This window comes from Paenibacillus psychroresistens, from assembly GCF_009728935.1.
GTDB classification, from domain to species: Bacteria; Bacillota; Bacilli; order Paenibacillales; family NBRC-103111; genus Paenibacillus_AC; species Paenibacillus_AC psychroresistens.
This window is the reverse complement of record NZ_CP034235.1, coordinates 12501-70171: the sequence shown is the minus strand read 5'-3', so window position 1 is coordinate 70171 and position 57671 is coordinate 12501. Positions and strand designations below refer to the sequence as shown.

Genomic DNA, 57671 nt, shown 5'->3' with positions numbered 1-57671 from the left:
AGGAGCATCGATGATATACCAATCCGTATCGGTTTTATCACTTAATGCAGCTTCGCTTTTTTTGCCAAATGGCAGTCGTTTAGCTGTTGCTGCTTGATTATTAGATTCATAAATATCATCCAGTGGTTTATCTACAAGTGCAAGATCTGTACGAAGCAATCCATAACCCGTATGCTCGTCCCATCCTTTAGGCCCGATATCCTGCGCCGTTTGCCGGATCATATTGCGTATTTCAGCTGGCGACATCGTTGGATATTTGGTCCACAGCAGTGCACAGGCTGCAGCTACCTGCGGCGCGGCCATTGAGGTGCCTTCTTGTCGTTCATAGCCGCCTCCCTTGGCGGTTGTATATACATTCCATGGTGCTACTACATCCAGCTCAATCCCATAATTGGACCTTTCCTCAGCGACGAGATTTGGCTTCACTCCACCTACAGCAAGCACAGATGCATAAGCAGCCGGATATTTCACCGATTCTCCTTCGTTTCCAGATGCTGCGATCAACAACACCCCTTGCTTCTCTGCTTTTTCGACAACTCCACTAAGATAGGCGGAAAATTTATTTAAGCCCAAGGAAAGCAGGACAATACGTGCACCATGATCAACTGCATAGCTTATGCCTGCACCTAAACGCTCCTCATCCCCGGTTCCTTCGTTATCTAAAGCTTTAACAGGCATTATCCGTGGTGTCCAGGCAATACCCCTTGCTATTGAGTTTTTCAATACTGCTTCGACAATGACTCCAGCAACATTAGTCCCATGCCCATTATCGTCCATCGGCGTCGTCTTCGGCTTAACCAGATTAGTTCCGCTTACTAAATACTTTTTCAGATCTGCATGCTCCAGATCTACTCCCGTATCGACAATAGCTATCGTCAGCTTATCCGTCAGCTGAGGTGCCGCTGAAACCTCATTAGCCTGAAATATTGACAGCGAGGTAGAGACTAAAGCCAGACAAAGCAGCCCTTTTATAATAATGCGTTTCACTTTATTCTCTACCTCCTCTTCCCAAGAAAAACAATAAGCCCCAGCACTTTAGCTGCGGCTTAACATATTTAACCATAAAACTTAACCTGTAACCATAAACAAATCCTTAGTCATGCTAAAAATAGTTTCGATTTGATTCAATATAACCTGTGGGAAGAAACCAAGCAATAGGGTAATAATGGTGCATATCCAAATGACAATCGCCAAAGGTATAGTTGGCTTAAGGTCTCGCGCTTCAATGTCGCTGCGCATAAACATTTGGCGAATCAGACCAAAGTAGTAGTAATAGGCTATCACACTAGCACCAATCATAATGGCAACCAGCCAATATTTTTGAGTCTCTAAAGCCCCGATAATGATGAACAGCTTACCGAAAAATCCGCCTGTAACTGGAAATCCTGCTAAGGAAAGCAACAGCACTACCATTGCAAAAGCTGTCCATGGTGCGCGATAATACAAACCAGCAAATCCGCGTGTTTGTTCGGTATCAGAAGCATTCTCAATCATTGCGAATACAGCAAGCGCACCGATATTCATAAACGTATAAGCGATCAAATAGAAGGTGAATTCAGAAAAATTCGCTTGATGCACGAATCCAAATTCTGCAGCAATTGGGACCAACAGATACCCAGCATTTGCAATACCAGAAAAAGCTAATAAGCGTTTAAAATTCCTTTGACGCAGAGCTAGAATGTTACCAACGACCATTGAAATTGCCGCTAAAACGGCAATGGTGAATAGAATGTCATTGTAAATCGGTTGCTCTACTGTTCCTGTTACACCATAGAAGGTCCTATATACGAAACGAAATAGTAATGCGATAGCAGCCCCTTTGGATACAACAGCTAAAAATGCGGTTATAGGAGTCGGCGCTCCTTGATAGACATCTGGTGCCCAACTGTGAAAAGGTGCAGCGGCAATTTTAAAGCCCAGTCCAGCTAGCATTAAGAAAAATGCTACATAGATTAATGCCGTGAATGAACCACTTGTTTGAGCTAGTGCGTTATTAATTTCTAATAAGTTTGTTGAACCGCTAATCCCATATAGAAATGACATTCCGTACAGTATCATTGCTGATGCAATTCCACCCTGCACGATGTATTTAAACGCGGCTTCATTCGAACGTCCGTTTAATTTACGCATGCCAACCAGAATATATGAGGTAATGCTCAACAGCTCCAAACCAACGAATAACGCGATTAAATCAGCTGATGAAACCATAATCATCCCGCCTATTAGCGCAGGTAGCAGAAAATAATAATATTCTCCGACATCGGGAATTTCTGTCTTTTTGATCGAACCGATGCTCATTAAAGTAATTAATCCTGTTGCGATAAGGAAGAGCAGCTTAAGAATGCCCCCGAATGCATCTACACGATAGCTGTAATGCAGCAGTTCCGCTCTTACTGGTTCACCCTGAGTGAATGAAAAGGCGGAAAGATCAAATTTAACACCAAGTTGGTGGATCACAAAGCCAGCAGAAATGACAATACTAACAATAGATAACCAACCAAGCAAAGTTCTACTTACTCGTTTAGGCAACACTAAATCAATAATCGATAAAAGAATCGCAGAGATGACTAGCGTCAACTCTGGAGCCAGATAACTCAGATCACTCCACTTAAGTCCATGCAGCTCCATCGGTTAGCCTCCCATCTTCATTGCGATTGTGTGGATAAAATCATTAAAACCAACAACAGTAGCCTGTAAAGGCTCACTTAATACAGCTGGAAATAGACCGATTAAGAGAATAAATGCCACTAAGGTGATCATCGGTATAGCTTCCATCAAACGTACATCACGAATGCTGGCATAAGCTTCCGACATCGGACCATACGTAATTTTCAGAACACCGCGCAATACATAAACTGCAGTAAGTATAATCCCTGCTGTACTGATAATGGTAATAATCGGCATACTGTCGAACAAGCCCAAGAACGCTAAAAACTCGCTTATAAAGCCGGATAAACCTGGCAAGCCTAAGGAAGCCATGCCCCCTATCAACAGAATGCCGCTCATAAACGGCATGGATTTGGCAAGCCCGCCGAGCTCATCAATTTGTGTTGTTTGTGTTCGTTCATAGATACTTCCGACAATCAAGAACATCAACGCCGAAATCAAACCGTGTGAGACCATTTGGAAAACCGCGCCTTGCAAACCAATTACGTTAAATGCTGCAATCCCTAACAACACTATGCCCATATGGCTTATGCTCGAATACGCTAATACCAATTTAAAGTCTTTTTGTACAAAGGCTAGGATCGCGCCATAAATAATATTGATTAATCCGAGCAACCCAATCACATACGCCCATTCCTTGGCCTCACCTGGAAAGAGCAGGACGCCAAAACGAATGAGACCGTAAGCTCCCATTTTCAATAAGATCCCTGAGTGAATCATTACAATGGAAGGTGGTGCCTCGGAATGCACTTTAAGCATCCAAGTATGGAAAGGAAAGATTGGAAGCTTGATTGCAAAAGCCACGAATAATAAACTAAAAATCGTCCACTTAATCCCTTTGCCTAAATAGAATGGATTTGGATTCTGGGGACCCGAAACTGTGTGAATTAGCGCATCAGGATTATAAAACAAGTTATGTGTAATATCCTGAAGACTACCGCTGAAATGAACCGAATTTACAGCTCCGCCCTGAATGACCACAAACCCAGCGGTTGTAACCAGAATTAAGAAGGCAATTAGCATTAAAGCTGAGCCTATCCCGTTGTATATCAAGAATTTATTCGCAGCTTTTTCGCGGTTATGGTAGCCCCAAATTCCAATTAAGAAGAACACAGGAACCAACGCGATCTCGAAGAACAAGAAGAACAGGAATACATCCTGTGCCATAAATACTCCGAACATGCCTACTTCCAAAATTAAAAATAAAATGAAATAGGTTTTCCAACGCTTTTTTATATAAATCGAGGCCAACGCTGCCATGGTGGAGACCAAAGCAGTTAGAAATACCATAGGAAGCGATAAGCCGTCAACAGCAATATTAAAATTAAAGTTAAGTGTAAATTGCTGGAACTGGCTTAACTGCTCCAATTCTTTACTTAAGTCAATCGAAATCCAGCGATAGTTCTCTTCGAATTGCATGGTGCCCAGCTGATGGTTGAATTCTGCATACAGCCAGCCTGCTAAGATAAGCGGTATGATTGTAGCTGCAATACCGATGATTTTGATCCATTTTCCATTATCCTTTGGCATGAATAACAATAACAGCACTCCAAGCAAAGGCGAGAATGCAATTAAACTAAGAATAGGAAGGTCAGCCAACATGGATAAACCTCCTTCCAATTAAAGCAAGTAACAGGATGAGAAAGCCTAATAAAGTCATTAAGCCAAAGCTTTGCAGTTGACCGTTTTGAAGCTTAGATCCCCAAGAGGATAAGGCTAGCGTAAAATTAGCGGTTAAACGAACAATACCGTCGATGACATAATCATCAAACCAATTGATTAACAGCCCTAAACCTCGTAAGGGAGCTATGATAATCACTTGATATAGTTCATCTATATAATATTTGCGATTAAGCAGATTGTAGAGCCAGGGAGCCCGCGAAGTGATTAGATCCCGAGGAATCCAGCCCTTGTAGAACACAGCCCATCCGACAAAAATACCACCTAAACCGGCAATTGTAGATAGAATCATTACGATATAATTAACTTTTTCTTCTTCAAAATTCTCCACGAGCCAAGTGCCTAGCCATGGATTAGCCTCTGGAATGAAGACAAAGCCTGCTGCAAAAGCCAATACAGCTAGAATCATAAGCGGTAATGTCATAGATAACGGTGATTCATGTGGTTCCGTGTGGGAACGAGATTTGCCGGTAAAAACCAAGAAGAACAGACGGGACATATAGAAAGCTGTGAAGAATGCAGCAGCTAATCCAACCCAGAACAAGACTGGATGATGCAAGTAAGCCTCCGTTAGAATAGCATCCTTGGACCAAAAACCTGAGAAAGGCACAATTCCACAAAGCGCTAGAGAGCCTATCGCAAAAGTAATTGTCGTGATCTTCATTTTCTTCGCTAATCCGCCCATTTCATGAATATCCTGGGTATGTACCGAATGAATAACACTACCTGAACCAAGAAAGAGTAATGCTTTGAAAAAGGCATGCGTGAAAAGGTGGAATATAGCAGCAGCGTAAGCTACCCAAGTTCCCATTCCTAAAGCCATCATCATATAGCCCAATTGGCTGACTGTGGAGTAAGCCAAGATTCGTTTAATATCATTCTGAGCTGTACCTATGGTTGCTGCGAATATCGCTGTAAAGCCACCAACATAAGCGACTACTGTTAATGCATCCGGTGAAGCCAAGAAGATATCGTAGGTGCGAGCGACCAAATACACGCCTGCTGCAACCATAGTTGCTGCATGGATCAAGGCACTAATCGGTGTGGGTCCTTCCATTGCATCCGGCAACCAGGTATGCAGCGGAAACTGCCCTGATTTACCCGCAGCGCCTACAAAGATTAAGATGGCTATCAATGTTATAGTGCCATCACCAATCGCACTGTGTGTACCACTGAATACGTTATGGATGGAGGTGAAATCCATTTGATGATCCGGCATGTACCAGAACAACAGCATGATCGCGATGAATAAGCCAACATCACCAATTCGCGTGACGATAAAAGCTTTTTTGGCTGCAGCTTTCGCTTCAGGCTTGAAGTACCAGAACCCGACTAACAGGAAGGAACAAACCCCTACTAGCTCCCAGAAAATATAAAGCTCAATGATGTTCTCGGAGATGACCAGACCCAGCATGGAGAAAGTAAACAAAGCCACATAACCAAAAAATACGGAAATGCGTTCATCGCCTTTCATATAGCCCTTGGAATAGATATTCACAAGTAAGCTAACTAAGGTAACGACTAGCAGCATAAGTGCATTTAAGTTCGTCACTTCAAAGCCCATATTTAATGAGTAATCACCAATTTTAATCCATTGTAAATCATGCCAGGTGTAATTTTCGATTTGTGAGCCCACTCGCTCGAAGAAAATGAGCGCAGCTAACACAAATGAGGCAAGCGAAGCGATAATGCTGACATAGACGCTTAATTCTTTTGCTTGCCGACCCACCGCTGTTACTATTAAAAATGCCAGTAGCGGAAATAGCGGTATTAACCACGCATATTGCGAATAGACCGATTCCATGAAATTTGTGACCTCCCGAGGGTAAACGGCTACGTCGTCTTACACGGCTAACTTGCAGCTTTTAAATACTGTTAAGGATAACTTTTTAATTGTTACCCATTACCCGTTTACTAGTTGCAAGCTAGCCGTACAAGACGAGTGCTTTTGCCAAGAAATATATTGTTCTTGAATCTTAACGTTTCATATAATCCATGTCTTGAACTTCAGTTTTACCGCTATTGCGGAAGAGGGCAATCAATATCGCGATCCCCACTGAAACCTCAGCTGCAGCTACTGCTATGTTAAACAAAGAAAAAACTTGTCCGGTTATAGAAGGATTCACCCCTAGCTTAGCAAAAGCAACCAGGTTTAAATTCACCGCATTCAGCATTAATTCAATAGATAATAAAACAATTACCGCATTTTTTTTAGAAAGCGCGCCATATATTCCAATACAGAACAGAATAGCGCCTAACATTAGGTAAGGAGCTACTACACCACCCATATTACTCTTCCTCCCTTTTTGCAATAACAATTGCACCAATTAATGCAACTGTCAGCAAAACAGATATCAATTCAAAAGGAATAACGTGTACATTAAACAGTAATTTACCAATTTCTGCTGTGTTATCATCACCAGGATTAAACTTGCCGGCATCCGGAAAATCAGCTGTCTGAATGGCATAGAATAGCACACCAAGCAACGCAACGGAACCGATAATTAATAGAATATTATGCAATGGACGCTGGGCTTCCACCTCTTCGCCTCTATGCTTGGTTAGCATGATCCCAAAGATCATTAGAATAGAGATAGCACCTGCATAAATTAACACTTGAACTACGGCAACAAACTCTGCTTCCAACAGAATATAGAGTCCAGCCAGACTTATAAACGTCAATGCCAGCGAAACCACCATATGCACAACCTTGGTATAACTGATCATGAAAATAGCCCCGCTGATAGCCATTAAAGCAAATACGAAAAACACCCAGTTGCTGCCCTCAGAGGCAAAGCTCGAAAGATTATCAAAAAAGTTAGACAGCAGCATCTTTTTTCGGACCTCCTTTAGGCATCGCGGAGTTATTCTCTTGGCGGATGAAGTTGGTATTACTGCTTAGCCAAGCTTTATCTTTGAATAGGTCGTCTCTACTAAAGGAGGCCAGCTCAAAGTTATTAGTCATAACAATGGCTTCTGTAGGACAAACCTCTGTGCACAAATCACAAAGAATACAGATTTCAAAATTGATATCATAGGTATCGATTACTTTACCTTTTTTATCTGGATCTGGGTTAGCTTTTCCGGTTAATGTTATGCAATCCGTTGGACATACCTTCGCACATAAATTACATACAATACATTTTTCCGGGTCAAAATATTGGATCCCTCGAAAGCGATCCGGCATAACTAAAGGGACCTCAGGATATCCGTAGGTAATGTTCTTGCGCCCCATATTTTTCAGCGTAACGCCCATGCCTTTGATTAAACCCTTCATTCGTTTTCACCCCTTCATCCCATAAAAAATTTAATATACAAGACGGTTACGAAAATGTTGATTAAAGATAACGGCAATAATACTTTCCAGCCTAAGCCCATCAGCTGATCGATTCTTAAACGCGGCATTGTCGCTCTTAACCAGAACAAGAAGAATACCACGAAAGAGAACTTCAATAGGAACCAAATGATGCCTGGTATAAACTCTAAGAAATTAAACGGCGGATGCCAGCCACCTAAGAACAACACCGTAGTCAAAGTAGCAATTGCGAATACATATACATACTCAGCTAGCATGAAGAAGGCAAAACGGAAACCGCTATACTCCACATGATAACCAGCAACTAATTCCGACTCTGCTTCTGGCAAGTCAAAAGGCGTTCGATTTAATTCAGAGATAGCTGCTATTACAAAAACGACAAAACCAATGATTTGAGGGAGGAAGTTCCAATGCCAGAAGCCGCCATCCTGCAGGGCGACAATGCGACGCAGGTTCATGCTTTCCGTCATCATGACAGTTCCCAATATAGAGATAACCAACGGTACCTCATAACTGATCATTTGTGCGGCTGAACGCATTCCGCCTAGCAGAGCATATTTGTTATTAGATGCCCAGCCACCTAGAACAATACCAATCGTCGAAATCCCTGATAGCGCAACATAATAAAGCACACCGATATTCAAATCAGCGAAATACAGCTTATCTGTGAAAGGCATAACGGCCAGTACTACAAACGAAGGTACAAAAGTAATAATCGGTGCCATAATGAATAAGTCACGTTCGGCAGCCGCTGGAATGGTATCTTCCTTAAGTAACAGTTTGGTAACATCCGCAACACTTTGCAATAAGCCCATAGGACCTACGCGGTTTGGACCTACCCGCATCTGCATGGATGCAATAACTTTCCGTTCAAAATAAATGGCGTAGGTTACGAAACCCAGAACCAAAAGCAGCATAATGATGCCCCAGACCGAGAAGATCGTAAAGTTAAGCCATGATAACTCCTGTTGAAGCAATGTACCCATCTATCCGTCAACCTCCCCTACGACAATATCAATTCCACCTAGGATGGTAATCATATTAGTCATGGTTTCGCCTTCTAGCAGCTTCGGTAAAATTTGCAAATTAACAAAGGAGGGGCGTCTGAATTTTAAACGAAACGGCTTATCTTTACCTTTGGAAACAAGGTATACGCCAATTTCACCACGAGGAGATTCAATACGACCGTAAACTTCACCCTCCGGAGCACGTAATACCCTTGGAACTTTACCCATAATATCGCCATCAGCTGGAAACTGCTCAACTGCTTGTTCTAGTATGCGTAAAGATTGGCGAATTTCTTCAAGCCGGATTAAATAACGATCATGACAATCGCCGCCATCACGTACTGGCACATCAAAATCGAATCGATTATAGATACTGTAGGGCTGGTCTTTACGTAAATCCCAATTCACACCTGTACAGCGTAAATTTGCACCGCTTAGTCCATAATCAATAGCCGTTTGTGCATCATATTTACCAATACCCTTAATTCGGGCAAGAAAAATTTCATTACCGCTAACAAGCGCGTTATATTCATCCAGCTTATCCTTCATATAAGGAATAAACTTTCTAACTTTGTCGATCCAGCCTTCTGGAGCATCCCATTTAACGCCGCCAACTCGCATATAATTGTACGTTAACCGTGCTCCACATAATTCATTGAATAGATCAATAATAATTTCACGATCACGGAATGCGAATAAGAATGGGCTCATCGCGCCAATATCCAAGAGATACGTGCCCCACCATACCATGTGGCTTGCTACACGTTGAAGCTCCATCACAATCAGTCGAAGAAATTCTGCACGCTCTGGGATTTCAAGCTGCATCAGCTTCTCGACGGTATGTACTAATACATAGTTATTCGTCATAGCTGATACATAGTCTAATCGATCTGTGTAAGGAATAATTTGAGTATACGTTAAATCTTCGGCAAGCTTTTCGGTACCACGATGCAAATAACCCATAACCGGGATAGCCTCTTTAATCACTTCCCCGTCAATCTTCACAATAATTCGGAATACTCCATGAGTACTGGGATGCTGAGGTCCAACGTTAAGCAGCAATTCTTCTGTCCGTATCACTTCGACTTACACCTCCGGATCAAGTGGTTCATAATCTTTACGCAGTGGATATCCGACCCAATCGTCCGGCAGCATAATACGAGTCATATTCGGATGTCCCGTAAAATCTATGCCCAATAAATCAAAAATTTCTCGCTCATTCCAATTCGCTGTTGACCATACTCCCGTTACAGAAGGAATGGATGGCTGCTCGCGATCGGTTTTTATCTTTACACAATAGTCGCGTTTCGTTGAAAGCGATATCAAGTGATACACTGACTCTAAATGCGTCTCTTGATCTGTTCCAGATAAATTGCGCAAATAATCGAGCTTTAACTCAGCATGGTTTTTCAAGGTAATTGCACAAGCCAACCAGTGTTCTGCTTGCAAGACTACTGTTGGAAGGTCACTGTCTTTTTCATTTATGTAAGCTTCTACTACTACATCTGGGCTTACATTTTCGTTCAATATTTGGACAACTCGGTCCAATAAAGGTTGATTCACAGAAGGTGGTTTGACCACCGGTGCTTCGCCTTCAACGCCTGCTGGTGCTTCCGCTTTCGCTGCTTCTGCTGCTTTGGCAAGTGCTCTTAATTCCCTTGCTTCAGCTGCTGCCTTTACTTTTGCTGCTTTTTCCTCAGGTGTTTGTTTTTGAAGCACGGGTGCAGGAGAATCAGATGGCGCTTCTGCCGATACTGTTTCTGTTGCTACTGCTTCAGGAGCTGACGTGCTTGTTGGCTTCGTTTCCTCTGCAGCTGCGGGAACAGCTCCCTCGATAACGGCTTGATCGTCGACAGGTTTATTGTCTTCGCTCATCGATTCGTCACCTGCTTCCCTGTCTTCGCTTCATATTTAATCTTCTCTTGAAGTTTATTAATTCCATAGATCAACGCAGCTGGATTCGGCGGACAGCCTGGGATATAGACATCCACAGGAACTACTTGATCGACACCTTTTACAACCGCATAAGATTTCACATAAGGTCCACCTGCTGTTGCACATGACCCCATCGCAATAACCCATTTCGGCTCTGGCATTTGATCATACAATCTTCTAAGTAAAGGAGCCATTTTCTTAGTTACCGTTCCTGCAACAATCATTACGTCCGACTGTCTAGGTGATGTCCGAAAAATAACACCAAATCGATCTAAATCATAATGCGATGCTCCCGTACCCATCATTTCAATAGCACAGCAAGCTAAACCAAAGGTTAGCGGCCATAATGAATTGCTCCGTGCCCACGCTTTAAGCTGTTCCAACGTTGACATGAATACATTGCGATCCAGTTCCTCTTTTTCTGAGGGTGAAATACTAGCTAAATTGAAGTCCATTGCAGCACCTTCTTCTTCCAGGCATAGATAAGCCCAACAGCTAAGAGCGCGACAAACACGCACATCTCAACTAGCGCAAATGTGCCTAATCTCCGATAAGCCACAGCCCACGGGTATAAAAATACAGTCTCAACATCAAAAATAACAAACATTAGCGCAAATAAATAATAACGAATGTTGAAACGGACTTGTCCTTCACCTACGGGCTCATTTCCACTTTCATAAGTCGTATATTTCTCGACTTGAGGCTTGTTGGGTCGTAAGAACTTGCCGATGGTTAAAGCAGCTGCTGGCAATATAAGACCCAGCCCAATGAAAATCGCCACGATCACATAATTATTGGTAAACATTCGCTCAATCCCTTCGTAGCTATAAGGATAAACACCGTAACAATTATATCAAATGCTTATGAGGGTGTCTAATGATTTAATTATTAAAAACTATTTTTGTATACATTTGTGTATATTGTAGTATTGGTATCTGACTATGCCATAACACAACGATCACTGAGATATGAGTTTCAGTCAGACTTTTAATTTAATGGAGTAATTTACTTTATTGTATCCTATAATCAGTGATTATAATTCGATAATAAAAGGAGGGACTATCCCATATAGCAGTTAAGCTGCTATATGGGATAGTCCCTCAGTCTTTAAAAGGCTTAGCTTTAGAAACGCTTTTCGCTGACATTGATACGCATTAAAGCTTTTTGCATCGCCAATTCTGCACGATGGAAATCGATATGCGTCGCTTTATCGTTCAAACGACTCTCAGCACGTGTTTTTGCAACTTTAGCACGTTCAACATCGATATCGCCTGGAAGCTCAGCGCTCTCAGCCAAAATGATTACTTTGTCCTTACCAACTTCCATAAAACCACCGCTAACTGCGATGTACAAATCTGTGCTTCCTTGCTTAATGTGAACAGGTGCAATCTTTAAAGGGGTAACCATAGGGATATGATGAGGTAGAATACCTAAATCCCCCGCGACACCTTTAACTACGATCATATTCACCTGTTCCGCATAAACCTTCCGCTCAGGAGTTACTATTTCTAATAAAAAAGTGCTCACATTGACACCTCCCAAGAGTTTTCGTAAGAAAACTCACTTCGTAAGCAGATACTTAGAATTTTCATTAGAAAATTCCTCTTCGCAAGCATAATCTGAATTTTCGTTAGAAAATTCCACTTCGTAAGCCTATAGATTACAACGTTTTAGCTTTTTCAATCGCTTCTTCGATCGCTCCAACATACATAAATGCTGCTTCTGGAAGATCGTCATGCTTGCCTTCAAGAATTTCTTTGAAGCTACGAACAGTATCTTTTACAGGAACATACTTACCTTTGATCCCTGTAAATTGTTCAGCAACATTAAAAGGCTGGGACAAGAAACGTTGAATTTTACGTGCGCGTTGTACAGTTAATTTATCATCATCAGACAATTCATCCATACCTAGAATCGCAATGATATCTTGTAATTCTTTGTAACGTTGAAGAAGTTTCTTAACACCTTGAGCGACTTGATAATGCTCTTCGCCAACAACTTCAGGTGAAAGAATACGTGAGCTAGAAGCCAATGGATCAACCGCTGGGAAAATACCTTGCTCAGCAATCTTACGCTCCAAGTTAGTCGTTGCATCCAAATGGGCAAACGCTGTAGCTGGTGCTGGATCCGTGTAATCATCCGCAGGAACATAAACCGCTTGAATCGATGTTACTGAACCCTTCTTCGTGGATGTAATACGCTCTTGCAATTGGCCCATTTCTGTAGCCAATGTCGGTTGGTAACCTACCGCTGAAGGCATACGCCCTAGAAGTGCGGAAACCTCAGAACCCGCTTGAGTAAACCGGAAAATGTTATCGATAAACAACAACACATCCTTGTTTTCTTCATCACGGAAATACTCAGCCATTGTCAAACCGGACAATGCAACACGAAGACGTGCGCCTGGAGGCTCGTTCATTTGACCAAATACCATCGCTGTTTTGCTAATAACGCCTGAATCCTTCATTTCGTGGTAAAGGTCATTTCCTTCACGAGTTCTTTCACCAACACCGGCGAATACAGAAATCCCGCCATGCTCTTGAGCAATGTTGTTAATCAACTCTTGAATCGTAACCGTTTTACCAACACCTGCACCACCGAAAAGACCAATTTTACCGCCTTTTACGTATGGAGCAAGCAAGTCAATTACTTTAATTCCGGTTTCTAGCATTTCTGCTTGTACGGCCAATTCATCAAAGGCTGGTGCAGCACGGTGAATTGGTTTTACATTCGTGCGTTCAACTGGAGTTCCGCCATCAATTGGCTCACCCAATACGTTAAATACACGACCCAAAGTTATATTCCCTACAGGTACACTAATTGGTGATCCAAGGTCAACTGCATCTAATCCACGAACCAAACCGTCTGTGGAAGACATTGCAACACAACGAACCATGTTATCTCCCAAATGAACAGCTACTTCAACCGTTAAGTTGATATCACGTTCTCCAGCAGTGGAAGCTTTTTTCTCAATTTTGATTGCGTTCAGGATGTTAGGGAGATGACCACGTTCAAACTCGATGTCAACAACCGGTCCCATAACCTGTACAACTCTACCGTTACTCATTTGTTTCCCTCCTCAGAGTTTTGCTTTTGCAAAACTTTCTTCGTAAGCATTAGCCGAGTTTAGCTCGGCAAATTTATAACATCAACTGAATTAAGCTTGTGAGTTAGCGCCTGCAACAATTTCCGATATTTCCTGGGTAATTGCGGCTTGACGTGCACGGTTGTAAATCAAGGTCAACGAGGAAATCATCTTCGTTGCATTCTTCGTTGCACTGCCCATAGCTGTCATTCTTGCTCCGAATTCACTTGCTTTACTTTCCAATACTGCGCTGTAAATGATGGTTTCTGCATATTTTGGCAAAAGCACCTCAAGGACTCCTTCAGGTGACGGCTCATACTCATAGCTAGTTACAGCTGAGGTTGAAGTCGTTTCTTGGGCTAACGGCAGCAATTTCTTCTCTACAGGCACTTGGGAAAGTGCATTAACGAATTGATTATAAACTAGATATAACTCGTCATATGAACCTATTTCAAAATTACGAACGGCTGATGCTGCAATCGATTTGATATCCGAAAACTTAACATTATCCACTAGACCCGTAACTTCATCAATGATCTCAATATTCCGCTTTTTAAAATAATCTCTACCTTTACGTCCAATAACAAAGACCGCATACTCACTGCTTGACTTGTGATTGGCGCGTATTGTATTCATCACCTTACGCAAAAGGTTGGCATTAAATCCGCCTGCAAGTCCACGATCTGAAGTAATAACGAGATAACCCGTTTTCTTGACTTCACGAGTGACGAGCATAGGATGCTTGACGCCTTTGCTGCCAGCTGCAATACTAGCAACTACCTCGCGGATCTTCTCCGCATAAGGACGGGCTGCCTCAGCACTAGCCTGAGCTTTTCTCAGATTCGATGCTGCAATCATTTCCATCGCTTTAGTAATTTGCTTCGTATTCTGAACGCTCTTAATTTGGCGTTTTATATCGCGCATTCCTTTAGCCATACATGTTTCACCTCACTAGATTAGACCTTCGGGCGAATGTACCATCAAGGCAGCTGCCTTATGGCGATTAGACCGATGCAGCAAATCCTTTTAGATATTTCTTTATGGCATCAACGAGAGCTTTCTCATTGTCGGCTGTTAAATCTTTGGTTGTACGAATGGATGTTAGAATTTCAGGCTCAGAAGCATCCAAGTATGCCAAAAATTCTTTTTCAAAACGGCTAATATCCACAACTGGTGTTTCATCCAAATGGCCTTTAACTGCCGCATAGATAATAACTACTTGCTTTTCAACCGATAAAGGCTGATTAACCCCTTGCTTCAGAACTTCTAACGTACGTAAACCACGGTTTAGACGTTGTTGTGTAGATTTATCTAAGTCAGATCCAAATTGAGCAAATGCAGCTAACTCCCGATATTGAGCCAAATCCAAACGTAACGTTCCCGCTACCTTCTTCATCGCTTTAATCTGAGCAGCACCACCAACACGGGATACTGAAAGACCAACGTTTACTGCTGGACGTTGACCTGAATAGAACAAGTCAGCTTCCGTAAATATTTGACCATCTGTAATGGAAATAACGTTTGTAGGAATATAAGCTGAAAGATCGCCTGCTTGTGTTTCAATGAATGGCAATGCAGTTAAAGATCCACCGCCTAGATCATCATTAAGCTTAGCAGCACGCTCTAGTAAACGAGAATGCAAGTAGAAAACGTCTCCTGGGTAAGCTTCCCGACCTGGTGGGCGTCTCAATAGCAAAGATAACTCACGGTAAGCTGCAGCTTGCTTGGACAAATCATCATAGATGATTAGAACGTGCTCGCCTTTGTACATGAAGTATTCACCCATTGCGCAGCCTGCATAAGGAGCAAGGAACAACAACGGTGATGGCTCGGAAGCACTAGCTGTTACAACGATTGTGTAGTCCATTGCACCATTCTTACGCAATGTTTCAACAACGCCGGCTACAGTAGATTGCTTTTGCCCGATAGCTACATAAATACATTTCACGCCATTGCCTTTTTGGTTAATGATCGTGTCAATCGCAATTGCCGTTTTACCGGTTTGACGGTCACCAATGATCAATTCGCGTTGTCCGCGTCCGATTGGTACCATCGCATCAATAGCTTTAATTCCTGTTTGCATAGGCTCATGAACGGACTTACGGGCCATAACACCTGGTGCTGGTGATTCAATAGGACGGAATTGTGTAGTATTGATTGGTCCTTTGCCATCCAAAGGTAGACCCAATGAATTGACAACACGACCTAGTAATTCTTCGCCTACAGGAACTTCCATAATACGTCCAGTACGTTTAACTTGGTCGCCTTCACGAATATCCGTGTAAGGTCCTAGAATAACGATACCGACGTTATTTTCTTCTAGATTTAGCGTCATCCCGAGAACTCCGTTTGAAAACTCCAACAATTCTCCAGCCATAACGTTTTCTAAACCGTGTGCGCGGGCAATACCATCACCAACTTGAATGACTGTACCGACATCCACGACTTGAATATCCGACTTATATTGCTCAATTTGGCTTTTAATAAGCGTGCTAATTTCTTCAGGCTTGATACTCAACTAACCTCACCCCTATCTTAAGTAGTGCTTTCGTTACTTGAACGATGCTTGTAATCTTTGTAGCTTGCCAGATAAGCTGCCGTCATATAAACGGTCCCCTATGCGGACTTGAATGCCTCCAAGTAGACTTGGATTTATCACTTGTTGCACTTGAATTTTCTTACCAGTTAGCTGACTGAAGCTTGCAGCAATGTGCTGTGATTCTACTTCAGTTAACTCAATCGGTGTGGAAACAATGGCTTTTGCTTGCCCCAAAGCTTCATTAGCGATTTTAATGTAATCTGTTAAAACCTCTTGCAAAATGCCTTCACGTCTTCTATCGACGAGCAAGCTTACCGTATTTAGAACAGCGTCTGAGACTTTGCCTTGAAACAAAGTATCCAAAAAGGCTGTTTTTTTCGATGAATCAATATTCGGATGACTTAGAAACTTCTGTAAATCGGCGTTGTCATAAATCGAGGAGACAATGGCTTGTAAATCAGCCTCTGCTTGCGCAACCTCATTCTTTTCCTTAGCCAGTTCAAAAAGTGCTTTAGCATACCGCTTTGCTACGATCGTATCAGTGCTCATTGCTTGCCTCCTACCTCTTTGAGGTACTGCTCAACCAATTGCTCTTGTGACTTTGCGTCCACTTGCTTTTCAATAATTTTGGAAGCGATCATGACGGACAATGCGCTAACTTGACTGCGTAATGCAGCAACAGCTTTGTCTTTTTCATTCTCGATATCCTTCAAAGCTTCTTCTTTAAGACGAACCGTTTCCGCTTTTGCAGAATGAATCAATTCCTCTGCTTGGCGACCACTTGCTTGTCTTGCTTGCTCTAGAATATCATACGCTGATTTCTTCGCCTCGATAATCGCTTCTTTCTGTTCAGTAAGCAGCTTTTCCGATTGCAGACGGTTACTTTCCGCATTGCTCAATTGACTTTGCACTAAAATTCTACGTTCTTCCATAATGCCGAACAAAGGTCCAAACGCATATTTTTTTAATAGCCAAAATAAAATTAGAAACGCAGCAATGGCTACAAAAAATGATGAAGGTTCAAACAACTTAATCAAAATAGGTCACTCCCTTCTGAAAAAATAACAATTTTGCGAACAAAGCGAAGGCGTGGAAGCATTTGCTACCGCGCCCAAACTATAAATTTCTTATGCTTTACCCAAGAAAATAAAGGCAAGTACTAGGGTGATAATAGGCATTGCTTCTACTAGACCAATACCAATAAACATTGTGGATTGCAATACTCCGCGAAGTTCTGGTTGACGTGAAATACCTTCTAGTGCGCGACCTACGATTAAACCATTACCAATACCTGCTCCTAATGCTCCTAAACCAAATACAATACCTGCTGCTACTAATGCTAAAGCTCCCATTTGTTATATCCTCCTCAGAATAGTTGGTTAATTTTAATACTATCTTTTCCTGAAATTCATACTGGCCATTGGCTGCAATCCTATCAGGGCTTAGATTAATGTTTCTCGTCGTGCGGCATAACCTGTGAAATATAAACCATCGTCAGCATTACAAAGATATAAGCTTGAATTGAGCCTACGAAAATACTGAAGCCTTGCCATACAATCAATGCCGGTATTCCCCAAACCCCTAAGCCCAAAATTACGGCAATCATGACTTCTCCGGCAAAAATATTCCCGAATAAACGAAGACCAAGTGTAAGTAATTTCGACCCTTGTTCAATTAAATGAATAGGTAAGAACGCGACATTCGGTTCAACATAATGCTTAAAGTAACTCCGCGGATTCCTAAAAATCCCCAAGAAATGACTTAAAAGAATAACGATTGCAGCTAATCCCATTGTGACGGATGAATTGGCTGTTGGTGATTTCCACCAAAGCACGGATGCACCATGGTACTCCTCGCCTTTTTTCACCGCTTCAGCATGCCCCTCATCCAGTGTTAACTGTGAGACAAATTCTTGTCCAAAAATCTTCGCTGGGTGTTCATGGTCTGTAACGACTGCAAACGGCAGCCCTAACATATTTCCTACAAAGATAAACATAAGCAAGGTAATCCCTAGCATAAGGAAAGGTCTTCCTACTTTTTTCTCCATTGAGCTACCAATAATGTTTTCGACGAATTCTACAATCCATTCTACAAAATTCTGCATTTTGCTTGGATTAGTAACAGATGCTTTACGTGTGCCAAGCATAGCAAGTACGAACACGACTGTACAAGTGACGACCAACATAAGGATAATGGATAAGTCGAAGCTAATACCAAAAATCTTAATATACGGTGCAATATGATCCATTTTTTTCTGTTTCACCCCTTTCCAGAACCACCATGATTTTAACCATTATTTCCATTTTTGCGTGAAGATATTATACCTACTACAAATGCTGCTGTTTGCGCGAAAAACAAACCTACTACAGTTGCCACTAATTCCACTTGCTCATACCTTAAGGAAATGACTACGGCCAAAAGCGCTACCGCAGCTCGAGTAAAAAATCCGATATTAACTCTACGTTTGTTTTGGAGAAGGAGCTTATCCGTGAGCCTCCGAATTTTCCATGCGAGGAAGTTGAAGCTAATCAGGCTTGCGGAGCTTCCAATAACTAAACCGGATAAATAGCCCGCATATTGAGGTAGGAATGCCCATCCAAGAAAACAGATAGATAAGAAGCAAAAGGTAATGCGCGTCACGGTTTTCTGAAGAGCTGTTATGTCATTCATGCTTGTTCTAGCCCTCCGTATAATATTTAATTAAAAATATAATACTGATGACGCCTACCGCTAGGCCAACCAATAAACCCGTAATCATCCAAAATGTCTCTGCGCCCGATCGGCTTCCAATGTAGTTTCCGAGGTAATAGCCTCCCAAAGTGCACACGACTAAATCAGCGCCCATTGCGCCAACCAAACCCGCAGCTCTCCATGGATTATCATTACGATTCGGTTCCTTCACTTCCAGCCCTCATTTGCAAAGCGTTCTCAAATTATAAGAATGTATAAGTTGTTACTTATGCGAATCTTATAATTCCGGACAAACGCCATCTTAAAAGATGACATTACGGATTATGCTTGATTCTATTAATCCTCATTCATTTTATCGAAGTAATGTAAGGTTTGTCAATTGATTCAAATTCAAACTTTTCGTGAACGGAAATCGGCGAAGCCTTATGGGTCAAGGATTTTTAGTAATATAAACCAAACAGTTCAACTGTACAGTGTCACCTTTTTGTCTTATTTCCCTGTAAAAGGCTCCGGTCTTTGCTCTGCTAGCCCAAAATAATGGAGAATTCCTTGTACAATGCGGATGGATGCGCTACCATCGCCGTATGGATTTGCAGCACGACTCATTCGCTCGTACAGCTCAGAATCAGTCAATAACGCTTTCGCTCTCGTGTAAACAAACTCTTCATCTGTACCAACTAATTCCAAAGTGCCTGCTTCGACACCTTCTGGTCTTTCTGTCGTTTCACGCAGAACCAAAACTGGAACTCCGAATGAAGGAGCCTCTTCCTGAAGGCCACCTGAGTCGGTCAAAATTAAATGAGTATGCGGATAAAAATTATACATATCCATAACATCGAGAGGTTCGATCAGCTTAATCCTTGGGTGATTGCCTAATATTTCATGAGCAGGCTCACGAACTGCAGGACTTGGATGCACCGGATAAACAATCGCAATATCATCAAACTCATCGGCAATCCGTTTAACAGCCCGGAAAATTTGGAGATGTGGCTCACCTTGTGATTCACGACGATGAGCAGTCATTAGAATCAATCGTTTGCCTTTAGCCCAATCCAGCATCGGATGCGTGTAATCTTCGCGAACTGTATATTGAGGAACGTCCGTAATGGTATTGCCTGTTGTAAAAATGGTCGCTTCTGCTTTATTCTCCTTAAGCAAATTACCTGCCGACCAGCTGGTTGGGGCAAAATGCAAATCTGCCAAAACTCCCGTTAATTGTCGATTCATTTCCTCTGGATAAGGATTTAGTTTATTCCATGTGCGTAATCCCGCTTCAACATGCCCGACTTTAATTTGCTGCATAAAAGCTGCATAGCTTGCAAGGAACGTAGTCAATGTATCACCATGCACCAAAATAATGTCCGGCTGGACCTCACGGAGTACCGGCTCAAGTCCTTGAAGCACACGCACCGTAATTTCTTGCAGGGTTTGTCGATCTTGCATTACATCCAAGTCATAATCCGCTTTAATCTGGAACGCCTCTAATACCTGATCCAAAAGCTGGCGGTGCTGTGCAGTTACACATACAATTGACTCAATTTGTTCAGGGTGGCGTTGGAGCTCTAGAATCAATGGAGCCATTTTGATAGCTTCGGGACGTACGCCGAATACAGTCATAACTTTAATTCGTTTCATTTGTATTTCCCCTTTATTAGCTTAATTATCCATTTTGCGGATATTTAGTCCGTTCCGAACAAACGATCTCCAGCATCTCCTAGGCCTGGAACGATATATCCATGGTCATTCAAGTACTCGTCGATAGCCGCTGTATAAATATCCACATCCGGATGAGCTTCTTGAAGAGCTTTAATCCCTTCGGGTGCAGAAATCAAACACAAGAGTCTAATTCGCGTACAGTTGCGTGCTTTGAGCATGCTAATTGCTGCAATAGCAGAAGCGCCCGTCGCCAGCATGGGATCAATTACAATAAGCTCTCTTTCGGCTGAATCAGATGGCATTTTGTAATAGTATTCTACTGCTTGCAGGGTTACTGGGTCGCGATATAAGCCAATATGACCTACCTTCGCTGTGGGTATTAGCTTTAATATACCATCCACCATACCCAAGCCTGCACGAAGAATAGGTACCAGAACTGGCATTTTTTCAGAAAGCATTAGACACTCTGTTGTAGTTACAGGAGTCTTAACTGTGGTTTTCTGCAATGTAAAATTCCGAGTCAATTCAAAGGCCATTAAAGCGGCTACTTCATCGACCAGCTCGCGGAACATTTTTGATTTTGTATTCTCATCTCGGATCAAGCCTAATTTATGTACAATCAATGGATGATCGCATACGATTACTTTTCCCATGAACTTTCCTCCTGCGACGTATTTTGCCTCGTATAGTATACCACAGGAAGGTTAATAGAATAAGTTGAAATCAAAAAAAGGCGCATCGCTGCACCTCATTTGGTAATAATTTGTTTATTTAATAATCTTATTCCTAGTATTGAAGCCCTGGATACATAGGGAATTTATCAGTAATTTCCTTAACCATAACACGCGCTTTTTCTTGTGAAGCATGGTCCGTAGGGTTCTTCAAGGTCAATCCGATAATCTTCGCGATGCCCTTCATTGCTTCTTGATCCAGACCACGTGATGTTGCAGCAGCTGTACCAATTCGAATACCGCTGGTAATGAACGGGCTTGTTGGGTCAAAAGGAATGGCATTCTTATTAACGGTAATGCCGATTTCGTCCAAAATGTTTTGTGCAACTTTACCAGTAAGGTTGATATTACGCAAATCCACAAGCAATAAATGATTGTCCGTACCATCTGAAACTATGTTTAAATCTTCAGCCATAAGCGCTTCAGCTAATACTTGTGCATTGGTGATGACATTTGCTGCGTATGTTTTGAAGCTTGGTTGTAAGGCTTCACCGAAGGAAACAGCTTTAGCCGCGATCACATGCATCAAAGGTCCGCCTTGTGTTCCAGGGAAAACGGCTTTATCGATCTCTCTTGCCCATGCTTTACGACAGAAAATCATACCTCCACGAGGTCCACGCAAAGTCTTATGAGTAGTCGTTGTTACAAAATGCGCATAAGGAATTGGGCTTTGGTGTAAGCCAGCCGCTACTAAACCAGCAATGTGAGCCATATCCACCATGAACAATGCGCCTACATCATTAGCAATTTGAGCAAAGGCTTCAAAATCAATCGCACGCGGATAAGCGCTTGCTCCAGCAACAATTAATTTAGGACGGTGCTTAAATGCTGCTTTACGTACTTCATCCATATCAATACGGAAAGTTTTCTCGTCCACGCCATAAGCCACAAAGTTGTACAAAAGACCCGATGCATTAGCTGGATTACCGTGTGTTAAATGACCGCCATGTGCTAAATTCATCCCAAGAATCGTATCGCCTGGTTTTACAGTTGCTAAGTAAACAGCCAAATTAGCTTGTGCGCCGGAATGCGGTTGAACATTTGCATGCTCAGCACCAAAAATTTCCTTAGCACGATCGATAGCGATTTGCTCAACAACATCTACATATTCACAGCCACCGTAGAAACGTTTACCTGGGTAACCTTCTGCATATTTATTAGTTAAAACAGTGCCCATTGCTTCCATAACGGCTTCGCTTACAAAGTTTTCCGAAGCAATTAGTTCAATTTTGTCCCGTTGACGACCTAGTTCTTGGTTAATAGCTTCAAAAATACTCGGATCCTGCTTGTGTAAGTTTTCCATGTATAATTCCTCCTAAGGTTGGTTTTTATTAAAGGTATTAAACGCTTATCGTATAAACAGCACGAATGCCGCCGATTAGTTTGGGTCGCGTGTAAGCTGCTTGCACCGATGCATGGCCAATAACACGTATGGATGAGCGAAAAGGTACTGCCACTCGGCGAAGGTGCATACCAATTAAGGTTCCTCCGATATCAATTCCGCCATGAGCTTGTATGGTTTCTACAAGAACAGGCTGCTGCAGCTGCGAATGTACATAGGAGGCCATTGCGCCACCTGCCTTTGGAACGGGAATAGCCGAAACCTGCTCCAGCCCAGGATATTGCAGCAAACATTCTTTCTCCAGCAACAACGCACGATTTAAATGCTCGCAGCATTGAAAAGCTGGATAAAAGCCGATTTTTTGGCGAACTCGCTCAATTCCTAGATAAAGCTGCCCTGCCACCTGTAGGGAACCCGAAGTGCCAATATGGCTGCCCATGACTTCACTGGTGCTTGTCCCGAAGACGATGATTTGCCCTGCTTCAATGCTTCCCGCCTCAATTAGCTCGGTTAACACGGTTTCCATCTGATCTGCCATAGACTCCCAATGAATGAAGGAGTCCGCTTGCGATTCTACTTGATCCTGCGCCTGATTGTGCATGTGATCATCCCCGTTAATTTTATGGGTGAATCGTAAATTTATCTTCCAACGACGTGACCTTGCCAATGCGTTGTTCATGACGAGCTGCATGCGAAAATTCGGTCTCGAGCCAAATGCGGACAATTTCCTGAGCGATTCCAGGACCAACGACTCGCTCACCCATAGCCAGCACATTCGAGTCATTATGCTCCCGCGTAGCTTTTGCAGAGAACATATCGTGCACCAAAGCGCAGCGAATGCTCGGAATTTTATTAGCGGCAATCGTCATTCCAATACCTGTGCCGCATATAAGTATTCCGCGGTCGGCATCGCCTGAAACGACCTTCTCACAAACCGGAAGTGCGTAATCGGGATAATCGACTGCATCAGCGCAATAACTGCCAACATCATCCACTTCATGTCCTAAAGAAACGATAAAGCCTTTCAATTCCTCTTTTAATCGAAACCCACCATGATCAGCGCCAATCGCAACTTTCACCGTAATTCCTCCTTAGAGTTTTCGTTAGAAAACTATCATCGTAAGCATTTGCAGAGTTCGCAATAACAAACTTTCTTCGTAAGCATCTTCTGGAACCTAACCTCGTATGTCCATATTATAGCCCAAACCGACAAAAAATAGAAAAAGAGCACACGCGTGCATGCACGTCGTTGCTCTTTGCCCAGGCGACCGGCCTTATGTCTTGATGCTCCATTGTGGTTGTTCCACTAGTCGCCAGTTACATCAAGTCGAGATTCGTTCTTTCTCAATCATTAGTCTTATTGTACCGCAATTGAGCATAAGGTGTAAAGATCCACTCGCACATAAAAATGATCATTTACAAAAATATCTTATCTCCGCTCTGCATCATTCAGCTTCTTTAAAAGCTTAGTAACATGCTGTTGGAGCTCTTCCGCACATCGTTCATAATCTGCCAAAGTGCCTCCAAATGGATCGAAAATATCATAATCCGGCAAGCGATTTTCCAGCTCCCACACTCGTTGACGTTCCAATACACTAATAGGCTGCGACAGCACCCGCTTCATTTCCAATTCAGAGTAGAAGCTTTCACTCTCCGCAATACGGGATAATACCTCAGGGTTGTCTTCCACATATTCTTTGAGCAAATGAATTTTATCTAATGCCTGTGGATAGGCTTGAATCACAGCACGCTTATGGTTGACCGTCATCGTCAAAATTAAATCCGCCCAATCAATGAGCTTACTAGTTGCCGTTTGGGCACTATGCCTAATGCTGATCCCTTGTTTCTCCAAAATCGTGGCGGAATGGCGTGACATGGGCGCACCCTGCGCAGCAGCGATGCCTGCCGAACGAACAGTTAGAGCCAAACCTCTCTTGTCTGCCATTTGCCGTAGAATCCCTTCTGCCATTGGACTTCGGCACGTGTTCCCAGTACAGACGAATAATATATTGGTTATCATGAAAGCCACCTCCCCCATAACTTAGTTATATCTTAAAAACAATTATATCAAATGAGAAATTTTAATCCAAATACGAAAAGAATAGCCCCCCCGAAAGCTTCCCCATAACCGCCAACCCAATGACCTAATTTTCTACCGAGCAGCAAGCCTACAATGGACATGCCTCCCCCGAACAAACCAAATAGGAGCACAGCCAGCAACAAGTCGGTGGCAAAAATACCAAGTGAAACACCTACAGAGAACGCATCAATACTGACCATAAATGAAAATAACAGCAAGCCCCAGATCGTTCGATAATCAAAGGATTTTACAGCATCTCCACGGATTGCACTATATACCATATGCGAACCAAGCAAAACCAACAGTATCCCCCCTACTGTATTGGCTACGCTGCCTAATAACAAACCAAGATAATTGCCCATAAAAAAACCAAACAAAGGCATAAACATATGAAACAACGCAATAACGACGCTTATTTTTAGAATATCCATCAACCGAATGCCTCTTAACCCAATACCAAGACCCAGAGAAAAAGCATCCAAGCCCAATGCGAAGGCCATCAAAAAAAGCGTAAAAAATTGCCCCCATTGCGCAACTGCAGCCGACATACCGTACCTCCTTGTCCACATGATCTTCTCTCAAGATATGCGGACAAACTAGGAAAGATACCTGATGTGCTGCTCGAAGCAAGTTAAAAAAGAGCCAGTAGAAAGGGGATCGCCCCTCTACTAGCTCTACATATATTATGGACTATTCTGTACAGGAAACTTCTCCTGGACACAATTCTTGACTGCCATCGGGTCTTTGCTTAACCCAAGCTCTGGCCCATACTTCAATTTCTTGAATGATTGGCTTCAATGCCCTGCCTTTATCTGTTAAATCATACTCTACACGAACTGGAATATCTGGATAAACATGCCGTTTAATTAGCTCTTCCATTTCCAATTCACGAAGTCGCTCCGATAAAATTCTGCCGCTAATGAGAAGTGACCCTTCCATTTCAGAAAAGCGTTGGGGTCCCTCTAACAGCTTCTTAATTAATAAAACTGTCCAACGTTTAGTCAGCATCTGTGTAGCGTCTACTGTAGGGCAATATTCTTTCACATCCATGCAGGTTCACCTCTCATGTGTTACTACTGTTTATTATACACTAAAATTCCCATTGTCTTTACAATTTTTTATAATAATCTGAGAATTCTTTCACCTGCAGCCTTCTCCAAGCGATTCATAACCGCCGAGCCAATTCCTTTATCCGCAAAGGCTTCGGCAACTATGAAGGAAATGTTAGCGTCATCAAAGCTGCGCAAGGCTGCGAACAGCTCGTGAGCTGTAGAATCCGGCTGAGCTAAGCTGCCGCAAGACGCAACAAGATCTGCATGATATCTATTTTTGTGCTCCGAATATGTGAGAATTCCTGTTGAATGACCCATAGCTTGAGCTAGATCAATCATATGCTGAATTTGCAAGGCAACCTGCTCTATCGAGCCTCCCTTGACAAGGGTTAGGATCCCTTGCGGAGCATAATGCGCATATTTCATTCCTGGTGATTTAGGCGCTGCTATTCCAGCTTCAATATCTTGAGCTCCAGCTTCAAGTACTGTACCAAAAGCCGTCAGCTGCTCCTTCGTAATACCGCCTGGTCTCAGCAAATGTATGCGCCCATCTACGACTTCAATTACGGTTGATTCCACACCCACACCTGTAGGTCCTGCATCGATAATAGCTTCAATCCGACCATCCAGATCATCGCGCACATGCTCAGCCCGTGTCGGACTCGGCCGGCCAGAACGATTGGCGCTAGGTGCCGCAAGCGGGCAGCCTGCTGCTTCAATCAGCTGAAGTGCTATAGGATGCGCTGGCATCCGCACGGCTACAGTGGATAGACCGGCTGTCACAAGCGGCGATACCGCTCCTAGCTTGACGGGAAGCACCAACGTAAGCGGACCTGGCCAGAACGCATCGATCAGGAGCTGAGAAACCTCATCCACTTCTGTTACAAGCGTATTTAGTTGATCGACATGTGAAATATGGACGATCAGCGGATTATCCGTTGGCCGTCCTTTTGCCTTGTATATATTCTCAACAGCGTTAGTATTCGTCGCATCTGCCCCTAAACCATATACCGTTTCTGTAGGGAACGCGACACATTTACCTGAGCGAAGAAGCTCTGCTGCCGCTTGAATGTAAGGATGTTCTGCCGAATCCGTAAGAGCGACTACCCAATAGTTGGTCATATCTGTTCAATCCTTAAGTTTTTCTTGTCATTATAGCCTGTCCGCTCTACATTTGTCACGAATTGCATGGTTTCAGCTTCTTAAATTGGCTTAAGCAAGGATAAACGGCTATGCCGTCTTTTAAGACGGCGTTTGTCCGGAATTATAAGATCCGTATAAGCAAAAAATTTATACTTATAATTTAAAAAGCTGTTTTGTTTTGTCCCACAAGTAGAAGTGGATTTGTTTTTTGGATTTAATCTGAATGGTGGATGAAACTGATTTCTCAGAGATAGTCGATTTGCCTACTGCTTCGCCAGAGATAGCATCCACAAAACATAACGGCGGAAACAAGACACACCACCAGTTCTGCCCATCCCCACGTCCTAAAGTAATCCGCAGCGCCTCATATTCACCCGCAGGATAAACACGATTGCCATACATTTTTGTTGGAAAAGGTACCTGACCAAGCTCTACCTGTGCCCCATAATTATAACCATGTGAAGCTAACTCTTTCTGAACTAACATTTGCATAGCTGGTAATTGCTCTCTTACCACGCGTCTAGCATATTCGATCCCGTCTGGCTCCTTAACCCATGTATTCATTTGAGCTATAACGACATCACGCACTTTACGTTTCATCACTTGATCGGCTATTGAATCCGAATTTGCTAGAATCCGCAAGCGAATCGATTGCTCAGGAATTGCTGAATCAGCTAAAGCGATATTATTGCGATTAGATTCCCAACAAGTTATAAGTATAATAATTGCAAAAACCATAAGAAACCACTGTCTAACCGCTAATTGCACCTTCATTTGTAAGTCCTCCTCATAATGCTTCCATATCCATTAGTATGGTCAGCAACGTGGAGGACTAAACCTATGAAACTATTAATCCTTTACCAGTTTGGGAATTGGAACAATCTGTGCTAGACTCTTTGTATGAGATTAGGAAGAATGCTCGAATCAAACATCAGAAATTACTACTATGGAGGTAATTCACTTGAGAAAATTTAATATTATGCGCCCTTTGTTAATTTTAGCTGTGGCCTTTTTTGCCAAAAACTTTACAACTTTCATTTGTTCGCTCTTTTCGGCATCAGAAGGTTTAACAAGTAACCTTTCCTTTATTGCCATGATGGCTGCCGCCATTTTCACTTACATGCGGATGACCAAATCAAGAAATAGACGCTAAAGCTTCTTAACTGCTATCACATGCCTCGCAATCCCTGCATAATCCACAATTACTTCAATTTGCTCCCAGTTTTGCAGATCAGCTAGCATTTGGCTGACCGCTTCTGTTTGTCCCTGACCGACTTCAAATGCAACTAAACGCGGAAACGCAGGAAGCTGCATAAGCTGTTCACACATCCGACGATAGAGGATCAAGCCATCTGCTCCACCATCCAAAGCCAACCGTGGCTCAAAGCTTTTGACTTCCCGCTGCAGCTCCTCAATATCACCTGAAGCAATATAAGGTGGATTAGAGACTAAGATATCAATCTGCTGCTGCTCCTGAATATAAACATCCAACAAGTCACTTTGTGAAAAGTTAATTTTTGCAGCAACGCCATTAAGCTCTGCATTGGCTCGAGCCACTTCTAAGGCAGCAAGTGAGATATCCGAGCTGCTTATCTGCCATAGCGGACATTGAACTGCAATGGTAATAGGAATTGCGCCGCTTCCCGAACCAATATCAACCAATTTGGGTGCACCCCCAGGCCAGAGCTCATTCCCTCGCTTAACCACCTGCTCCACCAATAGCTCCGTTTCTGGACGCGGAATTAACACAGCCGCATTTACCTGAAAAGGCAAACCATAAAACTCTTGTTCACCAATGATATACTGCACGGGCTCTCCAGCAGCCTTGCGTTCCACAAGCAGCAGCCACTCACTCATTTTCGCTTGCGGAAAAGGCTCTTCAAAGCGCATCAGCATCGTCGAGCGATCCCACTGCATAAGGTGCTGAAGCAATAGCTCCACACAAATCGCTGCATCTGGAACCTGCCTCAACCGTAAAAAAGAAGAAGCCTCAATATAGGCTTCACGTGCCGTCATTGGCTGTCCGTTCATATTGGGTTATTCCCCTTTGCTATCCATTAATTCTGCTTGTGCAGCCATAGTCAAAGCAGCTACAATTTCGGCCATATCGCCGTTCATTACGGTTTCTAGGCGGTGCAAAGTTAACCCGATGCGGTGATCGGTAATCCGGCTTTGCGGAAAGTTATAAGTCCGAATCCGTTCGCTGCGATCGCCTGTACCGACCTTGCTCTTTCTTTCACCATCATACTTCGCTTGCTCTTCCTGCTGGAACTTATCATAAACACGAGCACGCAATACGGCCATCGCCATATCTTTATTCTTGTTTTGTGATTTGCCATCCTGACAAGTAGCTACAATTCCGGTTGGTACATGCGTTACACGTACAGCTGACTTAGTTGTATTAACCGATTGTCCGCCTGCTCCGCTTGAACAGAAAGTATCGACGCGAATATCACTATCTCGGATATCGACTTCAATTTCTTCCGCTTCTGGAATAACTGCAACCGTTGAAGTAGAGGTATGAATCCGTCCACCTGACTCCGTCGTAGGAATCCGTTGCACACGATGGGCTCCGCTCTCGTATTTCATTTTGCTGTAGGCACCTTTACCGGTAATCATAAAGATTACTTCTTTAAAACCACCTAAATCATTAAGATTAGCGTCCATTATCTCGGTTTTCCAGCCCTGCACATCTGCATAACGTGTGTACATCCGATATAAATCAGCTGCAAAAAGCGCTGCTTCATCCCCGCCGGCTGCTCCACGTATTTCTACAATGACATTCTTATCATCATTAGGATCTTTAGGAAGCATCAATAAATTGATATTTGTTTCAAGCTCGTCTTTACGAGTGGTGAGCTCATCAAGCTCCATTTTGACCATTTCACGCATATCATCGTCCAGCTTTTCACCCTGCATTTCCTTAGCAGCGTCAAACTGTTCCATAACGGATTTATATTCGGTATAAGCCTCGAAAACCTCTTGCAGATCCGATTGCTCCTTGGAAAGCTCTCTTAGTTTCTTAGTATCATTGACTATATCTGGATCGCTAAGCAGCTCGCTTAGTTTCTCGTATCGTCCGGCTAGTGATTGTAGGCGATCTAACACAATTGCACACTCCTTGAGCTTATTTTCCGTTTTACTTTTTTAGATAGATCTATATATTTTATGCCTTTGGCAGGGGGATGTCAATAAAAACGGGCCTACCAATTAGAAATAAACACGACTAAAACAGCCGTGTCATTCTCGCAAATCGTATGCTTAGCTAAACGTTAAAACGGAAATGCATAACATCGCCATCTTGTACCAGATACTCTTTACCTTCTAATCGTACTAAGCCTTTTTCCTTAGCAGCAGCCATCGAACCGTTCGTAGATAAGGCTTCATAGCTCACAACTTCAGCACGAATAAATCCACGCTCAAAATCTGTATGAATAACGCCAGCTGCTTGTGGAGCTTTAGTACCCTTGTGAATCGTCCATGCCCGAACCTCTTGTACACCTGCAGTAAAGTAAGTGTATAAGCCTAATTCACGGTATGCCGCTTTAATTAAGCGATTCAAACCAGACTCCTTAAGTCCAAGCTCTTCCAAGAACATAGCCTTGTCATCTCCGTCGAGCTCAGCAATCTCGGATTCCACCTTGGCACTAATTGGAATAACTTCTGCGCCCTCAGCCGAAGCAAAATCACGGACAATTTTTACAAAAGGATTGTCGTCCGAATTAGCTACCTCATCTTCACTGACATTCGCTGCATACAACACTGGCTTCATCGTCAACAAATGCAGATCTCGTACGATCAGCTTTTCATCATCGGACAATTCCAAGCTGCGCGCTGGCTTGTCGGCATACAATGCTTCTTTAATTCGCTCTAAGCATTCTACTTCAGCTACGACTTTTTTGTCGCCGCCTTTTAAATTTTTGCGTGAGCGTTCAATCTTCTTCTCCAACTGATCCAGATCAGCTAGAATTAATTCCAGATTAATCGTTTCGATATCACCAAGTGGATCAACCTTACCGGAAACGTGCGTAATGTTATCATCTTGAAAGCAACGAACAACATGGACAATCGCATCCACTTCGCGAATATGCTGAAGAAACTTGTTGCCCAAGCCTTCGCCTTTGCTCGCACCCTTAACAATTCCTGCTATATCAATAAATTCAAATGCCGTTGGCACCGTTTTGTGAGGTGTTACAATCTCAACCAAACGCTGCAAGCGCTCATCCGGTACCTCAACCACACCAACATTAGGGTCAATGGTACAAAAAGGATAATTGGCCATTTCAGCTCCAGCCTGTGTAATTGCATTAAATAAAGTCGATTTCCCTACGTTGGGCAGTCCGACAATTCCCGCTTTCAAAGCCATCTTACATACAACTCCTCATGTTCTACAAAATATCCTTTTAATTATATAGCAGAATACTGCTAAAGTCACTGTGCGGTTTATTGGGAGGGACTTCATAATAGAAAAAATCCCCCTCACCTCAGCAAAACGACTGAAATGAAGGAGATATATAATAAACAAACTATTGCAAAGCAGCATCAATCTTAGCTAATTCCTCAGTCGAAAACTCTAAGTTGTTCAAGGCTGCGACATTTTCCTCAATCTGACTGACACGGCTTGCACCGATCAAAGCTGAAGTAATTCGCCCTCCGCGCAACACCCAAGCAAGCGACATTTGCGCTAAGCTTTGTCCGCGATCTTTAGCAATGTCATTTAGCTGCTGAATTTGTTCCAGCTTCTCCGGAGTTACATCCTTAGAATTTAGGGACGAGCTCGTTGTGTTAGCAGCACGTGAATCTGATGGTATTCCAGTCACATACTTGTTCGTCAACAATCCTTGAGCAAGTGGGCAGAATGCGATGCTGCCGACGCCATTTTCATCCAAAACATCCGTAAGTCCATCCTCGACCCAACGATTCAATAAAGAGTAAACCGGTTGATGAATCAGCATAGGTGTACCCAATTCCTTCAGAATGCGGATTGCTTCTGCTGTTTGCTCCGGACTGTAGCTTGAAATCCCTGCATATAAAGCCTTACCTTGGCGAACAAGTAAATCCAAAGCACCCATGGTTTCTTCCAAAGGCGTTTCTGGATCAAAGCGATGTGAGTAGAAAACATCCACATAATCCAATTTCATCCGTTTCAAGCTTTGATCCAAGCTAGAAACCAGATATTTCTTGGATCCCCATTCCCCATAAGGTCCTGGCCACATGTAGTATCCCGCCTTGGAGGAAATAATCAGTTCGTCGCGATAAGATGCAAAATCACCAGCCATCATTTGCCCAAACATTTCTTCAGCTGAGCCTGCTGGAGGTCCGTAATTATTAGCTAAATCGAAATGGTTAATTCCTAAATCAAACGCTCTTCGCAGCATTGCCCGACCGTTCTCAAAATTGTCGACGCCACCAAAATTATGCCATAAGCCCAGTGAAATCGCCGGTAGCTTAACTCCTGACTTGCCACATCTATTGTATTTCATCGTATCATACCTTGCTGAACTAGCTTGGTAACCCATATTATTAGTCTCCTTCACTTTATAAATCTATCATTCCTTCATATTATATAGTAACTACTTCATGAATCGCAAACTTCTTTCAATAACGGCTCATACATCATTAAAGCATGATTCTCTGCAACTTCTTCATCTGCTATACAGAGTCCCTCTTCATTCCAAATTCGCCGATAAATCAGATTGTGTCGCGTATAGCCGCCCCAATATTCGGATTTAATCAAATGTTCTTTTTCATAAATTTCATACCGGTAGCGCGATTTAACCTCAGATCTCCATTCCCCTATTAGATCAGAATCACCGACAGTTACCTGGAGCTGGTAAGGCTGATCGGTATCATTGCGTATTTGTAAATCCAGATAATTGTAAGCACAGGTTGCCCCACTGCCAAAGGGCTGAGTCCTTCCGGCATCAGGAAAAACATCGTAGCTATGCCGATGCCTTTCAACAACAGTGAGTGGTGAGTGCAGCGTCATCCAATAAATTAAATTAGAAAGCTGGCAGAGTCCACCACCTACATCCGAACGAAAACTACCAAAATATAAGACCATCCCGTCGACATAGCCCTTTTTACGTGTTGGTTTACCGATTAAGCGCCAATAAGAGAACGTTTCGCCGGGTAGGAGTACAATACCATTTAATTTCTCGACCGCTATTTTTAAATTAATAATTTTATTGTGCTGCAGCCACATATCTACATCCTTCAGCTTGCGCAATACCGGCGTTCGATGCTCAAAGATTGGATAGGTTAGATTGTTTTCCCTAAGCGTTCGCGCGAACTTCTTATTTTCTAGCAGCCATTCCATATATCTTTTAAGTGTATAGTACGCTTTACCACACTTGAGACGCAGAGCCGATCTTTGGATCGGTTTCATAACACACCTCCAATATACTTGTTCAAGAGATCCATACCCATTATACCGTTAAAAGAACCTGATTTTACCAAAGTCGTCTGAAATAAAAAAACTATCGAGTGATTTCGATAGCTCCAGTTGATGAATTATTTTATTTAAAAACCCTTTTTTGGTTTTCTGCTTTTTTTAGTGATGCGCGATTTACAACCTGTGATTTTAGGATAAATGCACGTAAAGCTTTATTCTGATCAGGATGAATTTCAATTATTTCTGCTCCATATTGAGAAATGGCTTCTAGTTTTTCCACGCGAACAACTTGGGCTCTAAAGGATAGATTTATGCCCAATTCAGCTGCTACCTCTATGTGTTCATCTATTTTCAACTCCAAATCACCATTCACAGTAAAGCCAATCCCGCTTTGACTAATATTGCTGATCAACACATCTATCGGTTCTGCAAAAGCTTTCATTTCTGAGCTGCCCTGAGAACATACACCGTGCAGATAACCGTTTTTGTCCATTTCAATACGTGTTTCTTTGCGTTTCTCGGAAAATTTCCGACGGTTTTCTGGTGGATTAATAAGTATGAGAAAACCAACGTCTTTAGCTATAACGGTCGTATTGAACATAAAAATTCCTGCAGGCGTATAGATAGTTAGTTTAACAATCGTGCCCAAATCAAATAATTGATAATCCCCAATTTCAACCTCTACCATATCGCCTTCCGCATATGTTAATATACCCGTGGATACATAATCCTTTTTTTCCACAACCGTTCTACAGTGTACCAAAATAGACATATTCGGCTCTTGGGTTTCTTTAAATCCTAATTCCAAATTTTCTGCTGAGCGGTCTTCAACCATATTACATTACCTTCTTTCTATGCTAATCCATTAATTTCGTATATAATTTGACGCAAAAAAGCTGTCCCTGAGGGCAGCCTGTTAATAATCCGAATAGGTAGGACAATTATGGGCAGCCAGGCTATCATTATAATCTAACGCTTAGATTATCTTAGACCCTCAGCTTTGCGTCCTTATCTTTCAATAAGTTTGCCTTTTCATTGTGGTATTTCAACAAAGTATACCTTTATTTAGGGAATACTTCAATGAAATAGAGTACTATATGTATATATTCAACCTTGAATGACTGCATAAGTTTTCGTAAACATCAAAGTTATCCACAAAGTTATGCACAACATGTTAACAACGAATGAATGTTCGGAAAAAAAGGAGACACCAAATGAACACCCATGAATACTGGATGCAAGAAGCCATTCAAGCGGCTAAAGAAGCCGAAGCTATAAATGAAGTACCTATTGGAGCTGTTATTGTGTATAACGAGCAAGTCATCGGCAGGGGCTATAACACGAGAGAAACCACTCTAGATCCGACTGCCCATGCAGAGATGATTGCGATTCGCCAAGCAAGTCTAGCATTAGGTGCATGGCGCTTATTGGATTGTTCCTTATATGTAACCTTGGAGCCTTGTCCTATGTGTGCAGGAGCCATTGTGCAAGCTCGTATACCTAAAGTGATCTTTGGCACGCCAGATCCTAAAGCTGGCTGTGCTGGTACTTTAATGAATCTTCTACAGGAGCAACGATTTAATCATCAGGTGGAAGTAATTGAGAATATATTGCAAGTCGAGTGCAGTGAGTTATTATCTGACTTTTTTCGGAGGCTTCGTAAACAATCCAAAGCCTTAGCCCAAGACTTGAGCTAGGTTTAAGTTATGATGCTGGCTTAAATCAACAAAATCACTATTGATTTTAACCAATGGATTCATACGGTTAGATGGATTAATCATGACAATTTTAGCTCGTCTGCCATCTGTTAGTACCGTCTCATTGCCAATCGTCGTGCTCATGATTTTTTCCATAAATAAAGTTGTTATAGTTGGATCTAATTTGCCGAAGGCATTTTTCTGCATTTTCTGCAGCACTTGATGAAACGGGATAGCGTCATGATATACCCTTTTTGAAGTCATGGCGTGAAATACATCAGCTACAGCAACGATTTTGCTTAAAATATCTACTTTATCTCCCTTTAAGCCAAGTGGGTAACCGCTTCCATCCTCACGCTCGTGGTGCTGTAACGCTATTAGCGCGTGCCTATGTGTACACCCTATTGTATTGTTAATAATTTCGTAGCCATAAATCGTATGCTTTTTCATAATTTCAAACTCATCCTCGGTTAACTTACCTGCTTTGTTCAATATTTCTTTAGGTACCATTAGCTTGCCAATATCGTGTAAAAAAGCGGCTACTGACAATATGGATAACTCTTGTGGGCTGAGCTGCATCCATTTGCCAATCATTGTAGCGATAATCGAAACTCCAATATTATGATAGTATGTATAGTCATCTTTAGCTTGCAGATCGTTAAGCAGACCGAAAAGCCCTGAATTTTCCGTAATTTTGTTAATAGCTGGGATAAGCTTCCTTCTAATGTCTATTAAAGGAATTCGATTCGTATGTCTAACATTTCTAAAAATACTCTTAACTTGATCAAGCGCTTCATCAATAACAAGATCCATATTCTTGTCGTCTTCCATCACAATATCACTTATAGATAAGCCCACCCCATGCAATATGCTTTGGTGAATGTGTTCATCTGTCAAAATCATTGCTTCCGACAGCACGAGAACCCCCTTATTGCTATAAATATCCTTTTTCAAACGGCATCCGACTAAATGCTTCAAGTCTTTGTGTTGATTCTTCACCATTTGCACCCCCCTGCTCTCTATTTGGTTGCGCGGACTCGTGCTGTGATTGACTATTGGACAAGTATAAGTAATAAATCTTGAAAAGTTTATCGAAGTGTGATGTCGAAACAACACTTCTTTTGACAAATCGCATTAATTTATGACAAGCCAAAAGTCCCAGTCGCTTAGTTCCTGTTTATAAGTAAAAACCTTAGCTTGTATACCACTTTCGCTTCCATGCTGTTATGTGCTATAATGACTTTTGCCGCGTTTCCGTAGCTCAAATGGATAGAGTAACCCTCTCCTAAAGGGTAGATATCGGTTCAATTCCGTTCGGGAACGCCATACTAGATAATGCCAATGAAGCCATAGACAACAAAAAAGCCCCTGCATGAAATCGCAAAGGCTCGTTGTTTATAGGCTCTTTTTGTTAGGATTTAGTCGATGGATGTTTCACTACATCTAATATAACCTCAAGCCCCCCGCTCCGTTAACCCAAGTTCAGCAGCATAGGGATCGCTTACCATTTCGCAGGTATTCATTAAATCTACAAGTGAAAGCAAGGTCATATTGCCCTCGAACATCATGCTTACCGGCTGCAGCAGCTTCTTGAGCCAGTCCATTTCGCCCACTAAATAAAGGTCGCGCAGATCCTTGGGGTCCGAGAATACAGCCTGTCTAAAATAACTCAGAATCCGCTTAAACTCCATTTGCAGATCATAGGTATATGCTTTAATAGAAGCATAGTCAGCGCCATTTATTACGAAAGTAAATACCGGTACCCCTCGATCAAAGACACTAATTTCACTAAACCCTAAGTCGGACTGCACCAGTACAAATCGTTGAGACATCCCCTTATTCGAATCCTGCCAATTTCTAAAAATAGCTCGATATAATGAAAATAACGTCGGCTCTATGGTTAACAGCTCCAAGCCAGCTTTTTTGACAACCTCCAGATAGCCCTGAATCGTTTCAGCTGAAGTAGCAATAGTTAGCACGTCTTCTTGCTGAGAAAGCTGCAGGGGTGATCCCAAACGAACGTAATTATGGATGGCGTGTTTAACTTGCGGATTATAATTTACATTCAGACTATCCTTCTCCATTAATTGCTTAAACTCGCGAGTCTCTAAGGCAATTGGAATTGATTTACGGGTAATTCTATGGGATGTCGGAATGATTAAATGAACTTGGGCAGCCTGCATTTCCAGCGTCTTAACCATAGTCTCTATACAACTCACAACAGCTGCTTCCTCTTTAATAATTCCATTGATAACACTGCATGGAGGAAGCTCCATCGTATATCTGCGTCCCGCTTGCAATTGTTTGCCTTCCTCTATCAGCTCTATCATTCTTACATGTGTATCCATGATCTGTAACCCGCAAAGCTTTTTCGAATTATTCCAGGTGTACATAGCCATTCTCCTCCTATTGATCCAACCGCATTAAAGATTCTTACCGACAGATAAGATCATCTTTTCGCAAAATACGCCCTAATTAAAGCGATATTCGACCAGCTAAACTCAGTATATGGACTTCTCTGCAAAAAGTTTAGCGAAGCGCGGTGTCGAAACAACACTAGTTTTAGCAAAATACAACAGAAAAAAGACCTGTTCGCAATAAGCAACAGGTCGTTCTGTTTCTATTATAGAATTAGCGTTTCAGCAGCTTAAGCACAAACAACGTCCACCATATCGCCAATACAGCTACAGCAACGACACGAGAAACATGCAGACCCGGATACTCCAGCCAATCCCATACATATAAGGCACTTAACAATATGACCAATACATCTGTAAATCTTAATTTAGATTGATTGTCCTGCACTTCTTTGACTTCTCTGACTTCTTGTTCTTCCATCTCCGATTCGCCACCTCCCTTTTCTGATAATAGCATAATTTGTTAGTTTTTCGTTGCTTTTTTAAAGGGCATAAATTAAATTTAAACTAATTGTTTTTTTGAAATATATAGGAGGTAGCCAAGTGAAGAACAGACGATATGTTTATTATCTTGTTTTTCTTATTGTGACCGGGTTGGCTTTGCGTTTGTTCTATGCTTTTAGAGGTAATCATGCCGCCCTTATTTTTGATCAATTGGAGTATTCCAAGCTAGCTATTCAGTATCTGGAAAAAGGTATCTTTGCCTATCGAGACACTTCGCCTAACTCGCTTGTTACTCCAGGGTATCCTTGGTTCCTGATAATAGTCTATCGTTTATTTGGCTACCAGCCGCTAGATCATGCCTTGCTTGCTGTTCGTATTATTCAATCGTTTGTCAGCGTAGGTGCCATAGGATTAATTTATTTAATTGGAAAACACTTATTTAACCGCCCCGCGGGAATTATTGCTGCCACCTTAATGACTTTTTACCCAACCTACATATGGACAACATCTTTATTAACCACTGAAACATTATTTCTGAGCTTCTTTTTAGCCTTAATCTATTCTCAAATTAAAATAATTCAGAATAACCGCTTGAGCAATCACCTCTGGATGGGTATGCTGCTTGCAATAACCGTGCTCATTCGCCCCAATGTCCTTCCGCTTGCCATTATCCCCTACCTGTTTCTCTGGATCGAAAATCGCAAATTATATTTACCCGCTATTGGATTAAGCTTTAGTGCCTTTGTACTTGTGATGTTACCTTGGTGGATCCGTAATATAGTTACTTTTCACGAGTTTATTCTGTTAGCAAATGGAGGCTCCGGTAATCCTTTATTAGGCGGCACGGATCCTTACTTTCGACAAACAATCGATTGGAGTCAAATCAAAGAAGAGGATCAGTTTAACGAGGGGATCCGTCGAATTAAACAAGGCTTCTCCGAGGATCCTTGGCTATGGTTTCGCTGGTTTACCATAGGCAAATTTATGGTGCTGTTCAAGACACCTTATTTTTACACATTGCCTGTTTTAATAGCCAACGTTTTGGTTAAGTTACACTTGATCTTTACCTGGGTAGCTTGGCTCAGCTTGATTAGCTGCAGAAATCGCTCCCTACGTTTTCTCACGATAAGTCTCGTAACTCTTCTCGTGATACATTTATTGTTTGTACCGGATGTACGTTATTCCTTCGGGATGTACCCCTTTTTAATGCTTGGTTTTGGTTATGCGGTTTCTGCAGCCCTTCAGATTTTCAGTTTAATTCCACTCCAGCCTTACTCAAGCAATAAAAACCAAAGTTTGTAGTATACTATGGAACAAGAAAGCAGGTGAGCTATTATGGCTAAGAACACAATCGAATTTAATGGCATAGTATTGGCTTATGAGGATCAAGGCAGCGGGGAGCCACTAGTGTTATTGCACGGTTTATGTGGAAGCTCCGATTATTGGGACAAGATCCTGCCTCAGCTAAGCAAGCAATATCGCGTTATAGCACCTGATTTGCGTGGACATGGCCAATCAGGCATCTCCGATGAGCCTTATCCGATGGAATTAATGGCGCATGATATAGCAGAATTATTAGAAAAATTGCATATTCCGCAAGCGATACTTATCGGTCATTCACTTGGCGGTTATGTTACTTTGGCATTTGCTGAGCAATATCCGGAGAAGCTGCATGCCTTTTCACTTGTGCATTCATCAGGCTTTGCAGATGATGAGAAGGGCAAAGCCAATCGTGACAATGGAATTGCAGGGATTAGCGAGAATGGCATCGAATCGTTCATTGCAGGACTGAACCCTAAGCTATTTGCACCTGAGCATCTAGAGACTATGAAGCCAACAGTCGAACATATTCGACAGATTGGTGTTGCAACCAATCCTAAGGGTGCAATGAATGTGTTAGTGGGTATGCGCGATCGTGTAGACCGCAACCAAATAATAGCTGATGCACAGGTACCCGTGCTATTAATTGCCGGCGAAGCCGATCAAATTATCCCACTGGAGAAAGCTTTTGCTGAGCATGGCGAACATATCACACAAGTAACGATCGCGAATGCTGGCCATATGAGTATGCAAGAACAGCCGGCTGCTCTACTTGAGCAGATTCTTACATTTGCAGATCGAATTTACAATAAATAAGAGTTAATAACAAAGAAGCGCTTCGAGGACGTTAAGTCCTTGAGGCGCTTCTTTTAAATTCTATCCCTTAATTAGGCTTTATTATATTATTATAAGCATCCAGAACCTCAACAGGGATTGCTTGCGGGACTACAAGAATCATACTAGAGACAGGCTGATCCCGCTCAAAGCCTCTTTTTTCTGGCAGTTGCTTAATTAGAACATACATGGTTTTGCCAATGGTTTTTGTTGTAACAACATCCTCCGATTTTAAAGCAGGCTGTTCTGATTTAAGTGTTACGTCCTTCTGGTAAATTCCCAATAAGCGAATTTCAGGCAAGCTGTTTGTGTCTATTTTTAATTTGCGGTCTGCGGTTTGAACGATAATCTTCTCAATTCCTACGGGAACATCAAACTTTGTGTCGGGTAGGTCCGCAGTGGCAACATTGGAATTAATCGTATACCGAAACTCTTCCATTAAGCCGGTAGAAGTAAGTAAGGAAAATAGCAAGCAGCATAAACAGAGAAAGCTTACAAAAGCGATACTAAACACATCATAATGGAGGATTGGCTTCTCTGATCTTGAAAGAAAGAGATACAAAAGGATTTCACAGCCTAGCAGCACAAAAATAATCGGCCATAGCTTAATCAATGTATCAAAAGCTATAATCCCCTGCCAGGATGAGACGAGTAGGGTTAACCCTAAGCTAATTAATGAGACACCCATAGATAAGGTCCCGACGCGCCAACGTTTTCTAACTAATGGTTCTAACGCCTCCACCTCGATCATTCTCCTCTCTTGGTTACATCTTTTTTAGATGGCGTACCCGCAAGCAGCCGAAATCCGAACCCGATTAATAACGTCGATACTACAAACACTTGAAAATAACGATGAAACCAGATCTGAAGATCCGGCAACAACCGGTGGAGCATTACCAGCACAAACTCATCCAACAAATGATAAAAACCTAAAACCAGCAAACCAATTCCAATCCATTTTTGATAATTTTTAAGCCACTCTATGATGGGGACATCCTTAATTTCCACGACACCGTGACGGGATACATGCTGCATGGCATCAAATAGACTATAAAACCAAAGAATCGGAATCAGAAAGAGGAAGATCGATAAATGTAAGGCATCTAGAATGTAGAAGGAGAAAAGAAAGCCTGCCATCAACTGCAGCCCGCGCTGCTGTAATCCTAAATACATATGTCCCGCTCCGGGTAGAATGGACAGGATAATAGCCAAAGTCTTGCTTTTCTTACCCGCTTCTCGCCCCTCTTCGAACTCATCAAAAATCGTGCGGTCAACCAGCACCTCGCCTTTTTGCTTACGGTGAAGCAGCTGCATGGCATCAAATAACCCATATAACCAAATAATCGGAACAGTCAGAAGGAAAACAAACATACCTTCTAAATGTGTAACATAGCGAACAAAGAAAATCATCGTAATTACGCCGAAGAAAGCGACCAAAAAGGATAGCCCTCTCTGCATCAATCCCATTTGAAAATGCCCTAAACCAGGAATGATTGAGCTTAGCATGGTAAAGAACCGCTCGTTTTGTTGAGATTCATCTTTATAAGGCAGCGCACCTTCTGAGTTTAAACTTGTCGATTCACGTTTTTTCACCCCAGTCACATAAACAATTAGGTCTATCAAACTAACAAACCAAACAATCACACCAAGCACAAAAAAAACAAAAGTTGGAAAATCATCACCGTTCCATTCCGCATGAACATATAGAGTTAGAATTACAAAACCAAAAAACAGGCAGCCATAAAGGAATGCACGGATTATTCTCCCCGCAAATAAATGGCCCAAACCTGGAATGAATCCCAGAACAATCGTTAGAAATGGATGTTTATTCATGCTTTTCGCCCCCCTTTTCAATTAAATTAGCTTTTAGCTGAATCGAATCCAACATAGCTACTGTTTTATCCATCAATTGTTCCGTAAAAGAAGCTTCCACCGTTTGCCTAGAAGTTTGTGGCGTCTGACCCGCCCCTCCCGTAATACCGTGAAAAACCCCTGTTGTCATTAGAATAAGAGTAATGGCCGCTGCTAAAGCGTATTGGAATACGGGCTTTCGATATAAAGCCGGTTTCCTAAGAGGAGTGGAGGGCATTATACGTTGCTTCTCGCTGTTAATTCGGGCCATAATTTGCTCCGTAAACGCTTCGTTTGGATCAGAAGGAATCGGATATGTTGTAGTTGAATCATGCTCTAGCGGAACTAGGCAAGCTGTGTAAAGCTCTAGACAAACGTCACATTCATATAAATGATCTTCATATTCGCGTTCATTTTCCGCTGAAAGCTTTCTCTCAATATAAGCTAAACATTCTTGGCTGCTATAATGTCTCATCCAAAATCCTCCTCCTTCCAATGCGCTTTAAGCCATTTTTTAGCACGATATAGCTTAGACTCTACAGTTTTTAAAGCTATGCCCTGATCGATGGCAATTTGCTGATATGACTTCTCCTCCATATAAAAGGCAATAATAATTTCACGATAGTTTTCAGGCAAACGAGATAAATTATCTTGTATAAGCTCTTTTCTTTCTTTACGCAGCAACAGCAATTCATTTGGGTTATTCATGGGGATGGGGGGTGAGCTTAGCTCAGGGACTTCATCTCCATAAAGCTGCTCTAGCTGCTTGTACCGTTTCCGCACAAAATCAATTGCTTGATTCACAGCAATCCGGCTGATCCATGTTCTGAAGCCTTGCTGCTGGTATTGGGGGAGTGCAAAATATATTTTTACCCAAACATCCTGAGTCACTTCTTCTGCATCCTTAACGTGCTTGACAACAGAATAGACAATTCCGTATAAATAACTGCGATGCCGGTCAATGAGCATCCGATAATAGTCATCTTGACCTGATATAACCTGCTGGACTATCGTCTCGTCATCTATACTTGCCTCCCCCTTCCCCAATGTAATAGACGATGCTAAATTCTAAAACCCTGCACTTGCTTCAAATTTATTATAATTGTTTTCAAATTAAAAGCCGCATACCATGTAGCTAAGGCCTGCAGCTCATTCAGCTTTCATTAATTAAGCTCTATCTTTGTTTGCACTTCTTAAGCGATGCCCCAGTTTGTTCCATGATTTAACTATGTAGGTGGGCACAATAAGCTGTTGAAGCAAGCCATATAATACAAAAATGTTTAATAAAATAACATTCATTTCTGAAGAAAAGCTGATCCATTCTTTAGTTACGATATACATCGCAATCATAATCATGAACCAATATTCAAAGCTTCCTCTGATTAAAGAGTGCCATTTCTTTTTATTCGAACGCTGTAAAAAAATTATATTAATTAGGATAAGAATCCAGAGAATATGCAGCATGGGTGTTGTAAACAGACCGTAACCTGTTAAATGGATCCAATTATAATAAAAGATATTCTGCAAATAAACAGACCAGGAAACCTTTGAGAAATAATATGAGGCATACACACAATAAGCAATCGGCAACCCCACTATAGGAATAATGAGATGGTTTCCACGTTGATCATAATGTGATAGATCCCATAACAACAGAATAATAGGCATACAGCTACCGTAAGATAAGAAACTTGAAATGTCTCCCCCGTAAAAATACTAGGTCCAACAGAGGCTGCCATTAAACAAATTGTCCAGATTACAAGTTCCTTCAAAAAATGCATATTTCTCAATGACGCCATATTTCGTTTAAGTTCCGATTGAAGCTGATCCACGCCGCCAAACTGTTTCATAGCCTGATCGATCGCTTCTTGCTCCTTCATTCCTTTTTGCACAAAATGATCCTTGCTATCGACTAAATGCTGCAGCCACTCTTCCTTTAGCTCGTTTTTCTCGTCTATATTTAATGACAATGATCCCGTGATTTTGTCCAAATAATTCTCAAATTCTTGATTAGACTGATTCTTAGGCATTTGACTCACCTACCATCCGATTCATGACCCTTTGGAATAAACCCCACTCTTTCTGAAGATCGCCCATAATCTTTTTACCCGTTTTAGTAATCGTGTAATATTTTCTTCGCGGGCCTTCATTTGAGCTCTGCCAGTAGCTTTCAACCAAGCCTTCTGTTTCTAACTTCTTCAAGGTTGGATAAAGCGTTCCTTCTTTAAACTGAAGGTAACCTTCGGATTCTTCTTCTATTTTCTTAGCAATTTCGTAACCGTACATGACTTTTTCGTTAAGCAATGTTAATAAAATAATTTCAGTGCTCCCTTTAAGCAGCTCTGATTTTCCCATCTATCTCACCTCGCTATGTAGAATTACGACTTACTGGTATATCGTATCACTACATAGAAAAATTTACAATTTCTCCTTTATTCCTGTAATGGGTACTCGCAAAAACGAGGCACCCTTTTGAGGGTGCCTCGTTCTTTTGACGGTGTTATTTAGGGATCATCTCAGCATTGATTTATAGCTCACTTGGATCGTCGTAGACTTCAACCATTTTAGAAGCTCGCAATGATGTCTTTAGCACCATTTTTCGAAAAAAAGCTAGAAATTACCTTCAATCGGTTGTTGCGTTTCGTTGTCCAACGGAACCCACACCTCTCTTCACCGTCGAGATTAGTTTGTCCCCTTCTGATAATCTTATTCGGCTAAATTCAGAAATTTATTAGCTGCCTTCACCGTGGTTGCTACGGGAATGGTTCTGGTTCTTCACTTTTTTCGATCCCGATAATGGTTTAGGCTGCCCATCTCGTTGGTTAGGTTGATTATAGTCCCCTGTTGGAGGATTTACAGGCTGTGATTTATCTTTGCTCATATCTGTTTGCCCCTTTAGCTATGTGTGAATTTTTGCAAAGCCTGCGCGCATTCGTGAATATGTCGTACATAATCTTTTATTAATTCTTGAAGCTGTTCGGTTTGCTCATCAACCGGTTTATGGTCTACATAAGCTATTTGAAAATCAACATTTACTTCTCGCGAGTCCAGATACATGACATTAAACTCAAAGGAATAGAAGCTTCGCCCTGCTGAATCAATATGAATTCGGATCAGCTTTGAATTACTTGCGTCCTGCATTACCTTTGCTTGATCCGTTTCATTTAAATACTCGGGTAAAGTCTTCTGCCACATTGCAATAAGCTCGGTCTGATTAAGTGTTGGCATATCCAATTTACTCAATACTACCACCTCCATTAATACAATGCCGCTTTTGCTGTAATTCTATGCACGCAATAATAAGTCTTCTTCGTCCAGATTAACTCCAATAGGCAAACGGATCGTAAAGGTACTGCCTTCTCCATAAACAGAAGAAACCCGTATGTCTCCTTTATGTGAGGTGACGATCTCTTTAACAATAGAAAGTCCTAGACCTGTACCCCCAATTTGCCGACGATCGGAATTATCCACACGGTAAAACTTGGAGAAAAGCTGATTGAGTGAATCCGCTGGAATACCTAAACCCTCATCTTTTATCGAAATTGCCCGGTATTCGCCTTCTTTCCAAGCTGAGATTTGGATCTTACCGCCTTTAGGTGAGTATTTTATCGCATTACTGACTAAATTCATCATGATTTGTGTAAGACTATCCTCGTCTCCCATAACCAGCAATGGCTTATCTTGAAACTGATAAGAAACTTCGTGATTTTCCATATTTATTTTATTAAAATCCAAAACTTTATAAATAATTTTCTCAATATCCACACAGATGATTTCATATACCTTTCTACCGGATTCCATTCGCTGTAAATCGAGAAAGTTATTGATTAGAGATGTTAATCGCTTGGTTTCCTCATAGATCGTTGTTAAATACTTATGCTGCTTTTCTGGACTTAGCTGTTTAGTAAGCATAAGCTCTGTTAAACCATATACGCTGGACAAAGGGGTTCTAAGCTCGTGACTGACTGTATTAACAAACTCCGATTTCAATTGATCAAGCTCATATTCCCTTGTCACATCTCGATGGACGAGCAGTACAGCAAAAACATGCCCGTTCAAATATAAAAGCTCATAATACATATTTATATTTCGTTTGACGGGTGAATTAATTCGGTAGTTAATCGTTGCTGAACCTTTTATTGGATTTAAGATAATATTCCTGATGAATGTTTGTAGTAAGTGAGGGTCATCTATAATTTGTTTTAAATGCTCCCAATAGATGTTCATTCTGAAGGGGTCTTCCTCTTCCTCCTTAAAACCATTCGATATGAAGGAGCCTCCGCTTTCCGCTGCTTTATAACCAATTAACTCACAGAACTTTGTATTCACTTGAAGCGTGTTTCCCTGAAGATCAATTAGGAGAATTCCCTCTTGGATGGTATTCATCATATCCTGCATTAACTCTCGTTGTTGTTTACTTTCTTCATGCAGCCAGAGCTTTTGCAAAGATAAGGCAATCTGTGTAGCTAAACCTATAGCTTCTTCTAGCTCACTTTTAGTTATCGGATTATGTAATCTGCTTAGAACAATACAAGCAATCAGCTCCATATCTTCATCTATTACAGGAATATAAAGATTATGAGTTTCTTCATTTTTCACCGTAAAAGGTAGCTTCTGCTCGTTTAACCGCGGTAATATTATCTGACTCATACTTAGCTTTAATGCCACTGCCTCTTGCTCCGAATATCCAAAAGCAGCAAACTCCTGCAGTTTATCCAAAATAATAATAATTCCTCTTTGAGCACCAAATAAATCGATAAGGCTATCCATTATACTTTGATATAAGTCTTTTTTATCTAATGTATTAACTAAAGTGATTGCCAGCATATTTCGTTTCTTTAAATAGCTTTCGCTTTCTTCTAGTTTAGTTAGAGTAAATAGTAAATCCTCCTGCTGGGCTTCAAGCTCGGCTTGTTGGGCCTGCAGCTCCTCATTCTGATAATGCAGCTCTTCTTCGGCATGCTTTTTCCCGGTAATATCCGTTGCAATTCCAATAAAGCCAGATATTCGACCTTCATAATGCAACGCTGTTACAATTAGATTGACGGTTAAATGTTTACCATCTTTGCGCAAATAGGTCCATTCTCTTTCATCCGCTTTACCATGACGAGTCCATTCAACCAATATATCAAAGCCCTGAATTTCTTTATTAAAGAGAGCAGAAAGCTCTTCCCCCCTCCGCTGAACCTCAGATTCAAGATGAATGATCAAAGGCGTTTCCTTACCTACCATTTCTGCTTCTGTATAACCTAGCATTCTCTCAGCACCTTGATTAAATAGGGTAAAGACCCCTTCAGAATCTGTAACAGTAATGGAAACCTCAGAAGCAGAATTAAAAACGGCATCCTTTAAAGAGCTTAAATTACGAAAGCGTTTTTCATTTTCCTTAACTAAGTGTTGCTGAATATTAGTTTTGACCAGATAACGCAATAAGTAGGCAACAAAACATGAACCTATCACTAATACAATAAAAAAATAAGGAAGTATCTTCATGCTTTTACTACCTAATATCAAGAAAAAGGCAATGGTAGTTGTAGCGATCATCGTTATAACGAATAGAATCCAACGGTTCCTATATTTATAAATCCGACTAACAATTAAACCCGAAATTAGACCCGTTGATAAAATACTTGCCACTCCAATTAACGAGGATGAATTAAATCCCCCAAATATTAATACACGTCCGATTCCGATCAGAACGCTAGCTATAAGCGAGGAAAATATACCTCCAAACAATGCCGCACAAATCACAGCAAGCTGCCTATAATCAACGATAGTGGTTGCATTCACATGAACACTAAAAAACATCAAAACATTACCTAGTATCCCCATAACTATTCCTTGAGCCAAAACCCGCTTAGCGGAAGCTTTACGATTTCCAGCCCAATCAATCGGAACTAAACTATTATAAAAGAAAATTATGCTAGAAAATATCGCTATATTCGTTATAAGATCTTTAATCAAAGAGTCGGACTCCATTCCGGTTAACTTTAGTTTACTTATACTAAAGTATCATATCATAAAAACCTTGGATATTACTTACAGCGATTTAACCAATATAAAAGATTGCTCCTTAATAGTTAGTTGCAAACAAAGACAAAACGCACCAACCTTCCCAAGGAAGATGATGCGTTTGTCCAGAATTGAATTATATTTTAGCTCGGGAATTTAAACCGTTGGAACTGTTCCACCATCAATATTATATTCACTTCCTGTAATTGAAGCGGCCCGGTCGGATACTAGAAAAGCAACAAGCTCAGCAACTTCTTCTGGTAATCCTGGTCGACCAATTGGAATGCCTCCTAACGAGTCCATCAGCTGCTTTAATGCACTTTCTCTGCTGCCTGTCGTCTCAGCTATCCGATCAATCAACCTTTGTGCCGCCTTTGTTTCGATGAAACCTGGCGCAACTGTATTAATACGAATGCCTTGAGGCGAAAACTGCTTTGATAATCCTTTGCTATAAGTAGTTAAAGCAGCTTTAGCCGCAGCATAAGCCAATGTTGCATCATATAGCGGCAAGCGACGTTGAATCGATGAAATATGAATAATAACACCGGAACCCTTTTCCACCATAGCCGGAAGCAGTCCACGATCTAAACGGACGGCAGCGAACAGATTGGAGTTAAAAGTTTGCTGCCAGTGCTCGTCCGTCAAGACAAGTGATCCCCCGGATGGGGCTGACGAGCCTCCAACATTGTTGACAAGAATATCTACGCCGCCTAGGCGCGCAAGGACACCGTTCACTACTTTATCTACACCTTCAGGAGTACTAATATCAGCTGGAATAAACAGGTCTGAATTTTCTATATTAACTGGAGTAGTTCGTGCCGTAGTTATTACGGTAGCACCTGCAGCCGTAAGTCTCTTAGCAATGGCCTCTCCCATTCCTTTGGTACCGCCTGTGACCAAAGCCCTTTTGCCTTTAAATTCACTTAAAATGTTTTCTAATTGAAAACCCATGAGAGTAATTCCTCCTATGTTGTGAGTGATAACTTCAAACCTATTGTAGCGTTTATAATATGACTACATTGCGTCATGTTATAGAGGAGCATTTAAATTTCTTTTCATTGTGTCTAAATGAGACAATAATCATGTATGTATCAGGTCGACAATTTTTCTTCAAGAAGGCAGTATCCAATTGATACCATTTGAAAACAATTGTTTTTAATAAAAATAAAAAAAAGTTATCACTGGACTAAATAGCCAGTAATAACTTTTATGTTGTCTTGCTTAAATTAAAAATGGAGGAGAGAGTGGGATTCGAACCCACGGTAGAGTCACCCCTACGCTAGTTTTCAAGACTAGAGCCTTAAACCACTCGACCATCTCTCCGTATGGAGCTTTCCCAAAGGATGCTTCCAAATTAGGTGTCGTCAATTCGTGACAAAAAGCATTGTAACATACTTTTCTAAGCAATTTCAAGTTCTAAATTCAAACTTATTTTTTGGCGCTTTTTTCAATCACAGCAACCTGATTCATATACGGCCGGAGAACCTCTGGAATAACTACAGATCCATCCGCTTGCTGATAATTTTCCAAGATTGCCGCAACCGTTCTTCCTAAAGCTAGACCTGAACCGTTTAAGGTATGTACAAACTCCGGTTTTGCTTTCGTATCTCTGCGGAAACGAATATTCGCTCGGCGCGCTTGGAAATCTTCAAAATTACTGCAGGATGATATCTCACGATACATTTGGCTATGCGGCAACCAAACCTCAAGGTCATAGGTCTTAGCGGATGTGAAGCCTAAATCCCCTGTACACAATGATAAAACCCGATACGGCAGCTTAAGCAGCTGTAATACCTTCTCAGCATCGCTTGTAAGCTTCTCTAGCTCATCGTAAGACGTTTCAGGCAAGACAAGCTTTACTAGCTCTACTTTGTTAAATTGGTGCTGACGGATCAATCCACGCGTGTCTCTGCCCGCTGAACCTGCTTCAGAGCGAAAGCAAGCACTGAACGCTACAAAATACTTAGGCAAGTAGTCCATTGTCAGAATATCATCACGATGATAATTCGTAACCGGCACTTCCGCAGTTGGAATGAGATAATATTCGGAATCCTCAAGCTTAAAAACATCCTCTGCAAACTTAGGAAACTGTCCTGTACCTGTCAGGCTATCGCTATTAACGATATAAGGCGGCAGCATTTCCTCATACCCATGCTCAGTTGCATGAAGGTCCATCATGAAATTAATTAAAGCCCGTTCCAAACGCGCCCCTAGCCCTTTATAAAAAACAAACCGTGAACCTGTTACCTTAGCAGCAGCTTCAAAGTCCAATATCCCAAGTTCTTGTCCAATTTCCCAATGGGGTTTGGGTTCAAACGCAAAAACTGTAGGCTCACTCCATTTACGAAGCTCTACATTTTCGTCTTCCGTTTTGCCAATCGGTACAGACTCATGCGGAATATTCTGAATGGAGAGCAGCACCAAATTCAGATCCACTTCAACGATACGAAGCTCATCGTCCAGTACCTTGATACGGTCAGAAACAATCTTCATTTCCTCGATCAAGGAATCCGCACTTTCACCGCTTTTTTTCTTACCGGCCACTTCCTGTGAAACGACATTACGACGGTTTTTCAGCTGTTCTGCCTCTTGGAGAAGCTCTCGTCTCGCCGTATCCAAAGCCGCAAATTTATTAATTTCCTCTAAAGATTTACCACGATTCAACATCGCTTGTTGTACACGATCAAATTCATTTCTTAGCAGCTTTGCATCCAACAAAAGAAACCCTCCCAAAAGGGATTATATTATTTTTGATTCACCATATCGATAAAATAAGCATGCATCCGGTAATCATCCGTAAGCTCTGGATGATAAGAAGCCGCCAGCAAATGACCTTGCTGAGCAGCGACAATTTGACCTTGATACTCTGCTAGAACGCGTACTTCCTTGCCTACTTTTTCAATTAAAGGGGCTCGAATGAATACGGCTCTAACATCATCTGCAATGCCTTCAACTACTAAATCCGTTTCAAAGCTTTCGCGCTGACGACCAAAGGCATTGCGAGCCACTGTAATATCCATCAGCTGCAAATGCTTTTGATCCTGTCCTGATATTTCCTTAGCAATTAGAATCAATCCGGCACATGTACCGAAAATCGGTTTCTTTTGCTGTGAGAATTCTTGCAGGGGTTCAATAAAACCGTAGGTCCGCATAAGCCTCCCTATGGTCGTACTCTCTCCGCCAGGAAGAATGATGCCATCTATGTCATTTAGTTGCTCTATCGTTTTAATGGCCACTCCTTCAGCACCGGCAAGCTCGATCATACGAATATGCTCTGCCACCGCTCCTTGTAGCGCCAATACACCTATCTTCATTAGAAACCACGATCCTGCATACGTTGGGATGGCTCAAGCTTAGAGATTTCAATACCTTTCATAGCTGCACCCAAGTTTTTGGATACTTCTGCAATCAGTCTATAATCCGTATAATGCGTTGTTGCTTCCACGATTGCTTTAGCGAATTTCTCTGGGCTGTCTGATTTAAATATACCCGATCCTACAAACACACCGTCTGCTCCCAAATGCATCATTAAAGCTGCATCGGATGGAGTTGCAATTCCGCCTGCAGCGAAATTAACTACTGGAAGCTTACCTAACTCATGTACTTGTAATAGAAGATCGTAATCAACCATTAATGTTTTGGCTTCAAAATGCAATTCATCCTTAGACATATTCTGAACTTTACGAATTTGAGCTTGGATATTACGCATATGACGAACAGCTTCAACAATATTTCCTGTTCCTGGCTCACCCTTAGTACGAAGCATGGATGCACCTTCGCCAATACGACGTAATGCTTCTCCTAAGTCACGAGCTCCGCATACAAAAGGAACGGTATAGTCTCTTTTATTGATATGATAAACTTCATCGGCAGGAGTTAGAACTTCACTCTCATCTATATAGTCAACACCCAATGATTCTAAAACCTTAGCTTCTACAAAATGTCCGATCCGTGCCTTTGCCATAACTGGTATAGAAACAACCTTCATAACCGCCTCTACAAGCTCTGGGTTTGCCATACGGGCAACTCCGCCTGAAGCGCGAATATCAGCTGGTACACGTTCTAAAGCCATAACTGCGGACGCTCCTGCAGCTTCTGCGATCTTTGCTTGCTCAGCGCTCATGACATCCATGATTACTCCGCCTTTTTGCATTTCAGCCATACCTTTTTTTACTCGTGATGTTCCTGTTTCCATTCCTCAAACCTCCTGAAATATATATCCAACAATTTTACAACAACAGATTCAATTATACAACCTGATTTGGTACTTTAAAGTCGCTATTTTCATTATTCCTACTTAAATTGTTGGAATTAAGGATAAACGGCTGCGCCGAGTTTTCAAGACGGCGTTTGTCCGTAATTCTAAGATCAGTATAAGCAAGTAACTAATCCTTTCTCAGAATTTAGAATATATTCTTAATTCCTTTAAACAATCCACTAAAGAATTTTCCAATGGCCCGGAACAATAAGCGAATCCAGCTTCCTTTTTTCACAGCTTCTGTTGCAACCAATTTAATCTCATGCTTCTTATTGTTATAGGTAACAGTAAGAGTTCCTAGAGGATCTCCAGCTTTAATTGGCGCCACTATTTTGTTTGCATCGTAAGAAACAGCCTCTTGTTTGATCTGGTCTGGAGTCATTCCTTTTTTGACAACTAAAGATAGTGCGGATTCTGTTACAACAGAAACCTTAGTAGCAACACCTTTTTTTACTTTGACATCTGGAAGACTTTCAACTGCTGTCTTAGGAGCAATAATCTGTTTGATTTCGAAATTGTTAAAGCCATAATCCATTAGCTTTCTAGTTTCAATAAATCGCTTGCCTTGATTAACCTGATTGTCTGGTAATCCAAATGCAGCCCCCATAACAACACTAATTAGACGCATTCCATTACGTTCAGCCGTACCTGTAAAACAGTAGCCTGCTGCATCGGTATGTCCCGTTTTTAAACCATCCATCCCGATATAGGCATATTTTTTAAAGTTTTGAATATCTTTATTGCCTTCAAGCATCCAATTCCAATTGATCATTGGTGTTTTATCTTTAGGTCTGAACTTTTGTGATGGGATTTTGGTATACGCTAGTATTTCCTTATGATCCTTCAATAAACGTTGAGCTAATATTGAAGCATCTCTTGCTGTAAATATAGTTTCGCCTTCAATACTTTTAGGTGCATACTCACCGAGGTCGGAACGATCTAAACCTGTCGAATTAATAAAATGAGCATTGGAAGAGAGGCCTAATTCTTTAGCTTTATCATTCATCATCCCAGCAAAGCTCTCTTCCGATCCACCGCCGACAAGCTCTGCAAGTGCAATAGTTGAATCATTCGCCGAGTTAATGGACATTCCTGCAAACATATCATTTACCGTATGCTCATCGCCCTCTGCTAATAAACCTCCTGAGCCTCCAACACTAGCCGCATATTTACTTGTAGGAACCATTGTATCCATCTTGATTTTACCGGTTTGCAAGGCTTCCATCACCAAATACTCGGTCATCATCTTTGCCATGCTCGCAGGGGCTAATGGTGCATCCGCATTGAGCTCATAAAGAACCTCTCCCGAATCCGCGTCAATCAGAATCGCAGCCTTTACCTCGAGCTTAAGATCAATACCCGGAGTATCAGCAGCACTCACTTTTGCCGTGCCTGCAAACAAGAGAATTTGTCCAAGCAGTAATACAGCTAATGCCCCTGCTACCGGTCTTTTATATGCTTTCCATTTAATCAATTGAATAACACTCCTTCGCGTTTTCATCAGAAAACGAATCTAATAAATTTAATTTCTTCTATTAAAATTGCCAATCCCTATTGTATCACACACGAAACTACGCATACAAAGAAAACTGATTTTCACCTTTCAAACCCTATTTTTAATCTAGTGCCTGTTTAATAGTAACAAAATCGCAAAATTAATGTCAAGGTCAACTCTTCCCAATTTGTTAGATAAAATTATTATAAAGGATATCCTGTATAATGTTTTTTTATAGGATTTCAGTGGCTTGATCCGGCATTATAGGACTGAAAAAAAGCCTTCTGGGAATAAACCCAAAAGGCTTCTTTATTTTGCTTGGCAACGTCCTACTCTCCCAGAACCCTGCGGTTCAAGTACCCTTGGCGCTGGAGGGCTTAACGGTCGTGTTCGAGATGGGAACGCGTGGTTCCCCTCCGCCATCATTACCAAACGCGGTGCAATTCAAGGATTATTCCCTGAAAACTAGAAACGAAGCGAAGAGTTGTGAAACATCCAGGTAACACACTGCTTCTTACACATGACTGCATAACAAGTCTTATTGGGGTAAGCCCTCGACCGATTAGTATTTGTCAGCTCCATACATTGCTGCACTTCCACCTCAAACCTATCAACCTCGTGGTCTACAAGGGGTCTTACATACTGGGAAATCTCATCTTGAGGGGGGCTTCACGCTTAGATGCTTTCAGCGCTTATCCCGTCCGTTCTTGGCTACCCAGCGATGCTCCTGGCGGAACAACTGGTACACCAGCGGAACGTCCATCCCGGTCCTCTCGTACTAAGGACAGCTCCTCTCAAATTTCCTGCGCCCACGACAGATAGGGACCGAACTGTCTCACGACGTTCTGAACCCAGCTCGCGTACCGCTTTAATGGGCGAACAGCCCAACCCTTGGGACCTACTTCAGCCCCAGGATGCGATGAGCCGACATCGAGGTGCCAAACCTCCCCGTCGATGTGGACTCTTGGGGGAGATAAGCCTGTTATCCCCAGGGTAGCTTTTATCCGTTGAGCGATGGCCCTTCCATTCGGAACCACCGGATCACTAAGCCCGACTTTCGTCCCTGCTCGACTTGTTGGTCTCGCAGTCAAGCTCCCTTATGCCTTTGCACTCTTCGAATGATTTCCAACCATTCTGAGGGAACCTTGGGGCGCCTCCGTTACACTTTAGGAGGCGACCGCCCCAGTCAAACTGTCCACCTAACACGGTCCCTTGCCCCGATTCAGGGGCATAGGTTAGAACCTAGGTAGGATCAGGGTGGTATCCCAACGTCACCTCCACACAAGCTGGCGCTCATGTCTCAAAGGTTCCCACCTATCCTGTACAGATCATACCCAAATTCAATATTAAGTTACAGTAAAGCTCCATGGGGTCTTTCCGTCTTGTCGCGGGTAACCTGCATCTTCACAGGTATTAAAATTTCACCGGATCTCTCGTTGAGACAGCGCCCAAGTCGTTACGCCATTCGTGCGGGTCAGAATTTACCTGACAAGGAATTTCGCTACCTTAGGACCGTTATAGTTACGGCCGCCGTTTACTGGGGCTTCAATTCATAGCTTCGCCTTGCGGCTTACCACTCCTCTTAACCTTCCAGCACCGGGCAGGCGTCAGCCCGTATACTTCGCCTTACGGCTTCGCACAGACCTGTGTTTTTGCTAAACAGTCGCTTGGGCCTTTTCACTGCGGCCCCCTCGGGCTATTCACCCTACCGAGGCACCTCTTCTCCCGAAGTTACGAGGTCATTTTGCCGAGTTCCTTAACGAGAGTTGTTCCGCGCGCCTTAGAATACTCTTCTCGCCCACCTGTGTCGGTTTGCGGTACGGGCACCTTCTCCCTGGCTAGAGGCTTTTCTTGGCAGCTTGAGTACATGATCTTCGGTACTGTAATTTTCCCTCCGCATCACAGCCTAGCCTAACAAAGTGCGGATTTGCCTACACTTTAGCCTCACTGCTTGCACAGACACTTCCATCCGTCTGCATCTTTCCCCTTCTGCGTCACCCCATTGCTCATAACGGTTCACGGTGGTACTGGAATTTCAACCAGTTGTCCATCCACTACGCCTTTCGGCCTCGCGTTAGGTCCCGACTTACCCTGAGAGGACGAGCCTTCCTCAGGAACCCTTAGGCTTTCGGCGGACAAGATTCTCACTTGTCTTTTCGTTACTTATACCGGCATTCTCACTTGTCTACTCTCCAGCGCTCCTTACGGTACACCTTCTCAGCATAGACAACGCTCCCCTACCAAACAACACCATAAGTGTTGAGTCCATAGCTTCGGTGGCGTGTTTAGCCCCGTTACATTTTCGGCGCAGAGTCACTCGACCAGTGAGCTATTACGCACTCTTTCAATGGTGGCTGCTTCTAAGCCAACATCCTGGTTGTCTTTGCAACTCCACATCCTTTCCCACTTAACACACACTTGGGGACCTTAGCTGATGGTCTGGGCTGTTTCCCTCTCGACAATGGATCTTAGCACTCACTGTCTGACTCCCGAGATTCGAGTTTATGGCATTCGGAGTTTGACTGGACTTGGTAACCCTTGGCGGGCCCCGCACCCAATCAGTGCTCTACCTCCACAACTTATTCTCGAGGCTAGCCCTAAAGCTATTTCGGGGAGAACCAGCTATCTCCGAGTTCGATTGGAATTTCTCCGCTACCCCCACCTCATCCCCGCATTTTTCAACATGCGTGGGTTCGGGCCTCCAGTGAGTGTTACCTCACCTTCACCCTGGACAGGGGTAGATCACACGGTTTCGGGTCTACGCCCACGTACTTATTCGCCCTATTCAGACTCGCTTTCGCTACGGCTCCGTCTCTTCAACTTAACCTTGCACGTGAACGTAACTCGCCGGTTCATTCTACAAAAGGCACGCCATCACACATAAAGAGTGCTCTGACTTTTTGTAAGCACACGGTTTCAGGTTCTTTTTCACTCCGCTCCCGCGGTGCTTTTCACCTTTCCCTCACGGTACTGCTTCACTATCGGTCGCTAGGGAGTATTTAGCCTTGGCAGATGGTCCTGCCGGATTCATACGGGGTTTCACGTGCCCCGCACTACTTGGGATACACCTAATCTGTTATTTGCTTTTGGTTACAGGATTGTTACCTTCTCTGATGGGCCTTTCCAGACCTCTTCACCTAACAAATACTTCGATATGTCGATGTCCCGCAACCCCAAGGTACAAGTACCTTGGTTTGGGCTAATCCGCGTTCGCTCGCCGCTACTGACGGAATCACTATTGTTTTCTTTTCCTCCAGGTACTTAGATGTTTCAGTTCCCTGGGTATGCCTCCAACCAACCTATGTATTCAGTTGATGGTAACAGTCCATTACGACTGCTGGGTTCCCCCATTCGGACATCCCCGGATCAATGCCTGCTTACGGCTCCCCGAGGCATTTCGTCGTTCGCCACGTCCTTCTTCGGCTCCTAGCGCCTAGGCATCCTCCGTGTGCTCTTATTAGCTTATCCACTTGCATTCTCATTTGCATGAAAATACTTGTTATTGAATACGATTCAATAACCGGATGTTACGGTTTTGGATGTTTCGTTCTTTGCTTCGTTATCTAGTTTTCAAGGAACAATGGGTGTACTTCTTGCGAAGCACCTTTATTCTTTTTCTTCACGCCGCTTACAGCAGCAAAAAGTATCTTACCACACTCCACTAACCGATTGCAACCCTCAATTTCAATTGGAAATTTTAGGTACAGCCTTTCGTTTCATGTGTCGTCCAAAGCCGTCGTTACCAACGCTTTAAACAGGTTTGGTGGAGACAAACGGGATCGAACCGTTGACCTCCTGCTTGCAAGGCAGGCGCTCTCCCAGCTGAGCTATGCCCCCATAATGGGGAAAAACGATTTGGTTGGCCCTAGTGGACTCGAACCACCGACCTCACCCTTATCAGGGGTGCGCTCTAACCAGCTGAGCTAAGGGCCATCAGAGTTTTGCTATTGCAAAACGAATTGTGAGGTTTTCATTGGGAGTTTGCTCTATTTAGTTGCTTTACCAGCAATTAAATCGATGAACCG

60 protein-coding genes, 4 tRNA genes, 2 rRNA genes and 2 riboswitches (1 of these 68 only partly in view) are annotated in these 57671 nt (G+C 42.3%); of the genes, 5 read left to right on the top strand and 61 right to left on the bottom strand.

Annotated features, from left to right (window positions below; genetic code table 11):
* The 32 genes from EHS13_RS00380 to spoIIR all read right to left on the bottom strand — a co-directional run.
* Positions 1–987: the beginning of a S8 family serine peptidase gene (locus EHS13_RS00380; RefSeq protein WP_155698316.1), read on the bottom strand. Its footprint begins 1473 nt before the window's first position; 987 of the gene's 2460 nt are visible here — the first part of the coding sequence; its start codon is at positions 985–987; the stop codon falls past the left edge of the window.
* 81 nt (positions 988–1068) lie between these two features.
* A complete protein-coding gene (locus EHS13_RS00375) occupies positions 1069–2628 on the bottom strand; it encodes an NADH-quinone oxidoreductase subunit N (protein WP_155698314.1) in 1560 nt (519 codons plus the stop codon).
* A 3-nt stretch (positions 2629–2631) separates the two neighbouring features.
* Complete coding sequence (locus tag EHS13_RS00370; protein ID WP_155698312.1) at positions 2632–4269, bottom strand: complex I subunit 4 family protein; 1638 nt, start codon at positions 4267–4269, stop codon at positions 2632–2634.
* Positions 4259–6151, bottom strand: a complete 1893-nt coding sequence (gene nuoL, locus EHS13_RS00365; RefSeq protein WP_155698311.1) for an NADH-quinone oxidoreductase subunit L — start codon at positions 6149–6151, stop codon at positions 4259–4261. The genes EHS13_RS00370 and nuoL overlap by 11 nt, the downstream gene beginning before the upstream one ends.
* A gap of 172 nt (positions 6152–6323) precedes the next feature.
* Positions 6324–6635 carry an NADH-quinone oxidoreductase subunit NuoK gene (gene nuoK, locus EHS13_RS00360; protein WP_155698309.1) on the bottom strand — a complete coding sequence of 104 codons (312 nt, stop codon included), beginning with the start codon at positions 6633–6635 and terminating at the stop codon, positions 6324–6326.
* A gap of 1 nt (position 6636) precedes the next feature.
* A complete protein-coding gene (locus EHS13_RS00355; RefSeq protein ID WP_155698307.1) occupies positions 6637–7179 on the bottom strand; it encodes an NADH-quinone oxidoreductase subunit J in 543 nt (180 codons plus the stop codon).
* Positions 7166–7624 carry an NADH-quinone oxidoreductase subunit NuoI gene (nuoI, locus tag EHS13_RS00350; protein WP_155698305.1) on the bottom strand — a complete coding sequence of 153 codons (459 nt, stop codon included), beginning with the start codon at positions 7622–7624 and terminating at the stop codon, positions 7166–7168. The genes EHS13_RS00355 and nuoI overlap by 14 nt, the downstream gene beginning before the upstream one ends.
* A gap of 14 nt (positions 7625–7638) precedes the next feature.
* Positions 7639–8649: an NADH-quinone oxidoreductase subunit NuoH gene (gene nuoH, locus EHS13_RS00345; RefSeq protein WP_155698304.1), complete on the bottom strand. Its 1011-nt coding sequence runs from the start codon at positions 8647–8649 to the stop codon at positions 7639–7641.
* Positions 8650–9750, bottom strand: coding sequence for an NADH-quinone oxidoreductase subunit D (locus EHS13_RS00340; protein WP_155698302.1), 1101 nt, complete (start codon positions 9748–9750; stop codon positions 8650–8652).
* A gap of 6 nt (positions 9751–9756) precedes the next feature.
* The gene (locus tag EHS13_RS00335; protein ID WP_155698301.1) at positions 9757–10545 is read right to left on the bottom strand and encodes an NADH-quinone oxidoreductase subunit C; all 789 of its coding nucleotides are present in this window, start codon (positions 10543–10545) and stop codon (positions 9757–9759) included.
* Positions 10542–11060, bottom strand: coding sequence for a NuoB/complex I 20 kDa subunit family protein (locus tag EHS13_RS00330; protein WP_155698299.1), 519 nt, complete (start codon positions 11058–11060; stop codon positions 10542–10544). The genes EHS13_RS00335 and EHS13_RS00330 overlap by 4 nt, the downstream gene beginning before the upstream one ends.
* On the bottom strand, positions 11045–11410 hold the full coding sequence (locus EHS13_RS00325) for an NADH-quinone oxidoreductase subunit A (RefSeq protein ID WP_155698297.1): 366 nt from the start codon (positions 11408–11410) through the stop codon (positions 11045–11047). Before EHS13_RS00325 ends, EHS13_RS00330 begins: the two co-directional genes overlap by 16 nt.
* Before the next feature lie 317 nt (positions 11411–11727).
* Positions 11728–12132, bottom strand: a complete 405-nt coding sequence (locus EHS13_RS00320) for a F0F1 ATP synthase subunit epsilon (RefSeq protein WP_155698295.1) — start codon at positions 12130–12132, stop codon at positions 11728–11730.
* A 133-nt stretch (positions 12133–12265) separates the two neighbouring features.
* Positions 12266–13672 (bottom strand): F0F1 ATP synthase subunit beta, encoded by a 1407-nt coding sequence (gene atpD / locus EHS13_RS00315; RefSeq protein WP_155698293.1) that lies wholly within the window; start codon positions 13670–13672, stop codon positions 12266–12268.
* A gap of 90 nt (positions 13673–13762) precedes the next feature.
* Positions 13763–14626, bottom strand: coding sequence for an ATP synthase F1 subunit gamma (atpG, locus tag EHS13_RS00310; RefSeq protein ID WP_155698291.1), 864 nt, complete (start codon positions 14624–14626; stop codon positions 13763–13765).
* Between the two features lie 67 nt (positions 14627–14693).
* Positions 14694–16208: a F0F1 ATP synthase subunit alpha gene (atpA, locus tag EHS13_RS00305; RefSeq protein ID WP_155698289.1), complete on the bottom strand. Its 1515-nt coding sequence runs from the start codon at positions 16206–16208 to the stop codon at positions 14694–14696.
* Positions 16209–16241: 33 nt separating this feature from the next.
* The gene (locus tag EHS13_RS00300) at positions 16242–16778 is read right to left on the bottom strand and encodes a F0F1 ATP synthase subunit delta (protein ID WP_155698288.1); all 537 of its coding nucleotides are present in this window, start codon (positions 16776–16778) and stop codon (positions 16242–16244) included.
* The gene (gene atpF, locus EHS13_RS00295; protein ID WP_405083543.1) at positions 16775–17266 is read right to left on the bottom strand and encodes a F0F1 ATP synthase subunit B; all 492 of its coding nucleotides are present in this window, start codon (positions 17264–17266) and stop codon (positions 16775–16777) included. The genes EHS13_RS00300 and atpF overlap by 4 nt, the downstream gene beginning before the upstream one ends.
* A 90-nt stretch (positions 17267–17356) precedes the next feature.
* Entirely contained in the window at positions 17357–17581 is a 225-nt protein-coding gene (gene atpE, locus EHS13_RS00290) for a F0F1 ATP synthase subunit C (RefSeq protein ID WP_155698286.1), read from the bottom strand.
* Between the two features lie 95 nt (positions 17582–17676).
* On the bottom strand, positions 17677–18477 hold the full coding sequence (atpB, locus tag EHS13_RS00285) for a F0F1 ATP synthase subunit A (RefSeq protein ID WP_155705164.1): 801 nt from the start codon (positions 18475–18477) through the stop codon (positions 17677–17679).
* Between the two features lie 38 nt (positions 18478–18515).
* Positions 18516–18899, bottom strand: a complete 384-nt coding sequence (locus EHS13_RS00280; RefSeq protein WP_155698284.1) for an ATP synthase subunit I — start codon at positions 18897–18899, stop codon at positions 18516–18518.
* A gap of 7 nt (positions 18900–18906) precedes the next feature.
* Positions 18907–19131: an AtpZ/AtpI family protein gene (locus EHS13_RS00275; protein ID WP_227013727.1), complete on the bottom strand. Its 225-nt coding sequence runs from the start codon at positions 19129–19131 to the stop codon at positions 18907–18909.
* Between the two features lie 278 nt (positions 19132–19409).
* Positions 19410–20555, bottom strand: a complete 1146-nt coding sequence (gene wecB, locus EHS13_RS00270; RefSeq protein WP_155698282.1) for a non-hydrolyzing UDP-N-acetylglucosamine 2-epimerase — start codon at positions 20553–20555, stop codon at positions 19410–19412.
* Between the two features lie 44 nt (positions 20556–20599).
* Positions 20600–21229, bottom strand: coding sequence for a uracil phosphoribosyltransferase (gene upp / locus EHS13_RS00265; protein WP_155698280.1), 630 nt, complete (start codon positions 21227–21229; stop codon positions 20600–20602).
* Positions 21230–21362: 133 nt separating this feature from the next.
* Positions 21363–22610: a serine hydroxymethyltransferase gene (gene glyA, locus EHS13_RS00260; RefSeq protein ID WP_155698278.1), complete on the bottom strand. Its 1248-nt coding sequence runs from the start codon at positions 22608–22610 to the stop codon at positions 21363–21365.
* Positions 22611–22647: 37 nt separating this feature from the next.
* Positions 22648–23250 (bottom strand): TIGR01440 family protein, encoded by a 603-nt coding sequence (locus tag EHS13_RS00255; protein ID WP_155698276.1) that lies wholly within the window; start codon positions 23248–23250, stop codon positions 22648–22650.
* A 19-nt stretch (positions 23251–23269) separates the two neighbouring features.
* Complete coding sequence (gene rpiB, locus EHS13_RS00250) at positions 23270–23728, bottom strand: ribose 5-phosphate isomerase B (RefSeq protein ID WP_155698274.1); 459 nt, start codon at positions 23726–23728, stop codon at positions 23270–23272.
* Between the two features lie 172 nt (positions 23729–23900).
* Positions 23901–23980, bottom strand: a riboswitch (ZMP/ZTP riboswitch).
* Positions 23981–24078: 98 nt separating this feature from the next.
* On the bottom strand, positions 24079–24669 hold the full coding sequence (locus EHS13_RS00245) for a low molecular weight protein arginine phosphatase (RefSeq protein WP_319633412.1): 591 nt from the start codon (positions 24667–24669) through the stop codon (positions 24079–24081).
* 47 nt (positions 24670–24716) lie between these two features.
* The gene (locus EHS13_RS00240) at positions 24717–25277 is read right to left on the bottom strand and encodes a manganese efflux pump MntP (RefSeq protein ID WP_155698273.1); all 561 of its coding nucleotides are present in this window, start codon (positions 25275–25277) and stop codon (positions 24717–24719) included.
* Positions 25278–25419: 142 nt separating this feature from the next.
* The gene (locus EHS13_RS00235; RefSeq protein WP_155698271.1) at positions 25420–25779 is read right to left on the bottom strand and encodes a winged helix-turn-helix transcriptional regulator; all 360 of its coding nucleotides are present in this window, start codon (positions 25777–25779) and stop codon (positions 25420–25422) included.
* 68 nt (positions 25780–25847) lie between these two features.
* A complete protein-coding gene (locus EHS13_RS00230) occupies positions 25848–26903 on the bottom strand; it encodes an L-threonylcarbamoyladenylate synthase (RefSeq protein ID WP_155698269.1) in 1056 nt (351 codons plus the stop codon).
* Positions 26904–27077: 174 nt separating this feature from the next.
* Entirely contained in the window at positions 27078–27698 is a 621-nt protein-coding gene (gene spoIIR, locus EHS13_RS00225; protein ID WP_155698267.1) for a stage II sporulation protein R, read from the bottom strand.
* A 187-nt stretch (positions 27699–27885) separates the two neighbouring features.
* Between spoIIR and EHS13_RS00220 the strand changes: the two genes are divergently transcribed.
* Positions 27886–28077: a hypothetical protein gene (locus EHS13_RS00220; RefSeq protein WP_155698266.1), complete on the top strand. Its 192-nt coding sequence runs from the start codon at positions 27886–27888 to the stop codon at positions 28075–28077.
* Here the strand turns inward: EHS13_RS00220 and prmC are convergent.
* The 6 genes from prmC to EHS13_RS00190 all read right to left on the bottom strand — a co-directional run bounded on the left by prmC (position 28074) and on the right by EHS13_RS00190 (position 34153).
* The gene (prmC, locus tag EHS13_RS00215; protein WP_155698264.1) at positions 28074–28955 is read right to left on the bottom strand and encodes a peptide chain release factor N(5)-glutamine methyltransferase; all 882 of its coding nucleotides are present in this window, start codon (positions 28953–28955) and stop codon (positions 28074–28076) included. The two genes, EHS13_RS00220 and prmC, sit on opposite strands and share 4 nt — an antisense overlap.
* Positions 28956–28961: 6 nt before the next feature.
* The gene (gene prfA, locus EHS13_RS00210) at positions 28962–30032 is read right to left on the bottom strand and encodes a peptide chain release factor 1 (protein ID WP_155698262.1); all 1071 of its coding nucleotides are present in this window, start codon (positions 30030–30032) and stop codon (positions 28962–28964) included.
* A gap of 157 nt (positions 30033–30189) precedes the next feature.
* Positions 30190–31290, bottom strand: coding sequence for a redox-regulated ATPase YchF (ychF, locus tag EHS13_RS00205; RefSeq protein WP_155698260.1), 1101 nt, complete (start codon positions 31288–31290; stop codon positions 30190–30192).
* A 160-nt stretch (positions 31291–31450) separates the two neighbouring features.
* Positions 31451–32443 carry an L-glyceraldehyde 3-phosphate reductase gene (mgrA, locus tag EHS13_RS00200; protein ID WP_155698258.1) on the bottom strand — a complete coding sequence of 331 codons (993 nt, stop codon included), beginning with the start codon at positions 32441–32443 and terminating at the stop codon, positions 31451–31453.
* Between the two features lie 59 nt (positions 32444–32502).
* Positions 32503–33312 carry a VanW family protein gene (locus EHS13_RS00195; protein ID WP_155698257.1) on the bottom strand — a complete coding sequence of 270 codons (810 nt, stop codon included), beginning with the start codon at positions 33310–33312 and terminating at the stop codon, positions 32503–32505.
* A gap of 130 nt (positions 33313–33442) precedes the next feature.
* On the bottom strand, positions 33443–34153 hold the full coding sequence (locus EHS13_RS00190; protein ID WP_155698256.1) for a PilZ domain-containing protein: 711 nt from the start codon (positions 34151–34153) through the stop codon (positions 33443–33445).
* A gap of 108 nt (positions 34154–34261) precedes the next feature.
* Positions 34262–34357, bottom strand: a riboswitch (cyclic di-GMP riboswitch).
* Between the two features lie 175 nt (positions 34358–34532).
* Between EHS13_RS00190 and tadA the strand changes: the two genes are divergently transcribed.
* Positions 34533–35015: a tRNA adenosine(34) deaminase TadA gene (gene tadA / locus EHS13_RS00185; protein ID WP_155698254.1), complete on the top strand. Its 483-nt coding sequence runs from the start codon at positions 34533–34535 to the stop codon at positions 35013–35015.
* Here tadA and EHS13_RS00180 read toward each other — a convergent pair.
* The gene (locus EHS13_RS00180; protein WP_155698252.1) at positions 34995–36017 is read right to left on the bottom strand and encodes an HD-GYP domain-containing protein; all 1023 of its coding nucleotides are present in this window, start codon (positions 36015–36017) and stop codon (positions 34995–34997) included. The two genes, tadA and EHS13_RS00180, sit on opposite strands and share 21 nt — an antisense overlap.
* Positions 36018–36265: 248 nt before the next feature.
* Here EHS13_RS00180 and EHS13_RS00175 point away from each other — a divergent pair.
* Positions 36266–36341: transfer RNA gene (locus EHS13_RS00175), tRNA-Arg, on the top strand.
* A 128-nt stretch (positions 36342–36469) separates the two neighbouring features.
* Here EHS13_RS00175 and pilM read toward each other — a convergent pair.
* Both pilM and EHS13_RS00165 read right to left on the bottom strand, forming a co-directional pair.
* Complete coding sequence (gene pilM, locus EHS13_RS00170) at positions 36470–37408, bottom strand: type IV pilus biogenesis protein PilM (protein WP_162462909.1); 939 nt, start codon at positions 37406–37408, stop codon at positions 36470–36472.
* A gap of 238 nt (positions 37409–37646) precedes the next feature.
* A complete protein-coding gene (locus tag EHS13_RS00165; RefSeq protein ID WP_155698249.1) occupies positions 37647–37853 on the bottom strand; it encodes a hypothetical protein in 207 nt (68 codons plus the stop codon).
* 122 nt (positions 37854–37975) lie between these two features.
* Between EHS13_RS00165 and EHS13_RS00160 the strand changes: the two genes are divergently transcribed.
* Together EHS13_RS00160 and EHS13_RS00155 are read left to right on the top strand one after the other, a co-directional pair.
* Entirely contained in the window at positions 37976–39178 is a 1203-nt protein-coding gene (locus tag EHS13_RS00160) for an ArnT family glycosyltransferase (protein WP_162462908.1), read from the top strand.
* A 33-nt stretch (positions 39179–39211) separates the two neighbouring features.
* Positions 39212–40012 carry an alpha/beta fold hydrolase gene (locus tag EHS13_RS00155; RefSeq protein ID WP_155698245.1) on the top strand — a complete coding sequence of 267 codons (801 nt, stop codon included), beginning with the start codon at positions 39212–39214 and terminating at the stop codon, positions 40010–40012.
* 67 nt (positions 40013–40079) lie between these two features.
* Here the strand turns inward: EHS13_RS00155 and EHS13_RS00150 are convergent, their stop codons facing one another.
* From EHS13_RS00150 to EHS13_RS00055, 20 genes are all read right to left on the bottom strand, one after another.
* Positions 40080–40772, bottom strand: a complete 693-nt coding sequence (locus EHS13_RS00150) for a hypothetical protein (RefSeq protein ID WP_155698243.1) — start codon at positions 40770–40772, stop codon at positions 40080–40082.
* Between the two features lie 5 nt (positions 40773–40777).
* Entirely contained in the window at positions 40778–41863 is a 1086-nt protein-coding gene (locus EHS13_RS00145; RefSeq protein WP_155698242.1) for a hypothetical protein, read from the bottom strand.
* On the bottom strand, positions 41856–42356 hold the full coding sequence (locus EHS13_RS00140) for an anti-sigma factor (protein WP_155698240.1): 501 nt from the start codon (positions 42354–42356) through the stop codon (positions 41856–41858). Before EHS13_RS00140 ends, EHS13_RS00145 begins: the two co-directional genes overlap by 8 nt.
* Positions 42353–42928, bottom strand: coding sequence for an RNA polymerase sigma factor (locus EHS13_RS00135; protein WP_155698238.1), 576 nt, complete (start codon positions 42926–42928; stop codon positions 42353–42355). Before EHS13_RS00135 ends, EHS13_RS00140 begins: the two co-directional genes overlap by 4 nt.
* 120 nt (positions 42929–43048) lie before the next feature.
* Entirely contained in the window at positions 43049–43477 is a 429-nt protein-coding gene (locus tag EHS13_RS00130) for a hypothetical protein (protein WP_227013726.1), read from the bottom strand.
* Positions 43477–43911 carry a permease prefix domain 1-containing protein gene (locus tag EHS13_RS00125; RefSeq protein ID WP_155698234.1) on the bottom strand — a complete coding sequence of 145 codons (435 nt, stop codon included), beginning with the start codon at positions 43909–43911 and terminating at the stop codon, positions 43477–43479. Before EHS13_RS00125 ends, EHS13_RS00130 begins: the two co-directional genes overlap by 1 nt.
* Positions 43904–44236, bottom strand: coding sequence for a PadR family transcriptional regulator (locus tag EHS13_RS00120; RefSeq protein WP_155698233.1), 333 nt, complete (start codon positions 44234–44236; stop codon positions 43904–43906). The genes EHS13_RS00125 and EHS13_RS00120 overlap by 8 nt, the downstream gene beginning before the upstream one ends.
* Before the next feature lie 376 nt (positions 44237–44612).
* Positions 44613–44762: a small acid-soluble spore protein P gene (locus EHS13_RS00115; protein ID WP_155698231.1), complete on the bottom strand. Its 150-nt coding sequence runs from the start codon at positions 44760–44762 to the stop codon at positions 44613–44615.
* A 14-nt stretch (positions 44763–44776) separates the two neighbouring features.
* Positions 44777–45124 (bottom strand): hypothetical protein, encoded by a 348-nt coding sequence (locus tag EHS13_RS00110; RefSeq protein WP_405083542.1) that lies wholly within the window; start codon positions 45122–45124, stop codon positions 44777–44779.
* A 42-nt stretch (positions 45125–45166) separates the two neighbouring features.
* Positions 45167–47845 (bottom strand): ATP-binding protein, encoded by a 2679-nt coding sequence (locus EHS13_RS00105; RefSeq protein WP_162462907.1) that lies wholly within the window; start codon positions 47843–47845, stop codon positions 45167–45169.
* Positions 47846–48049: 204 nt separating this feature from the next.
* Positions 48050–48844, bottom strand: a complete 795-nt coding sequence (locus EHS13_RS00100; protein ID WP_155698227.1) for an SDR family oxidoreductase — start codon at positions 48842–48844, stop codon at positions 48050–48052.
* A 282-nt stretch (positions 48845–49126) separates the two neighbouring features.
* Positions 49127–49216 (bottom strand) — tRNA-Ser (locus EHS13_RS00095).
* 105 nt (positions 49217–49321) lie between these two features.
* On the bottom strand, positions 49322–50611 hold the full coding sequence (gene serS, locus EHS13_RS00090; protein ID WP_155698225.1) for a serine--tRNA ligase: 1290 nt from the start codon (positions 50609–50611) through the stop codon (positions 49322–49324).
* A gap of 26 nt (positions 50612–50637) precedes the next feature.
* Positions 50638–51207: a pyridoxal 5'-phosphate synthase glutaminase subunit PdxT gene (gene pdxT, locus EHS13_RS00085; RefSeq protein ID WP_155698223.1), complete on the bottom strand. Its 570-nt coding sequence runs from the start codon at positions 51205–51207 to the stop codon at positions 50638–50640.
* The gene (pdxS, locus tag EHS13_RS00080) at positions 51207–52088 is read right to left on the bottom strand and encodes a pyridoxal 5'-phosphate synthase lyase subunit PdxS (protein WP_155698222.1); all 882 of its coding nucleotides are present in this window, start codon (positions 52086–52088) and stop codon (positions 51207–51209) included. The genes pdxT and pdxS overlap by 1 nt, the downstream gene beginning before the upstream one ends.
* A gap of 208 nt (positions 52089–52296) precedes the next feature.
* Positions 52297–53625 (bottom strand): D-alanyl-D-alanine carboxypeptidase family protein, encoded by a 1329-nt coding sequence (locus EHS13_RS00075; RefSeq protein WP_227013725.1) that lies wholly within the window; start codon positions 53623–53625, stop codon positions 52297–52299.
* A 337-nt stretch (positions 53626–53962) separates the two neighbouring features.
* Positions 53963–54079 (bottom strand): 5S ribosomal RNA (gene rrf / locus EHS13_RS00070).
* A 109-nt stretch (positions 54080–54188) separates the two neighbouring features.
* Positions 54189–57114 (bottom strand): 23S ribosomal RNA (locus EHS13_RS00065).
* A gap of 293 nt (positions 57115–57407) precedes the next feature.
* Positions 57408–57483, bottom strand: a tRNA-Ala gene (locus EHS13_RS00060).
* 19 nt (positions 57484–57502) lie between these two features.
* Positions 57503–57579 (bottom strand) — tRNA-Ile (locus EHS13_RS00055).
* Positions 57580–57671: the final 92 nt, after the last annotated feature.

Coding starts and splice junctions, on each gene's coding strand:
- nuoI (WP_155698305.1), bottom strand. CDS start 7,624: ATGAAGGGTTTAATCAAAGGCATGGGCGTTACGCTGAAAAATATGGGG.
- nuoH (WP_155698304.1), bottom strand. CDS start 8,649: ATGGGTACATTGCTTCAACAGGAGTTATCATGGCTTAACTTTACGATC.
- EHS13_RS00140 (WP_155698240.1), bottom strand. CDS start 42,356: ATGAGACATTATAGCAGCCAAGAATGTTTAGCTTATATTGAGAGAAAG.
- EHS13_RS00280 (WP_155698284.1), bottom strand. CDS start 18,899: ATGAATGACATAACAGCTCTTCAGAAAACCGTGACGCGCATTACCTTT.
- pilM (WP_162462909.1), bottom strand. CDS start 37,408: ATGTACACCTGGAATAATTCGAAAAAGCTTTGCGGGTTACAGATCATG.
- EHS13_RS00230 (WP_155698269.1), bottom strand. CDS start 26,903: ATGACCAACTATTGGGTAGTCGCTCTTACGGATTCGGCAGAACATCCT.
- EHS13_RS00155 (WP_155698245.1), top strand. CDS start 39,212: ATGGCTAAGAACACAATCGAATTTAATGGCATAGTATTGGCTTATGAG.
- EHS13_RS00235 (WP_155698271.1), bottom strand. CDS start 25,779: ATGGATGTGAAAGAATATTGCCCTACAGTAGACGCTACACAGATGCTG.
- EHS13_RS00245 (WP_319633412.1), bottom strand. CDS start 24,669: ATGATAACCAATATATTATTCGTCTGTACTGGGAACACGTGCCGAAGT.
- EHS13_RS00190 (WP_155698256.1), bottom strand. CDS start 34,153: ATGGTTGAAGACCGCTCAGCAGAAAATTTGGAATTAGGATTTAAAGAA.
- EHS13_RS00195 (WP_155698257.1), bottom strand. CDS start 33,312: ATGAAACCGATCCAAAGATCGGCTCTGCGTCTCAAGTGTGGTAAAGCG.
- EHS13_RS00255 (WP_155698276.1), bottom strand. CDS start 23,250: ATGCACAATCAGGCGCAGGATCAAGTAGAATCGCAAGCGGACTCCTTC.
- EHS13_RS00240 (WP_155698273.1), bottom strand. CDS start 25,277: ATGTCGGCTGCAGTTGCGCAATGGGGGCAATTTTTTACGCTTTTTTTG.
- atpB (WP_155705164.1), bottom strand. CDS start 18,477: ATGGATCATATTGCACCGTATATTAAGATTTTTGGTATTAGCTTCGAC.
- EHS13_RS00165 (WP_155698249.1), bottom strand. CDS start 37,853: ATGGAAGAACAAGAAGTCAGAGAAGTCAAAGAAGTGCAGGACAATCAA.
- atpE (WP_155698286.1), bottom strand. CDS start 17,581: ATGGGAGCTTTAGCATTAGTAGCAGCAGGTATTGTATTTGGTTTAGGA.
- glyA (WP_155698278.1), bottom strand. CDS start 22,610: ATGGAAAACTTACACAAGCAGGATCCGAGTATTTTTGAAGCTATTAAC.
- EHS13_RS00335 (WP_155698301.1), bottom strand. CDS start 10,545: ATGAGCGAAGACAATAAACCTGTCGACGATCAAGCCGTTATCGAGGGA.
- EHS13_RS00375 (WP_155698314.1), bottom strand. CDS start 2,628: ATGGAGCTGCATGGACTTAAGTGGAGTGATCTGAGTTATCTGGCTCCA.
- EHS13_RS00325 (WP_155698297.1), bottom strand. CDS start 11,410: ATGTTTACCAATAATTATGTGATCGTGGCGATTTTCATTGGGCTGGGT.
- atpG (WP_155698291.1), bottom strand. CDS start 14,626: ATGGCTAAAGGAATGCGCGATATAAAACGCCAAATTAAGAGCGTTCAG.
- nuoK (WP_155698309.1), bottom strand. CDS start 6,635: ATGGGTGGTGTAGTAGCTCCTTACCTAATGTTAGGCGCTATTCTGTTC.
- prmC (WP_155698264.1), bottom strand. CDS start 28,955: ATGAACGGACAGCCAATGACGGCACGTGAAGCCTATATTGAGGCTTCT.
- EHS13_RS00370 (WP_155698312.1), bottom strand. CDS start 4,269: ATGTTGGCTGACCTTCCTATTCTTAGTTTAATTGCATTCTCGCCTTTG.
- upp (WP_155698280.1), bottom strand. CDS start 21,229: ATGGGAAAAGTAATCGTATGCGATCATCCATTGATTGTACATAAATTA.
- tadA (WP_155698254.1), top strand. CDS start 34,533: ATGAACACCCATGAATACTGGATGCAAGAAGCCATTCAAGCGGCTAAA.
- EHS13_RS00180 (WP_155698252.1), bottom strand. CDS start 36,017: ATGGTGAAGAATCAACACAAAGACTTGAAGCATTTAGTCGGATGCCGT.
- EHS13_RS00115 (WP_155698231.1), bottom strand. CDS start 44,762: ATGAGCAAAGATAAATCACAGCCTGTAAATCCTCCAACAGGGGACTAT.
- pdxT (WP_155698223.1), bottom strand. CDS start 51,207: ATGAAGATAGGTGTATTGGCGCTACAAGGAGCGGTGGCAGAGCATATT.
- ychF (WP_155698260.1), bottom strand. CDS start 31,290: ATGGCTTTGAAAGCGGGAATTGTCGGACTGCCCAACGTAGGGAAATCG.
- EHS13_RS00330 (WP_155698299.1), bottom strand. CDS start 11,060: ATGGACTTCAATTTAGCTAGTATTTCACCCTCAGAAAAAGAGGAACTG.
- pdxS (WP_155698222.1), bottom strand. CDS start 52,088: ATGGAAACAGGAACATCACGAGTAAAAAAAGGTATGGCTGAAATGCAA.
- nuoL (WP_155698311.1), bottom strand. CDS start 6,151: ATGGAATCGGTCTATTCGCAATATGCGTGGTTAATACCGCTATTTCCG.
- EHS13_RS00120 (WP_155698233.1), bottom strand. CDS start 44,236: ATGGGAAAATCAGAGCTGCTTAAAGGGAGCACTGAAATTATTTTATTA.
- atpD (WP_155698293.1), bottom strand. CDS start 13,672: ATGAGTAACGGTAGAGTTGTACAGGTTATGGGACCGGTTGTTGACATC.
- spoIIR (WP_155698267.1), bottom strand. CDS start 27,698: ATGAAGGTGCAATTAGCGGTTAGACAGTGGTTTCTTATGGTTTTTGCA.
- EHS13_RS00125 (WP_155698234.1), bottom strand. CDS start 43,911: ATGCCTAAGAATCAGTCTAATCAAGAATTTGAGAATTATTTGGACAAA.
- EHS13_RS00145 (WP_155698242.1), bottom strand. CDS start 41,863: ATGAATAAACATCCATTTCTAACGATTGTTCTGGGATTCATTCCAGGT.
- EHS13_RS00300 (WP_155698288.1), bottom strand. CDS start 16,778: ATGAGCACTGATACGATCGTAGCAAAGCGGTATGCTAAAGCACTTTTT.
- wecB (WP_155698282.1), bottom strand. CDS start 20,555: ATGAAACGAATTAAAGTTATGACTGTATTCGGCGTACGTCCCGAAGCT.
- mgrA (WP_155698258.1), bottom strand. CDS start 32,443: ATGGGTTACCAAGCTAGTTCAGCAAGGTATGATACGATGAAATACAAT.
- EHS13_RS00355 (WP_155698307.1), bottom strand. CDS start 7,179: ATGCTGCTGTCTAACTTTTTTGATAATCTTTCGAGCTTTGCCTCTGAG.
- EHS13_RS00100 (WP_155698227.1), bottom strand. CDS start 48,844: ATGGGTTTTCAATTAGAAAACATTTTAAGTGAATTTAAAGGCAAAAGG.